Genomic DNA, 54,944 nt, shown 5'->3' on the forward strand with positions numbered 1-54,944 from the left:
AGACGATCCGCTCGGGCGGCAGGCCCGCGATGACGGCGAGTTCCAGCTCGCCCGCCGAGCACACGTCGAGCCCGAGGCCCTCCTCGTGGACCCAGTGGACCATCGCGCGGCACAGGAAGGCCTTGGCCGCGTAGAGGACGTCGGCGCCCGGGAAGGCGCTGCGGTAGGCGCGGCAGCGTGCGCGCACGTCCGTCTCGTCGAGTACGTGGACGGGCGTGCCGAACTGCTCGGCCACGTCGACGAGTTCGACCCCGGAGACGGTCGGGTCGCCGTGCGGGCCCCGGACGGTGGTGGCGGGCCAGACGGAGAGATCGTCGGGCGACTGCGCCGGGATCGCGGCGGCTACGGTCGTGACGGCCATGCGGGCGGGCCCCCTCAGCCGCGGCCTGCGGTCGCTGCCGCCGGGCGTGGGTCGACGGTGAGCTCGGTGACGCCCACCGGTCCCGTGAGGGCCCGCAGGGCGGGTTCGGCGAGCCTGATCCACGGCTGGCCGGGGCCGAGCACGTCGACGAGGAGGCGCTCGCTGGTGAAGCCGACGGCGGTGCGGCCGCCGCGCGCGGTGCGGAAGAGGCGGGTCGCGCAGGTCCCGGGTCCCGGCCGGACGGGGACGAACAGGGGCCCGGCCGGGGTGGGTTCGCAGGGTTCGGCGTCGTCGGCTTCGATGCGGTCGTTCACGGCTGCTCCTGGGTGGCGGGGAAAGAGTGCGGACTGACACAGCGTGCTGACGGAAGAGTGCTCCGGCAAGGACGTTATGCCCGCCTGCCCCCTCTCCGGCCCTGCCGATGACGCACTGTTGACGCCTTCTCGGCGCTCCTTGACGCAAAGCGAGCGCGGCAGGCGGGCAGCGAACGGGCGGCCGCGGTCCCCCGAACGGGCATCGTCCTGCCCGCTTCCGCGCACCGCCCCAGGTCCGCGGCGGGCAGGCGCCGGTGCGAACGGGCACAGACGGGCAGCATCGGACCGGTAACGAACCTGGTCACAGCCGCGGGCCCGCTGTACAAATTTTCCAGAGTCACCGCACGGGCCCGAACGGGCGGCGGACGGACACCGGACACGCCCGGCCCGGAACGCACAGCAGGGACCGCACGGCCCGGACAGGACGGTCCGGACAGCACAGCAAGGACCGCACAGAGAGGTGCACAGCATGAGCGCGGAGGAACGCCAGCGGGAGATCGTGCGCGCCGCACGCCGCAGCGGCTCCGTCGACGTCACCGTGCTCGCGGCCCGGCTCGGCGTCGCGAAGGAGACCGTACGGCGCGACCTGCGGGCCCTGGAGGACCACGGCCTGGTGCGGCGCACGCACGGCGGCGCCTATCCCGTGGAGAGCGCGGGTTTCGAGACGACGCTCGCCTTCCGCACCACCATGCACGTCCCGGAGAAGCGCCGGATCGCCGCCGCGGCGGCCGAGCTGATCGGGGACGCGGAGACCGTCTTCGTCGACGAGGGGTTCACCCCCCAGCTCATCGCCGAGGCCCTGCCGCGCGACCGGCCGCTCACCGTGGTCACCGCGTCGCTGGCCACGGCGGGCGCACTCGCCGAGGCGGAGAACACGACGGTGCTGCTGCTCGGCGGCAGGGTGCGGTCCGGCACCCTGGCCACGGTCGACCACTGGACGACGAAGATGCTCGCCGGGTTCGTGATCGACCTGGCGTTCATCGGCGCCAACGGCATCTCGCGCGAGCACGGCCTGACCACGCCCGACCCCGCGGTCAGTGAGGTCAAGGCGCAGGCCGTGCGGGCCTCCCGGCGCACCGTGTTCGCGGGTGTGCACACCAAGTTCGGGGCGGTCAGCTTCTGCCGGTTCGCGCCGGTCTCCTCACTGGAGGCGATCGTGACCAGCACGCAACTGCCCGCGTCCGAGGCTCACCGCTATGCGCTGCAGGGGCCCCAGGTCATCCGCGTCTGACACCCCTGCCTGCGTACGCCGACGGGTTCCGCACACCCCGGCGTACCCCTTTCCTCCCTCTTTCTCCTTAATTGCCTCATACGTTCAGGAGCATTCATGCGAACCCAGAGCCGACGGAGGCCGCGCGCGCTGTGCGCCGCGGCCGCCGCAGGGACGCTGCTCACCCCGCTGCTCTCCGGCTGCTGGGCCGGTGCCGGCGGGACCGGCTCGGGCGGTGACTCCATCAATGTCCTGATGGTGAACAACCCGCAGATGACCGAGTTGCAGAAGCTGACCGCCGCACACTTCACCAAGGAGACCGGCATCAAGGTCAACTTCACCGTCCTGCCGGAGAACGACGTCCGCGACAAGATCAGCCAGGACTTCGCCAACCAGGCGGGCCAGTACGACGTCGCGACGCTGAGCAACTACGAGATCCCCATCTACGCCCGCAACGGCTGGCTGCACGAGCTGGGTTCGTACGCGCGCAAGGACACCGCGTACGACGAGCGGGACATCCTCGGGCCGATGCGCGAGTCGCTCACCGGGGACGACGGGAAGCTCTACGGCCAGCCGTTCTACGGAGAGTCGTCCTTCCTCATGTACCGCAAGGACGTCTTCGCGAAGAAGGGCCTGCGCATGCCCGCGCACCCCACCTGGCAGCAGGTCGCCGGCCTCGCCGCGAAGGCGGACGGGGCCGAGCCCGGCATGAAGGGCATCTGCCTGCGCGGCCTGCCCGGCTGGGGCGAGCTCATGGCGCCGCTGACGACGGTGGTGAACACCTTCGGGGGCACCTGGTTCGACAAGAACTGGAAGGCGCAGCTCACCTCGCCCGGATTCGAGAAGGCGACCCGTTTCTACGTGGACCTCGTCCGCAAGCACGGCGAGTCCGGAGCCGCCCAGTCCGGCTACGCCGAGTGCCTCAACAACCTCACCCAGGGCAAGACGGCCATGTGGTACGACGCCACGGCCGCCGCCGGTTCGCTCGAATCGGCGAAGTCCCCGGTCAAGGGCAAGATCGGCTACGTACCCGCGCCGGTCGACAAGACGGAGAGCTCGGGCTGGCTCTACACCTGGGCCTGGGGCGTGCAGAACGCCTCGCGCAATCCCGACAAGGCGTGGAAGTTCGTCTCCTGGGCGTCGGGCAAGGGCTACGAGAACCTGGTCGGCAAGGAGATCGGCTGGTCGAACGTGCCGGCCGGCAAGCGCGCCTCGACGTACACCAACCCGGAGTACCGCAAGGAGGCCGCCGCCTTCCAGGACGTGACGCGCGCGGCCATCGAAGGGGCCCGCCCCCGCGACCCGGGCGTCCAGCCGCGGCCCGCGCCCGGCATCCAGTTCGTCGGCATCCCCGAGTTCACCGATCTCGGCACCAAGGTCTCGCAGGAGATCAGCGCGGCCATCGCCGGACGCCAGTCGGTCGGCACCGCCCTCAACAAGTCCCAGAAGCTCGCCGACGAGATCGCGAAGGAGTACGAGGGACGATGACCGCGACCACGACCGTTCCCGTCGCCCACGCGCGCGTGGGCACCGCCAAGTCCCCCGGCCGGCTGCGCGCCTGGGCCACCAGGGCCCCGCTCCTGCCCGCCCTCGTGTTCATGATCGTGGTGACCCAGCTGCCCTTCGTGGCGACGCTGGTGATCTCGTTCTTCGACTGGAACGCCCTGTATCCGGACGCCCGCCGCTTCACCTGGTTCGCCAACTACAGCGAGGTGCTCACCGACGCGGACCTGCGCAAGTCCGTCCTGACGACGATCCTGCTGACGGTGACCGTCGTCATCGTGAGCCTGGTCGCCGGGCTCGGCCTCGCGCTGCTCCTCGACCGGAAGTTCCGCGGCCGCGGCCTCGTGCGCACGCTCCTCATCGCGCCGTTCCTGCTGGTCCCCGTCGCCGCCGCGCTGCTGTGGAAGCACGTCCTGTACAACCCCGAGTACGGGCTCCTCAACGGCCTGCTGCACTACGTCGGCGGCCCCCAGCCCGACTGGATCTCCAACACCCCGCTGCTCGCCGTCGAGACGGCCCTGGTGTGGCAGTGGACGCCGTTCATGATGCTGATCCTGCTCGCGGGCCTGCAGTCGCGCTCCCCCGAACTGATCGAGGCGGCCCGGATGGACGGCGCGGGCAACTGGCAGGTCTTCCGGTATCTGACGCTGCCCCACCTGCGCCGCTATCTCGAACTGGGCGCCCTGCTCGGCTCGGTGTACATCGTGCAGAACTTCGACGCCGTCTTCACCATCACCTCGGGCGGCCTCGGCACCGCCAACCTGCCGTACACCGTCTACCAGAGCTTCTACCAGGCCCACGAGAACGGCCTCGCGTCGGCCGCCGGCGTCCTGGTCGTCATCGGCTCGATCATCATCGCGACGTTCGCGCTGCGCGTGGTGTCGTCGCTGTTCCGTGAGGAGGCGTCCCGCGCATGAATCTCCGTATCCCGCGTCTGAAAGGGCTGGGGCTCGTCGCCTGGCTCGCCGGCATCCTGTTCTTCCTGCCGATCGCCTGGATGGTGCTGACGTCCTTCCACTCGGAGGAGAACGCCGCCACCAACCCGCCCTCGTTCGCGGCCTCCCTCACCCTCGACGGCTACCGCGACTTCTTCGGCACGGCGGGCGGCGCGAGCCCGTGGCCCGCGCTCGTCAACTCGACGGTGGCCTCACTCGCCTCGACGCTGTTCGTCCTGGTCCTGGCCCTGCCGGCCGCGTACGCGCTGTCGATCCGGCCCGTGAAGAAGTGGACCGACGTCCTGTTCTTCTTCCTGTCGACGAAGATGCTCCCCGTCGTGGCGGGCCTCCTGCCGATCTACCTGTTCGCCAAGAGCGCCGGGATGCTCGACAACATCTGGCTCCTGGTCATCCTCTACACCTCGATGAACCTGCCGATCGCGGTGTGGATGATGCAGTCGTTCCTCGCCGAGGTGCCGATCGCGGTCATCGAGGCCGCGCGGATCGACGGGGCGCGCCTGCCGACCCTCCTCGCGCGCGTGGTGGCCCCCATCGCCATGCCGGGCATCGCCGCGACCGCGCTGATCTGCTTCATCTTCAGCTGGAACGAACTCCTCTTCGCGCGCGTGCTCAGCGGTGTCGTCGCCCAGACCGCGCCCGTCTTCCTGACCGGCTTCATCACGAGCCAGGGCCTGTTCCTGGCGAAGGTGTGCGCCGCGTCCCTCGTTGTCTCCCTGCCGGTACTCGCCGCGGGATTCGCCGCCCAGGACAAACTGGTCCAGGGCCTGTCGTTGGGAGCTGTGAAATGAAGGCCGCCGTCATCGAGTCCGTCGGCAAGGCAGTGGTCACGGAGGTCCCCGACCCCACGCCGGGTCCGCGTGACGTCGTCGTGGAGGTCGCGGCGTGCGGGCTGTGCGGTACCGATCTGCACATCCTCCAGGGCGAGTTCGCGCCGACGCTGCCGGTGGTGCCCGGTCATGAGTTCGCGGGGGCGGTCGTCGGTCTCGGGCGTGACGTGCGCGAGGTGTCGGTCGGCGACCGCGTCGCCGTCGACCCGTCGCTGTACTGCTACGAGTGCCGGTACTGCCGCTCGGGCCACAACAACCTCTGCGAGCGGTGGGCCGCGATCGGCGTCACCACCGCGGGCGGCGCCGCCCGGTACGCCGTCGCGCCCGTGGCCAACTGCGTGCGCCTCCCCGACCATGTCCGCACCGAGGACGCGGCCCTCATCGAGCCCCTGTCGTGCGCCGTGCGCGGCTACGACGTGCTGAACTCGCGCCTCGGCTCCCATGTGCTGATCTACGGCTCCGGGACGATGGGCCTGATGATGCTGGAGCTCGCCAAGCGGACCGGCGCCGCGAGCGTCGACGTCGTGGACCTCAACGCGGACCGGCTCGCCACCGCCCGCACGCTCGGCGTCTCGGGGTCCGGGGCGAACGCGGACGAACTCGACCGGCCGCAGGGCTGGGACGTCGTCATCGACGCGACGGGCAACGCGGGCGCGATCCAGGACGGTCTCGAGCGGGTCGCGAAGGCGGGGACGTTCCTCCAGTTCGGCGTCGCGGACTACGCGACGCGCGTGTCCGTCGACCCGTACCGGATCTACAACCAGGAGATCACCATCACCGGCTCGATGGCGGTCCTGCACAGCTACGAGCGGGCCGCCGAACTGTTCGCGGGAGGTGTCCTCGACCCGGACGTTTTCATCAGCGACCGGCTGCCGCTCGACGCCTATCCGCAGGCGCTCGACCAGTTCGCGTCCGGGGTGGGGCGCAAGATCGTGGTGGTGCCGTGAGCCATCGGTGGGAAGTCATCGGCAGGTAAGGGAACGGCAAAGCCGCATCGCTCGTTACCCCGGCATGACCGCTATGACCCCCGGCTCGAACATCCCGCTGTCCACCGCCCGCGTGGCGGTGGACGTCGCCGCCCCGGTGCGGCTCGACGTCTCGGGCCTGCTGCTCACCGCCGACGGCAAGGTACGTTCCGACGACGACTTCATCTTCTACAACCAGCCCTCGGGCCCGGGCGTGACCTACCGCTCGGGCGGCGGCACGGCACCGGACGCGATCGTGGTGGACACGACCGCCGTGCCGCCGGGCATCGAGAAGATCGTCGTCACCGCGAGCCCGGACGCGGCCGGCCAGACCTTCCAGGGCATCGAGCCCACGGCCACGATCAAGGCCGACGACGGCTCCGTGCTTGCCACGTTCACACCTCCGCAGCTCGGCACCGAGACGGCTCTCGTGATCGTCGAGATCTACCTGCGTAACGGCGCGTGGAAGGCGCGCGCGGTGGGCCAGGGCTATGCGAACGGCCTGGCGGGCATCGCCACGGACTTCGGCGTGAGCGTCGAAGAGCCCGCGGCCCCGGCGCCGGCCCCCGCGCCGGCGCAGCCCGTGCAGGCCATGCCCGCGCCGACCACTCCCCCGGTCGACCCGCGCGTGGCCCCGCCCGCGCCCGCCGCCGCCCCGGCCGCCCCGCCCGCCGCCCCCGCTCCGGGCGCCGGGAAGATCAATCTGGACAAGGGCCGCGTCAGCCTCCAGAAGAACCAGACGGTGTCCCTGGTCAAGGGCGGACAGCCGCTGCTCTCGCAGGTCAAGATGGGCCTCGGCTGGGAGCCCGCGTTCCGCGGCAAGGACATCGACCTGGACGCGTCGGTCATCGCCTTCGGCCCCCAGCGCAACCACGTGGACAGCTGCTACTTCGGCAAGCTCTCGATCGTGAACGGCGCGATCAAGCACTCCGGCGACAACCTCACGGGCGAGGGCGGCGGGGACGACGAGGTCATCGTCGTCGACCTGGGCCGGCTCCCGCAGGAGGTGACGGGCCTGGTGTTCACGGTGAACTCGTTCTCGGGCCAGAAGTTCACCGAGGTCGCCAAGGCGTACTGCCGGCTCATCGACGCGGCGACGGGCGAGGAGCTGGTCCGCTTCGACCTGACGAACGCGGAGGCGCAGACGGGCGTGATGATGGCGAAGCTGATCCGCCAGTTCTCCGGCGAGTGGGACATGACGGCCATGGGCGACTTCGTGAAGTCGCGGACGGTGCGCGGCATGGTCAAGCCGGCGGCACAGGCGCTCTGAGAACGGCCCGCGGCACAGGCTCCCCGGGGACGGCAGTCCTTCGCTCATGCGAGCGAGGGGTTGCCACCGGGATCCGGGGCGTCACGAGGGGTGACGGGCGGACACGACAGAGGCGGCCGGCGGCACGGAAACCCGTGCCGCCGACCGCCTCTTGGCGTCAGCCTCCGAAGCCGTGGACATGACCCCCGAATCCAGGGCGCCAGGTCCGAAGCGTCGGATACGTCAGAGCTTGGACAGCTTGGAGAACGGGCTCAGGAACCGGCCCTGCTGCCCGGCGAAGTCGATGAGCACGGCTTCGTCGCCCTCGACCCCGATGATCCTGCCGAGGCCGTACTGATCATGGGAAACGCGGTCGCCCACGGCGAACTGCTCTACCGGCGGAGCGGGCTTTGCCGGGACGTTGAAGGGGCTGCCCGGAAGGTGGCGGCGCGTACTGGGGGGCCTTGTCATTCAACGAGTATGCGCCCCGCGCACCCACGGACACCACGCCTACGTGCTCACACTTCGGTGACGATGTCCGTGAAACACCCCTCTCGACCTGCGCTCACCTGCGCCTGAGCCCCCCCGGCGTGGGCTTTTGCAGCGACGCAGATCACTGGAACAGCGCGCTGTAGGCGTTCAGGGCGGGCTGGCCGCCGAGGTGGGCGTACAGGACGGTCGTGTCGGGGCCGATCTCGCCCGGGGCGACCAGGTCGATCATCGGGCTCCGCCGGGACGAAGACTCCAGCGCTCCGCGCCCGCTCCATGAACTGAAGTGCTCGATACCCATCCCGCTCGCGGGAACCCCCCGGTGCCTGCCTGGCGTCGCAGTGATCGTCAGCGGTGCTCGGCGGCCCGGGTCTTCCGGACGTCCCTGCCCGCCGGCGGCGAGCCGCGGTACCGCTGTTCGAAGCCGTACAGGAGGATGGCGTTCCATGGTGCGTCTCGCGGGTTACCGCCTCGTCAGTCAGCTCGGCGACGGCGGCATGGGGACCGCGCACCTGGCGCGCTCACCGGCGGGCCGGGTCGTGGTGGTCAGGACAGTGCGGGAGCCGCTCGCCGCCGAACCGCTGTTCAGGGCGCGTTACCGGTGGGAGACCGAGGCGGCGCGGGCCGTGCGGGGGCCCTTCACCGCGGCCGTGCTCGACGCCGACCCCGAGGCGGCGGTGCCCTGGACCGCGGCGGAGTTCTGCGTGGGTCCCTCGCTGTCCGAGGCCGTGGCGGCGCTCGGCCTGCCGGACCCGGGTGCCCTCGCCGCGATCGGCGCCTCGCTCGCCGGGGCGCTCACGGCGATCCATGCGACGGGGCTCGTGCACGGCGATCTCAAGCCGGCGAACGTCGTCGTGACGGCCGCCGGGCCCAAGGTCATCGACTTCGGGGTCGCGAAGGCGGCGGTCCCGGGCGGCGGGACACCCGGCATCGGCGAACCGGTCGCCGAACCGGCCGGCTCCCCCGGCTTCATGGCGCCCGAGCAGATCACCCACGCCGTCCCGGCCGGCGCCCCCGCGGACGTGTTCGCGCTCGGCGCGCTGCTCGGCCTCTGCGCGACGGGCCGCAATCCGCACGGCGCGGGCAACGCCCCGCACGTCATCCACCGCACGCTGCACGAGGAGCCCGACCTGGTCGGAGTCCCGGACCAGGAGTGGGAGGCGTTCCTCGGCGGCTGCCTGGCCAAGTCCCCGTACGCCCGTCCGACGGTCCCCGAGGTCCTGGCGTGGTGCGTGGCCCGGGCGACCCCGTATCCCTGGTGGGAGCAGGAGGAGGTCGCGGCCCTCATCCACGTGCACGAGGAGTCGCTCGCGGAGCGGCTGTCGGCCCAGGAGCAGGACTGATCCGGGGACGACCGCGGCCGACGCGCACGGCAGGTGCGTGCGCGTCGGCCGGAGTCAGCGGTCGGCCGGAAGTCGGCCGTCAGTCGCTTCGGGTGGAGCGTGATCAGTTCGAGCGCTGGCGCTTCCACGGCCCCGTGATGGCGAGCATGATGCCCGGGGTCTGGATGTTCGCGTAGAGGGTCCGGCCATCGGGCGAGAACGTGACGCCCGTGAACTCGCTGTACTCCGGCTCCTGTTCGGTGCCGATGTTCAGCTCGTTGCGCGCGATCGGGTACGTGCGTCCGCTGTCGGTCGCGCCGAACAGGTGCTGGATGCCGTTGCCGTCCTCGGCGATGACAAGGCCGCCGTACGGGGAGACCGTGATGTTGTCCGGGCCGTCGAAGGCGCCGTCCTTGGAGGGGTCCGCGTTCACGCCGAGCAGGACCTTGAGCGTCAGGGTGCGGCGCTTGGGGTCGTAGAACCAGACCTGTCCGTCGTGCTGGACGGGGCTCTCCGCACGGGCGAACGAGGAGACGATGTACGTGCCGCCGTCGGCCCACCACATGCCTTCGAGCTTGCGGGCGCGGGTGACCTCACCATCGGCGAACTGCTTGCGCACGGAGACCGTCTTCGCGTCGCGGTCGGGCACGTCGATCCAGTCGACGCCGTAGACCGTGCCGATCTGCGTGGCGCGCGACAGGTCGTCGACGAAGCGGCCGCCGGAGTCGAAGCACTTGGTGGCCTGGAGGACGCCCGCGTCGTCGGCGAGCGTGCGCAGCTTGCCGCGGCCGTGCTGGAAGCCCTTCGGCGGGGTCCAGCGGTACAGCAGGCCGTTGGGGCCGGACGCGTCCTCGGTGAGGTAGGCGTGGCCGCGCTTGGGGTCGATCACGACGGCCTCGTGGGCGTACCGGCCGAAGGCCTTGACCGGCTTGGGCTCGCGGTTCGCGCGGCGGTCCGCGGGGTCGACCTCGAAGACGTAGCCGTGGTCCTTGGTCATGCCGTTGGCGCCGGCCTTGTCCTCGGTCTCCTCGCAGGTCAGCCAGGTGTCCCAAGGGGTGCGCCCGCCGGCGCAGTTGGTGGCGGTGCCGGCGATGCCGACCCACTCGGCGACCTGTCCGTCGCGGCGGACCTCGACGACGGTGCAGCCACCGGCCGCGGCCGGGTCGTAGACGAGACCATCGGCGAGCGGGACCGGGTACTTCGCCTTGGTGCGGGCGCCGCCGATCTCGTGGTTGTTGACGAGCAGCGTGGCGCCGCGGGGACCGTCGAAGGTGGCGGTGCCGTCGTGGTTCGACGGCGTCGACTCGCCCGACTCCAGGGTCGTCTTACCGGTGTACGTGATGACGCGGTACGAGAATCCGGCGGGCAGCGCGAGCAGGCCCTTCGGGTCGTCGACGAGCGAGCCGTAGCCCACACCGTGGTGCTGCCCGTCGTGACCCTCGGTGTGCGCGGCGTCCTCGTAGTCCCCTTCGGCGGCCAGCGCACCGGGAGCGGTGGCGAGCGCGCCGACGGTGCCGGCCAGGGCGATGCCCGCGCCCGTGGCGGCGGAGCGTCTCGTGAAGTCCCTGCGGGTGAGCGACATGGTGTCTCCTGTGACCGAGTGGCTGTGGCGGTGGAGCGGGCGCTGATGCTGTTTCGGCCACACGTTCCCCGTCATGCCTGAACGGGGGTTGAACTCCGCTCGACGCAATCAGAGCGAACACGTTCACGGTCGTCGGCGGGCGGGGCCGAGGGGGAGGGGACGGGCGGTACGCGAAAGGGGGCGGGGCGCCCTCGCGCCCCGCCCCCTCCCCGTCCCGGCGTCGTCCGCTATCCGCCCTGCGCGGACCGCGCCTTGAACGCCGCCTTGCGGGCCTCCTTGGCCACCTTCTTGTCGGGGTGCAGACGTCCCATCGCCTCCAGGACGTCCGCCGTCGCCGGGTGGTCCACCTTCCAGGCCGCCGCGAAGAACCCGCGGTGCTGCGCCGCGAGTCCCTCGACCAGGCCCTGGAGCTCGTCGGAGTTGCCCTCGAGGGCGAGCTGCGCGGCGATCGTGTCGACGGTGAGCCAGAAGATCAGGGACTCCGGCGGCGCGGGCACGTCGCTCGCCCCGTGCTCGGCGAGCCAGACCCGCGCGAGACCGCCCAGCTCCGCGTCGTCGAGCACCTCCCTGAGCGCCGGCTCCGCCTCGCCGCCCACGAGGGACAGCGCCTGCTGGCAGCGCAGCCGCCGCAGCGGCGCCCCGGCGTCCGCGCCGCGCGCCGCGGCCAGCAACTCCCGTGCCGCCACGAGCGGTTGGCGCCGTGCGAGCCACTGCTCGATCTCGTCCTGCGCCGCGGCCTGCGGGAACGACGACGTGCCGTCGAGCAGTGTGTCGGCGCCCTTGTCCGCGAGGTCGCCGACGACGGGCGCGTCGAGGCCCGCGTCGATCATGCGCGCGCGGACACCGTAGAGCCCGAGCGGGGTGAGGCGCACCATGCCGTACCGCGTGACGTCCGAGTCGTCGAAGGCGTCGGGCTCGTCGGCCCCCTCGCCCTCCCCGATCTCCGCCATCAGGGCCTCGTCGACCGGCTGGAACTCGACGAGTCCCACCGGGGCGAGCAGCCGGAACTGGTCGTCCAGCTTCAGCATCGCGTCCGACACCTGCTCCAGGACGTCGTCCGTGGGTTCGCCCATGTCGTCGGGCACGATCATCGACGCGGCGAGGGCGGGCAGCGGGACGGGCTCGTCGCCCGCGCCGCCCTCGGTGACGGTCAGGAGATAGAGGTTGCCGAGGACGCCTTCGAGGAACTCGGCCTCCGCCTCGGGGTCCCAGTCGAGCTGCGAGAAGTCGACCTCGCCGGTCTCCTCCAGGACGTCGACGAGGTCGTCCAGGTCCGGCACGCTCGCGTCGGCGAGCGCGGCGTCCAGGGCGCCGAGCCACAGGGTGAGGATGTCCTGCGGGCTGCCGGAGGCGACGACGGCGAGGTCCTCGCCCGCGGCGACGGTGCCCTCCTCCTCGTCCACGATCTCCACGAGCCCGGTGTCGACCGCGACCCGCCAGGCCTCGCTCGCGTCCGCGGCCCCGTCGGCGTCCGCGGCGAGCCCGAGTTCGAGCGCCGCGGCGGGCAGCTGTTCCTCGACGAGTTCGCCGCCCGCGCCGACCCGGGTCGCGGGTCCCGCCCAGCGGGCGAGCCGCACCGCGCGGGAGAGCAGCGGGGTGGCGAGGGCGTCGCGCGCGAGTTCCGCTTCGGAGCGCAGCCTCGCCGGCGGCAGGGGGGAGCTGTCTGACATCGCCTTGTTCTCCTCCGGACGTGTTGTGCGACCGCTCAGCCTAGACGGATTTGGCAGCATGCCGCCCGGTTCATGTACCCGTCAGGAACCGTACACCGCTGAAACCTTGACAACTCCCCTTGCTCCACAAGACATTTACGCGCGTAGAAGAGCGCGGAGCGGCCACTCGCTCCACCCTCGTCCCGGCGCCTCACACACGTCCCCGGAGGGACCCCTTGCCGAGCAAGAACTCGTCGCGCCTCGCCGCGCTGACCGTCGCCGCCGTCTGCTCCACCGTCTCCGCCGTCGTCCTCACCTCGCCCGCGCACGCGGACGCGATACGCATCCATGACATCCAGGGCGCGACCCGGATGTCCCCGCTGGCCGGGAAGCAGGTCACGGACGTGGCCGGCGTGGTCACGGGCGTCAGAGGCTACGGCTCGTCCAAGGGCTTCTGGATCCAGGACACGGCGCCCGACGCCGACCCCGCCACGAGCGAGGGCGTCTTCGTCTTCACCAGCTCGGCCCCGAAGGCCGTCACCGGCGACGCGGTGACGGTCTCGGGCACGGTCTCGGAGTACGTCCCCGGCGGCGCCTCGTCGGGCAACCAGTCCGTCACGGAGATCACCAAGCCGACGGTCACGGTCGTCTCGTCGGGCAACGCGCTCCCGGCCGCCACGGTCATCGACGCGAAGTCGGTCCCCGCCGCGTACGCTCCGGCCGGCGACCCGGCGGCGAACGGCTCGGTCAACGCGCTGCCGCTGCGCCCGTCGGAGTACGCCCTCGACCTCTACGAGTCCCTGGAGGGCATGAACGTACGGGTCGGCTCCTCCCGTGTCGTCACCGCCTCCGACGCGTACGCCGAGCTGTGGGTGACGGTCAAGCCGCACGAGAACCCCACGCGCCGCGGCGGCACCGTCTACGGCTCGTACGGGTCCCAGAACACGGGCCGGCTGCAGATCCAGTCGCTCGGCACGGTCGCCGACTTCCCCGCGGCGAACGTCGGGGACACCCTGGCGGGGCGGACCGAAGGGCCCCTGGACTACACCCAGTTCGGCGGTTACACGCTGGTCGCGCGGGAGCTCGGCACCCTGGACAAGGGAGGCCTGGAGCGGGAGACGACGCGGAAGCAGAAGCGCGGCGAGCTGGCCGTGGCCACGTACAACGTCGAGAACCTGGACCCGGGCGACGGCACGTTCGCCGCGCACGCGGCCGCGATCGTCGACCACCTCCAGTCCCCCGACGTCGTGTCCCTGGAGGAGATCCAGGACAACAACGGCGCGAAGGACGACGGCACGGTCGCCGCGGACGTCACGGTGAACAAGCTGATCGACGCGATCGTCGCCGCGGGCGGCCCGAAGTACGACTGGCGCTCCGTCGACCCGGTCAACGACCAGGACGGCGGCGAACCCGGCGGCAACATCCGCCAGGTGTTCCTCTTCAACCCCGAGCGCGTCTCGTTCACCGACCGCGCGGGCGGCGACTCCACGACGCCGGTGGGTGTGACGCTGACGCACGGGCAGGCCGCGCTGACCGCGTCCCCGGGCCGGATCGCCCCGGCGGACGCGGCGTGGAAGAACAGCCGCAAGCCGCTCGCGGGCGAGTTCGTCTTCCGCGGCAAGACCGTCTTCGTGATCGCCAACCACTTCGCGTCGAAGGGCGGCGACCAGGGCCTGACGGCCCAGTACCAGCCGCCGGCGCGCAGTTCGGAGACCCAGCGCCACGCGCAGGCGGACGCGGTGAACGGCTTCGTGAAGGAGATCCTCAAGGCGCAGGAGAACGCCGACGTCGTCACGCTCGGCGACATCAACGACTTCGAGTTCTCCGGCACGGCACAGCGCCTGGAGGACGGCGGCGCTCTGTGGTCGGCGATCAAGTCCCTGCCGAGGGGCGAGCGTTACACGTACGACTACCAGGGCAACAGCCAGGTGCTCGACCAGATCCTGATCAGCCCGTCGATCCGGCACGACGACTTCGCGTACGACAGCGTGCACATCAACAGCGAGTTCAACGACCAGATCAGCGACCACGACCCGCAGGTGCTGCGGTTCCGTCCCTAGCACCTGCGGTCTGTCTGCAGCACCTGCGGGGTCTGTAGGCAGCACCTGCGGGCCGTCCGGCGGCGGGGTCGGTCAGGCGAAGACCCCGTCCAGCCAGCCGCGCCAGGCGGTCTCGTCCTGCGCGGCGTCGGCGTCCGGCGCGAAGTCGTGGACGACGATGCCGACGGGCGCGCCCCAGCGGCCGCGGCCGAAGATGCGGTACAGGGCGTCGTCGGTGCGCAGGCCGATGAAGTACGGGTTGCGGTAGTCGAGCACGGCGTCCAGGGTCTCGCCGCCGGGGCCCCGGACCCGCAGCTTGGCGCCCTCGGCGGCGTCGTCGGGCAGGCCGAGGGCGCGGCCGACGGCGGCGAGGGCCTCGGTGTCCGCGGACGCGGCGGGCCCGTCGAACATGGTGAAGGCGACGGGACGGCCCGCGAAGTGCGTCAGGTACTGGCGCAGCGTGTGCAGGTAGAAGTCGGTGTGCTTGTCGGCGCCGTCGTAGTAGTCGTCCCAGTTGTCGGTGAAGATCCCGCTGTGGACGTAGCGGACCCAGGCGCGGCTGCCGCCGTCGCGGGCCTCGATGACGTGGTCCAGTTGGTTGAGGGTCTGGAACGGGGGCAGCGCGTCCGGGTTGTCCGAGCGGGCGGTGAGGCGGTGCTCCGGATCCCAGGCCGTGATCGTGGCGCCGTGCGGCCCGCGGCCGCCCTCCTTCGGCTCGTACTCCATCGGCCACAGCCAGCCGCCGGTGCCCGAGGTGAGCGCCTCCCAGACCTGCTCGGGGGTGGCGTCGACCTCGAACTCGCGGGCGATCTCGAATTCCCTGGGTTCGTTCGTCATGGCGGTAACTCCTTGGTGCGGTCGGTGCGCTCAGTGCGGTCGGTCTTCGAGGGGCGGTCGGGGCTGCGGATCCTTCACGGAGGGATGCACGGCGATCACCACGCGGTGGTCGCGGCCGCCCTCGGCGGATCCGTCGTGGTACTTGCGGACGAGCGCGCCGACCCCTTGGGTCAGCTCCTCGATGAACGCGGCCCGGTCCGCGGCGGACGCGAACCTGACCTCGCCGTCGAGGGCGTAGGTGGCGAGGCGCTTCTTCGCCTTGGCGGCCCCGGTCAGCAGCGCTCCCACGTCCTGTACGAGGCGTGCCGCGACGGCGAGCAGCCAGCGCGCGGAGAGCTGGTCGCGGGCCCGGTCCGGGTCGGGCTGCACGGCGCCGAGCGCGACCGGTGAGATCACGTACGAGGCGGCCGTGGCCCGCATCAGGCGCTCGGTGACATTGCCCTTGCGCCGCTCCCCCGCCAGCTCGACCAGGCCGTGCTTCTCCAGCGCCTTGAGGTGGTAGTTCACCTTCTGGCGCGGCAGGCCGACCTTGGGGGCGAGCATCGCGGCGGATGCGGGTCCGGCGGCCAGCTCCGCGAGCAGCCGGGCCCTGATCGGGTCGAGGGAGACCGCGGCTGCCGCCGGGTCCTCGATCACGGTGACGTCCAACATGACTCCACGGTCGCACCGAAAACTTTTTTTGTCCAGGCGACTTGATTGTTCGGCGAGTCGGGGAAGAAGGGAAGGGGGCCACTCGCCCAGGCATGGACGGACCTCGCCGACGTCGCGTGGCGCCGCATGGCGCCACGCGGTGCCACACGGTGCCACACGGTGCCATCAGAGACGCCAGAGTGGGCCGAGCTCCACGTGGCACCGCATTGACGCAACTCGACGTCACAACGTTTCCGCAGGTCAGAGCCTCTCGTCCAACCCTGACCCACCATCGCCTCCCCCACGCGCTTGCGCATGGCGCCAACATGGTGCCACTATGGCGTCATGGACCTCACGCCGTATGTCGACAACCTCCGCCGCGAACTCGCGGTGGCCGCCGAAGCCGGCGGCGAAGAAGCCCGCGAGCTGGCCGAACGGCTCACCGCTCCCCTGGAGTCGGCGACCCGCCTGACGATGCTCAATGTGCTCTCCGCCGCGATGGACGAGATCACCCGTGAACTCGCCCCCGGCTCGGTCGACGTACGGCTGCGCGGGCTCGACCCCGACTTCGTGGTGACGCGGCCGGCGGCCGACGAGGCGCCGTACGAGGACCGGAGCGGGCCCGCCGAGCCGCTCAAGGCGCCGGCCCCGGCGCCCGCCGACGGCGACGACGGCGGCACCGCCCGCGTCAATCTGCGCCTGCCCGCCCACCTCAAGACGCGCGCCGAGGAGGCCGCGAACCGCGAGGGCCTGTCGGTCAACGCGTGGCTGGTACGAGCCGTGTCGGCCGCGGTCGACGGCGGCACCGCGTCACGTGCGCCGGGAGGCACCAAAGCCACCCGCACCACCCGCACCGTCGGCCAGAGCTTCACGGGCTGGGTGCGCTGACCGCGCCTCCGCCCGCCCGGATTCACCCGGAACTTCACCCTGAGACCCAAGAGGACGGGACAGCCATGCCTTCTTTCGACGCTCCTTTCGACACTCCGGAGCCGATCTCGGCCACCGCCCACGTGGAAGCCGGGTCCATCCGGTTCATCGCCACCGACCGGCTCGACACTCTCGTCGACGTGCAGCCGCGCGACCCGAAGAAGGACCAGCACGTGCGCGCCGCCGAGCAGACCGAAGTGCGGTACGCGAGCGGCCTGCTGACCATCAGGACGCCCAAGGGCCGCCGCCTCATCGGCCCCTCCGGAGTCGTCGACGTGACGGTCGAGCTGCCGACGGGCTCGCAGGTGGAGGTGGCCGGCGCCTGGACCCAGGTGAACGGCGAGGGCCGGCTCGGCGAGGTCCGCGTGAAGACCTCGTCGGGCGACGTCCGCCTCGAGACCAGCGGGCCGCTGCACCTGGCCGCGTCCCACGGCAGCGTCACCGTGGACCACGTCCAGGGGTCCGCCGAGATCACCACCAGCTCCGGCAGCGTGCGCCTCGGCACCGTCGACGGTCAGGCCGTCCTGAAGAACTCCTCCGGTACCACGACCGTCGGCGACGCCCTGGGCGATCTGCGCGTGAACGGCGCCCACGGTGACATCTTCGTCGGGCGCGCCGAGGGCTCGGTCGCGGCCACCACCGCCCACGGCGCCCTGCGCGTCGACGAAGTCGCCCGCGGCACCGTCCAGTTGGAGACCTCCTACGGCGCCATCGAGATCGGCATCCGCGGGGGCACGGCCGCCTGGCTCGACGTGAGCTCGGCCGCCGGCCAGGTGCACAACGGGCTCGGCGCCTCCGACGGCCCCGACAAGTCCGAGGACACCGTCGAGGTCCGCGCCCGGACCAAGTTCGGCAACATCGACATCCGCCGCGCCCGGGCCTGACCCGCCCCACGTTCCGTACGCCGGCGGCCACTTCACCGCTCACCGCTTCACCCCCACCACGTCATCGCTCACCACGCCTTCGATTGGGAGGGCTCCATGCCTTCGTCTGTCATGCCTACGCCCAGGTTGGGCAACGGCCAGCAGCCGCCCGCCGCCGTCTCCACCGCCGATCTGCGCAAGTCCTACGGCGACAAGACCGTCCTCGACGGCATCGACCTGCACATCCCGGCCGGCACCGTGTTCGCGCTGCTCGGCCCGAACGGCGCGGGCAAGACCACCGCCGTGCAGATCCTGTCCACGCTCATCTCCGCCGACGGCGGCCAGGCCCAGGTCGCGGGCCACGACGTCGCCACTTCGCCGGAAGGCGTGCGTGCCGCGATCGGCGTGACCGGTCAGTTCTCCGCCGTCGACGGGCTGATCACCGGCGAGGAGAACATGTTCCTCATGGCGGACCTGCACCACCTGTCCAAGCGTGAGGGGCGGCGGGTCGCCGCCGAGCTCCTCGAACGCTTCGACCTGACCGACGCCGCGAAGAAGCCCGCCTCCACGTACTCCGGCGGCATGAAGCGCCGCCTGGACATCGCCATGACGCTGGTCGGCAATCCGCGGATCATCTTCCTCGACGAACCGACCACCGGCCTCGACCCGCGCGCCCGTCACAACATGTGGGGCATCATCCGCGAGCTGGTCTCCGACGGCGTCACCGTCTTCCTCACCACCCAGTACCTGGACGAGGCCGACGAACTCGCCGACCGCATCGCCGTACTCAACAACGGCAAGATCGCCGCCGAAGGCACCGCCGAGGAACTCAAGCGGCTCATCCCCGGCGGACACATCCGGCTCCGCTTCACCGACCCGGACGTCTACCAGGCCGCCGCCCTCTCACTGCGCGAGGCCCACCGGGACGACGACGCCCTCGCACTGCAGATCCCCAGCGACGGCAGCCAGCGCGAGCTGCGCTCCATCCTCGACTGGCTGGACGCCGCCGCCATCGAGGCGGACGAGCTGACCGTGCACACCCCCGACCTCGACGACGTGTTCTTCGCCCTGACCGGCGGCGCCGGTGCCGGCGTGCCCGCCCAGCCGAACCAGCCCAAGGAGAATGCCCGATGAGCTCCCTGTCCCTCGCCGTGCGCGACTCGTCCACGATGCTGCGCCGCAACCTCCTGCACGCGCGGCGCTACCCCTCCATGACGCTGAATCTGCTGCTCACGCCGGTCGTGCTGCTGCTGCTCTTCGTCTACATCTTCGGGGACGTGATGAGCGCGGGCATCAGCGGCGGCGGCGCCGACCGCTCCGCGTACATCGCCTATCTCGTCCCGGGCATCCTGATGCTGACCATCGGCGGCACCACGATCGGCAGCGCGGTATCCGTCTCCATGGACATGACCGAGGGCATCATCGCCCGCTTCCGTACGATGTCGATCCACCGCGGGTCGGTGCTCGTCGGACACGTCGTCGGCAGTGTTCTGCAGTGTGTGATGAGCGTGGTGGTCGTCGGGGCCGTCGCCGTGGCGATCGGGTTCCGCGCCACCGACGCCACCGCCCTGGAGTGGATCCTGGCGGTCGGACTGCTGGCGCTCGTCTCCCTGGCGCTCACGTGGATCGCGGTCGGGATGGGCCTCTCCAGCCCGAACGCCGAGGCGGCCAGCAACAACGCCATGCCGCTGATGATCCTGCCGCTCCTGTCCAGCGCCTTCGTGCCGGTCGACGCGATGCCGGGCTGGTTCCAGCCGATCGCCGAGTACCAGCCGTTCACTCCGGCCATCGAGACGGTGCGCGGACTGCTGCTCGGCACCGAGATCGGCAACAACGGGTGGCTGGCCGTGGCCTGGTGCGTGGCGCTGGCGGTACTCGGCTACGTCTGGTCGCGCTCGCTCTTCAACAGCATCGGTAAGTACTGAGCACTGAACACAGGAACGCACGAGGGCGGGGCGCCCACTCACCGACAGGGAGTGAGCGCCCCGCCCTACTGCCGTCCCCCGAGCCGCGCGGCGCCGCGCTCCGCCTCGGCGAGGATCGCGTACCGGTCGGCCACGATCGCCTCCGCGTCGGCCACCGCCCGTTCGGCGGCGAGGCGGCGCCCGGCCTGCGAGTGCGGGTCCGGCGCGGGGTGCCTGCGGCGCCACCAGCCGTCACACGCGGCGTAGACGCCACTCGCACAGATCAGCAGGGGAACGGCGAGGGCCAGGACGATGTCACGCACCACGGGATCCTTATACGTTTTATATGTCTACGCATACGTGCAACTTCTTCCTGATAACTCGGAATCCGGGCGCATTTCCTGAAGGTCATCCCTCGGCCAATATCCCGTCGGAACTCGGCCACGGACCCCGACTGCTTAGCAAGGCTTGCCACTACCTCGTAGAAGAATTAAGTGGAGCTGCACGGTCGGGGCGCCGAGACTGCACCTATGAGCCTCGCGAACTCTCCGCACCCGCCCTTCGGCCGCGCCCTGTGCGCCATGGTCACGCCGTTCGCCGACGACGGCGCCCTGGACCTGGACGGCGCGCAGCGCCTGGCGGCCCACCTGGTGGCCGAGGGCTGTGAAGGCCTCGTCCTGTCCGGCACCACCGGCGAGTCCCCCACGACGTCGGACGAGGAGAAGGCGGCGCTCGTGCGGGCCGTGAAGGACGCGGTCGGGGAGCGGGTCCCGGTCGTCGCGGGCATCGGCACGGCGGACACGCGGCACACCGTGGAGCTGGCGGCCGGGGCCGAAAAGGCGGGCGCGGACGGCCTGTTGGTCGTCAGCCCGTACTACAGCCGCCCGCCACAGGGCGCCCTTGAGGCGCACTTCCGCGAGATCGCGGACGCGTCGGGGCTGCCGGTGATGCTGTACGACATCCCGGGCCGCACCGGCACGCGCATCGAGCCGGACACCCTGATCCGGCTGGCGTCCCACCCCCGGATCGTGGCCGTCAAGGACTGCGCGTACGACATGCTCGGCACGCAGAAGGTGCTCGGCGCGACCGGTCTCGCGTACTACGCGGGCTGCGAGGAGTTCGCGCTTCCGCTGTACGCGGTGGGCGGGGCGGGCTTCGTGTCGACGGTCGCGAACGTGGCTCCGCGCGCGCTGCGGGCCGTCCTGGACACCTTCGACGCGGGCGACACCCGGGAGGCGGCCCGGCGCCAGCAACTGGCGGCGCCGCTCGTGGAGTTGATGATGGCGTCCGGCCTGCCCGGCACGGTCACCGCGAAGGCACTGCTCGGCGCGCTCGGCCTGCCTGCCGGCCCGGTCCGCGCACCACTGCGGCCCGCCGGCCACGAGGTGACCGACGGGCTGCTGTCCGCGTACGAAGGATTCGTCAGCGCGCCGTGAACTGCGGTGTCCAGCGGCCCGGGTAGTCGGAGGACGCCTTGCGGAAGTCGCTGAGCTGGACGACCTTGTCACTGCCGATGGTGAGCAGGAGCAGCTGGTTGCGGAACTCGCCCTTGCCGCGGCACTTCTTGGGGTCGCAGCCCCAGGCGATGAGCCGCTTGCTGTCGGCCCAGGCGAGCAGCCGCTGGCCCGGCACCTTGGTGATCATCTTGCCGCTGAGCGGATCGACGATCGCCGAGGCGATCTCGCCGCCCTGGCCGGCGAAGTCACCCGCGACGAGCCTGCCGTCCGGCGAGAGCCCCGCCTGCACCCACGACAGATGCTTCTCCAGGGCGGGTGTAGCCACCTTGCGGCCGTTCAGGTCGTAGTAGATCCGGCCGGGGGCCGTCGGGATCCCCTCGTAGACGAGCTTGCCGTCGTGGCTGAACGCGAGGTCGGCGCGCGCGTTCGGCGACCAGCCCATCTCGTCCTTCCAGAAGGGCAGTTCGTGCCAGTCGGCCTTGCCGGAGGCCACGTCGACGACGGCGTACCCGGTCCGGCCGGCGACCGGCCCCGGCTCGTTCTTGCCGTTCACGCTCATCTTGTGCGACCAGTAGAGGTGGTCGGGGTTCTTGGAGTACGTCGTGGCGACGAGCTTCCTGCCGTCCGGCGAGAACGTCACCCCGCCCACGCCCTTGTCGAGCTCGATCCACCGCTCCACCTTGCCGGTGATCAGGTCGAGCAGGCCGATGCGGTCGACGGGCAGCCGCTTCTCCAGGACGGCGGCCGTCCGCATGCCGGGCGCCACGTCGACCCACGACCACCGGGTGGTCCTGTCGTACTTGCCGGTCTTCTGGTTGAGCAGCCCGTAGGTGCGCCGCATCTCGGCGTCCCGGCCCGGCAGCCCGACCTTCTTGTACGTGGAGAACGCGGCCAGCGCCGTGTCCCCCGCCGCGATCAGGTCCCGCGGCGGCGACTGGTCCGGGTGCGCGATGATGTCGCTCCGGTTCATCTGGCTCGCGGGGCGTACGTCCTGGCCACCCGAGTTCAGGACGGGCACGGCGACCGCGGCGACGACGACCGCTGCCGTGGCGACCGCGGCTCCCGCGAGGGCGCGGACCCGGCGGCGGTGCCGCACGGCGAGCACCCGGTCGGCGAAGCCGGACGGCACGGACGCGCCGTCGGCGGCCTGTTCGCGCAGTGCGTCGCGGAGCAGTTCATCGACGTTCACGGACGCACCTCCATGGGCGAGAAGTCACGGGACGGCAGGTCTTCGGCGTCGGCCGGACCGAGCGCGGCGAGTTCGGGCGCGAGGCTGCGCAGCTTGGCGAGCGAGCGGTGCGTGGTCGAGCGCACGGTGCCCACCGAACAGCCGAGCAGGCGGGCGACGTCCGCCTCGGCCAGGTCCTCGAAGTAGCGCAGGACGAGTACGGTGCGCTGCCGGGCGGTGAGCCTGGCGAGCGCGGTGCGCATCACGATGCGCAGGTCGGCGGCGTGCGAAGAGTCGACCCCTGTACGACTCTCCGGCGGCTCGGCGACGGTCAGTTCCCGTCCGCGCCACTTCAGGCGCCATCTGCTGATCTGCTGGCGGTAGAGGATCTTCCGTACGTAGGCCTCCGGTTCGTCGATCCGGTGCCAGCGTCCGGCCGCCTTGATCAGCGCGTTCTGGAGCAGGTCCTCGGCGGCGTGCCGGTCGCCCCCGCTGAGGAGCACCGCGGTCCTCAGGAGCGCGGATGACCTGCTCGCCACGAACTCGCGGAAGCTGTCCCAGCGATCCGAGCCCGCCTCGCCCGCCGTCTGCCCGGCATACCCCGCTGGTGCTTCCCTGCCCGCATCCATCTTCACCTTCTCTTCCCCGTCGGGCGGCCCTGCTGCCCCCCCTGCTGTTCCTTGTGACGCGCGCGGTGCCCCCTCGCTATGCCTGCGTGCGCAAGAAATACGCGGGACATTGTGCGCGGGATGACGCGAGTGGCCCGCACCGGATGCCGGTGCGGGCCACTTCGGTTGCGGGGTACGTCAGTTGTGGCTGCTCTGATCTTGTAGCAGGTCTTGAAAAGTCAGTGATTCGCGGGCCGGAGCGACTTCCCCAAGGCCACACCGGCGGGGGCGTTGCCGACGGGGATCGGGGAGCCCACGACCGCGTTGGTCCTGGTGTCGATCACCGACACGCTGTCCGAGCCGGAGTTGGCCACGTAGGCGCGACCGCGGAGGGCGTCGGTGGCCACCCAGGCGGGGCCGTAGCGGACGGGGATCGGGAAGCCGACGACCGCGTTGGTCCTGGTGTTGACCAGCGACACGGTGTTCCAGCCGGAGTTGGCCACGTAGGCGCGGCCTCGGAGGCTGTCGACGGCCACCCCGGCGGGGCCTTTGCCGAGGTGGATCGGGGAGCCCACAACGGTGTCGGTCTTGGTGCTGATCACCGACACGGCGTTCGAGTGGGCGTTGACCACGTAGGCGCGACCGCGGACGCTGTCGACAGCCACCCCGGCGGGCCCTTTACCGACGCGGATCGGGGAACCCACGACAGTGTTTCTCTTGGTGCTGATCACCGACACGCTGTCCGAGTGGGCGTTGACCACATAGGCGCGACCGCGGACGCTGTCCACGGCCACCCCGGCGGGCCCTTTACCGACGCGGATCGGGGAACCCACGACAGTGTTTCTCTTGGTGCTGATCACCGACACGCTGTCCGAGTGGGCGTTGACCACGTAGGCGCGACCGCGGACGCTGTCCACGGCCACCCCGGCGGGCCCTTTACCGACGCGGATCGGGGGGCCCACGACAGTGTTTCTCTTGGTGTCGATCACCGACACGGCGTCCGAGCCGGAGTTGGCGACGTAGGCGCGACCGCGGACGCTGTCCACGGCCACCCCGGCGGGGCCTTTGCCGACGTGGATCGGGGGGCCGACGAACGCGTTGGTCCTGGTGTCGATCACCGACACGGTTCCCGAGCCGCCGTTGGCGACATAGAGGCGATCACTGCGCAGGTCTTTGTGCGGCGCTGCAAAGGCGTGAGGAGCCGTGGCGGACAGCAGGACGATGGAGAATGCCGCCAGGATGACGTTCGACCGGCCGAGCCACTGACGAGGTGCGCCACGGCGTGGGGATGCGGAGACGTCGCCTGGCAGAAGCTCAGGGAGAGTTCGGGACATTCTTCCTCCAGGCCGTCGACCCTTGGGGGCCGTCATGATGAGTGCGACGGCTGAGCATCAACGAACGTCCACGACCGTCACAGCACATCCTTGGGTCCGCCACGGTGCTCTGCCAGCCGGACTGCGCTGAACGTGACCGCTTGCCGGGACTTCTCTCCCATGAGCTCAGGAACAGGGGCCGTGGCCGAAGGCAGCGGGCCGATCGCAGCCGGCCCCTGCAGTCCGGCGGCCTGTTGCTCGCCGAGCGGGAGGAAGCGAGGGCGGACGACGGCGGCTATCGGCACCCTCGGACGGCATCAGCATGCGACGTGGCCCGCAGACATGCTGATGGTCGATCGGACTGACAAGGCAGGTGTCCTCGCAACGCACGAGCGCCCTCCCGGGCCGTCCTGGGGCCGTGGAAGGGCGCTCGTCGGTGACCGACGCTGACCACTGCCGACAGCTCGGCAGCAGGTCAGAGCAGTGATCGAGCAGGCGGCCGCAGGTCACGGCCGTCCGTGATCAGTTGTGGCTGTGCAGAACCTCGTTCAGGCCGCCCCACACCGCGTTGTTCGGGCGGGCCTCGACAGTGCCGGAGACCGAGTTGCGGCGGAAGAGGATGTTCGAGGCGCCGGACAGGTCGCGGGCCTTCACGATCTCGCCGTCGGGCATCGTGACGCGCGTGCCGGCGGTGACGTACAGGCCGGCCTCGACGACGCACTCGTCGCCGAGGGCGATGCCGACGCCCGCCTCCGCGCCGACGAGGCAGCGCTCGCCGATCGTGATGCGGACGTTGCCGCCTCCGGAGAGCGTGCCCATGGTGGAGGCACCGCCGCCGATGTCGGAGCCGTTGCCCACGACGACCCCGGCGGAGATGCGGCCCTCGACCATCGACGTGCCGAGCGTGCCGGCGTTGAAGTTGACGAAGCCCTCGTGCATGACGGTGGTGCCCTCGGCGAGGTGCGCGCCGAGCCGGACGCGGTCGGCGTCGGCGATGCGGACGCCCTTCGGCGCGACGTAGTCCGTCATGCGGGGGAACTTGTCGATGGACGTCACGGAGAGGTGCAGGCCCTCGGCGCGGGCGTTGAGGCGGACCTTCTCGACGTCGTCGACGGCGACCGGGCCGAGCGAGGTCCAGGCGACGTTGGCGAGGAGGCCGAAGACGCCGTCCAGGTTCTGCCCGTGCGGCTTGACCAGCCGGTGGGAGAGCAGGTGGAGGCGCAGGTACGCGTCGTGCGCGTCGAGCGGCTTGTCGTCGAGCGAGGCGATGACCGTGCGCACGGCGACGGTCTCCACACCGCGGCGCGCGTCGGGGCCGATGGCCTTCGCGGCGCCCTCGCCGAGCAGCTCGGCGGCGCGCTCGGCGGAGAGCCGCTCGGTGCCGGCCGGGCCGGGCTCGTCCTGGAGGGACGGGGCGGGGAACCAGGTGTCGAGGACGGTGCCGTCGGCGGTGAGCGTGGCGAGGCCCGCGGCGACGGCGCCGGTGGTGCGCTGAGCGGTGGTGCTGGCGGGAGAGTCAGACATGGGTGAAACCTAACCGGAGGTGCGCCGCGGGGGCGAACCGGTACGGCCGGTGTCTCATGTACCGGGCGTGCCGCGCTCCCCCGGCCGGTCGGCCGCGGCACCGTCCGCGTCCTCGCCGGGCGCTCCGTCGATGACCCGCGCGAGCATGTCGCGCGCGTACTCCTCCTCGTAGACAGCGCCGGTGAGGAGCACCTGGAGGCAGATTCCGTCCATCAGGGCGACCAGCGCGCGGGCCGTGACCGGGTCGGTGCGGCGCGCGAGCCCGGCGGCGAGGCCCTCGCACCAATCGGCGGCGACGGGCCGCAGCGCGGGCCTTCGCAGGGCGGCGAGATACAGCTCGTACTCGAGCTCGACGCCGGTGCGGTCACCGGCGAGCCACTCGCCGAGGACCGCGGCGAGCCCGGCGGCGAGCCGGGGGCGCGGCGCCTCGAGGACGGCGCTGCCTTCGACGGCCTTCGCGAACCCCTCGTTGGCCTGGCGCAGCGCGGCGACAAGCAGTTCGTCGAGGGTCTCGAAGTGGTACGTCGTCGAGCCGAGCGGCACATCGGCCTCGGCGGCGACGCTGCGGTGGCTGAGCCCGCCGATGCCCTTCTCGCCCGCCACCCGGATCGCGGCGTCGATGATGCGCTGCCGCCGCTCGGGGTCGTAGCGCCGCGCCATCAGTGGGCGCCGCCCAGGTTGAGCAGCACCACGCCGCCGATGACCAGGGCGATGCCCGCGACCCGGGCCGCGGTCATCGCCTCGCCGAGGAAAAGCATCCCTATCCCGGCGATGACGGCCGTGCCGACGCCGGCCCAGATCGCGTACGCGGTCCCGACCTGCACGGTCTTCAGCGTCTGGGCGAGCAGCGCGAACGCGATCAGATAGCCGGAGACGGTGATCAGGGAGGGCCAGAGCCGGCTGAATCCCTCGCTGTACTTCATGGCGGTGGTGGCGGCCACTTCCGCCGCGATGGCGCCGGAGAGCAGTACGTATCCCATGTGTACGAGTGTACGCAACGTTGTGTACGGGCGTACATAGCACGGTCGGGCTATCGTGTCGCGATCACTGTGGGGGGCCACAGGGACGACCTACTCCCGGGAGCGCGGCGAGATGACGGACATGTGGGGACAGGGGCCGGGTCAGGGACCCGGATACGGGCCGGGCGGCTACGGCTGGGGCGGTGCCTGGACCCCGCCGCCGCCCCCGCCGCAGCCCGGCGTCATCCCGCTCGCCCCGCTCGGCGTCGACCGGATACTCGGCGGCGCCTTCACCACGATGCGCCGCCACGCGAAGCCGCTGTTCGGCACCGTCCTCATCGTGTACGCGGTGCTCGCCGCGCTCATGGCGGGCGCGCTGGCGCTCGCCTACACGGCCGTCTCGGACGACGTACGGGCGCTCCTTGACCGGCACGCCGAGTTCGAGTGGAGCCACGCGCGGCCGGTGTTCACCGCGTTCGGCGTGGTGTGGGCCGTCGGCATGCTCGCGCTCACGGTCGGCACGGCGTTCATCCAGTCCGCGTGCACCGTGGTGCTGCGCGAGGCGGTGCTCGGCCGTCCCGCACGCTTCGGGGCGGTGTGGCGGCGCGCCTGGTCCCGCACCCCTTCGGTGCTCGGCGTGGGCCTGCTGATGGGCCTGATCGCGCTGATTCCGGCGGGCCTGGCCGTGGCGTTCTTCGTGTCGATCGTGGTCATGCTGCTCACGCAGTCGGTCGCGCCGGTCGGCATGCTGTTCCTGCTCATGGCGGTGACGGTGCCGCTCGTGGTCTGGGTCTACGTCCTGTTCCTGTTCGGCCCGGCGGCCGCCACGCTCGAGGAGGCCGGGCCGATCCAGGCGCTGCGCCGCTCGGCGCGCCTCGTGCGGGGCGCCTGGTGGCGCACGTTCGGCATCTCCCTGCTGGCCGGCGTGATCATGATGGTGGTGTCGCTCGCGGTGCGGGTGCCGCTCCAGATCGCGATGCCCGACACGACTGTGCCGGCGTACGAGCCGGGCCGGAGCGCGTCCGACGTGTTCGAGGCGATGCTGCCGCAGCTGGGCTTCATCATGGCCCTGTCCCTGATCGCCAACCTGCTGGTGCAGCTGGTGAGTTCGGTGTTCCTGCCGCTGGTCACCGCGCTGCTCTACATCGACCAGCGCATCCGCAGGGAGGGCCTCGCCCACACCCTGGAGCTCGCGTCCCGGTCGGACGCCTGACGCCTTTCGGCTCGTTGCCCTCGGGGCAGGGCGAGGACGGCCCGCGTCGCGTCCTCGCCCCGCCCGCGGACTAGCTGGTGACGTTGAACCAGGCGGCCCTGGACTTCTTCCACTCCGGGTGCGTGAGGTCCTTGGCCTCGGTGCCGTCGCCGTAGAGGTCGGCGGAGCCGTTGTCGGTCAGGAGCTGCGCGCGGGCGCCGGACTGCGTCAGGTCGGGCACGCTCACCACGGCCTCCCAGCCGCCGGGGTCGCTCGTCGGCAGGTCCATCCGCTTGACCGGCGCGTGTCCCGCGACGCCGTCCCACTGGTACAGGGCGTACGGGTCGGAGTTGTCGTCGGCGGCCCAGCTGCCGGCCACGATCAGGTACTGGTTCGCGGCGTTCTTGCGGATGTCGCGCACGGAGAGGCCGCCGAGGTCCAGCTCGATGGGCGTCCCGAACACGGGCTTCGTCCCGCTCGACACGACCTTGTCGAAGTTGGTGACGGGCACGATGAGCGCCTTGCCCCCGTCCTGCGGCGGCACGAGCGGCGCGCGGAACCCCATGTACGCGGTGGTGGTCGACCCGGGCGCGAACTCGAGGCCCTCCACGTTGAACCCGTCGATCTGCTTGGGCACCTGCCCGGCCGCGGTGCCGGCGGCGAACCCGTAGCGGTCCCCGTTCGCCTCGTCCCACGCGACCAGGTCGTCCCGCAGCTGCTTGTACGCCTTGCCGTACGTGAGCTGCGTCGCGGCCCCGCTGCCGCTCACGGTGGTCGTGAAGACCGTGTTCCGGGGCGACTTGTACTCGCCGTCCTTGTTGTTGCCGAGGGACCCGGTCCAGTAGATCGTGTCGCCGACGCGCGTGGCACCCTCGATGTCGACCTCCTTGGTCACCCCGAGCTGCGAGCTGAAGTCCCACGTCTTCACGGGTGCGCCGGAGACCGAACCGCTGTAGAGGCGCAGGACGTTGGACTCGTCGTCGGCGACGAGGACGTAGCCGCCGCCCGCGTCGACAGCGGCGGACGCGTCGCTGGAACCCGTGAAGTAGCGGGTGTCGGGGCCCTGTTGCACGGCGCCCGAAGCGGCGTAGTGCAGCGTCTTGGTGGCGGTCTTGCCGTCCACGCCGGTCACCTTGAGGGTGAGGTCGGTGTAGCCACGGCCCTGCGCGGCGACGGACACCTGCCGCGTGGCGCCCGACCCGGTGACGGTGACGTTCCCGGTGCCGGCGACGGACGACTTGGTGCTCGCGGACGCGGCCACGGTCAGCGCGGAGGCGTCGGCGCCGCTCTGGCCGACGGTGACGGTCACGACCGGGTCGCCCGTGGCGCCGACCGCCCCGGAGACGTACGAGGCGGAGAGCGCGATCGTCGGCGTCCCGTAACTCACCGCGCCCGCCGGGCTGTTGAACCCCGCGAGGGCCAGCGTGAGCACTCCGCCCGTGACGACGACGGCTCTGCGGCGGGACGTGGGAAGGAAGTGCTGCATGAGGGCCTCTCATCGCGACGGATGTCGACGAGAACCTTCGGCCACGTGCGCCAACTACAGGCGTACGCCCCGCGACCCAGGAGCGAACAGCAGACAGCGCGGCCCCCCGTGCCGGGAGCACAGGGGGCCGTACGGGTGTGACGAACCGGAGGGAGCGATCAGACGTTGAAGCCGAGCGCGCGCAGCTGCTCGCGACCCTCGTCGGTGATCTTGTCCGGCCCCCACGGCGGCATCCAGACCCAGTTGATCCGGAGCTCGTTCACGATGCCGTCAGTGGCCGACTTCGCCTGGTCCTCGATGACGTCCGTCAGCGGGCAGGCCGCGGACGTGAGCGTCATGTCGATCGTGGCGATGTTGGCGTCGTCGATGTGGATGCCGTAGATCAGACCGAGGTTGACGACGTCGATGCCCAGCTCGGGGTCGACGACGTCGTAGAGGGCCTCGCGGACCTCTTCCTCGGACGCCGGCTTGGTGGTCACAGTCTCGCTCATGCCGTCTTCCTCTCCGCGCCGTCCAGCGCCTGGGCCGTCGCGTCCTTCCACGCCATCCAGCTCAGGAGGGCGCACTTCACACGGGCCGGGTACTTGGAGACACCGGCGAACGCGACCGCGTCCTCCAGCACCTCCTCCATCGCGTCGTCGGGCTCGATCCTGCCCCGCGACTGCATCAGCTCCAGGAAGGTCTCCTGGATCTTCTGCGCCTCGGCCAGGTCCTTGCCGACGAGCAGCTCGTTCAGAACAGAGGCCGAAGCCTGGCTGATCGAGCAGCCCTGGCCCTCGTAACTGACGTCACTGATCGTCGAGCCGTCGTACTTCACGCGCAGCGTGATCTCGTCGCCGCAGGTCGGATTGACGTGGTGCACCTCGGCGTCGCCATCGCGCAGACCGCGCCCGTGCGGGTGCTTGTAGTGGTCCAGGATGACGTCCTGGTACATCGAATCCAGCTTCACGTTCCCAGCCAGCCCCTCAGCCGAAGAAGTTCCGTACGTGCTCCAGGCCGTCGATCAGCGCGTCGATCTCGCCGGGCGTGGAGTACAGGTAGAACGACGCTCGCGTGGTCGCAGGAATTCCGTAGCGGAGGCAGACGGGGCGGGCGCAGTGGTGACCCACGCGGACCGCGATGCCTTCCTCGTCCAGAACCTGGCCCACGTCGTGCGGGTGGATGTCACCGAGCGTGAACGAGATCGCGGCGCCGCGGTCCTCGGCCGTGGTGGGGCCGATGATCCGCAGGTCCGGGACCTCGAGGAGACGCTTCACCGCGTACTCGGTGATCGCGTGCTCATGCTGGGCGATCTTGTCCATGCCGATCGAGGTCAGGTAGTCCACGGCCGCGCCGAGGCCGACGGCCTGGGCGATCGGGGGCGTACCCGCCTCGAACTTGTGCGGCGCCGGCGCGTACGTCGACGAGTGCATGGAGACGGTCTCGATCATCTCGCCGCCGCCCAGGAAGGGCGGCAGGTCCTCGAGGAGCTCCTGGCGTCCCCACAGGACGCCGATGCCCGTCGGGCCGCACATCTTGTGGCCGGTGAAGGCCACGAAGTCGGCCTGCAGCGCCTGCACGTCGAGCACCATGTGCGGGGCGGCCTGGGACGCGTCGATGAGGACGAGCGCGCCGACCTCCTGGGCGCGGCGCACGATGGCCTCGACCGGGTTGAGCGTGCCCAGGATGTTGGAGACGAGGACGAACGAGACGATCTTCGTCTTCTCGGTGATGATCTCGTCGATGTTGGAGAGGTCGAGGCGGCCGTCGTCGGTCAGCCCGAACCACCGCAGCTTCGCGCCCGTGCGCTGCGAGAGCAGCTGCCACGGCACGATGTTGGAGTGGTGCTCCATCTCCGTGATGACGATCTCGGTCTCGTGGTCCACGCGGTAGGGCTCGTCGGCCCAGCCCAGCATGTTCGCCACGAGGTTGAGCGACTCGGAGGCGTTCTTGGTGAAGATGACCTCGTCGCGGCTCGGCGCGTTGATGAAGGCCGCGACCTTGTCACGCGCACCTTCGTACAGCGCCGTGGCCTCCTCGGCGAGCACGTGCACGCCTCGGTGGACGTTGGCGTTGTGCTGCTCGTAGTACTCACTGAGCGTGTCGATGACCTGGCGCGGCGTCTGCGAGGTCGCCGCGTTGTCCAGGTACACGAGCTTCTTGCCGTCGTGAAGTACCCGGTCGAGGATCGGGAAGTCCTTGCGGATCGCCTCGGTGTCGAGGAGGCCCGGCAGCTGTGTCACGCGGATGCGCCGCCCTTCGTGTATGCCTCGTAGCCCTCGGCCTCGAGCTTGTCGGCGAGCTCGGGGCCGCCGGACTCGACGATCCTGCCCTGCGAGAAGACGTGGACGAAGTCCGGCTTGATGTAGCGCAGGATGCGCGTGTAGTGCGTGATCAGCAGGGTGCCGACCTCGCCGGTCTCGCGGACGCGGTTGACGCCCTCGGAGACCTGGCGCAGCGCGTCGACGTCGAGGCCGGAGTCGGTCTCGTCGAGGATCGCGATCTTCGGCTTGAGGAGCTCCATCTGGAGGATCTCGTGGCGCTTCTTCTCGCCGCCGGAGAAGCCCTCGTTCACGTTGCGCTCGGCGAAGGCAGGGTCCATCTGGAGCTGCTCCATCGCGGTCTTGACCTCCTTGACCCACGTGCGCAGCTTGGGGGCCTCGCCGCGGATCGCGGTGGCCGAGGTGCGCAGGAAGTTGGAGACCGAGACGCCGGGGACCTCGACCGGGTACTGCATGGCGAGGAACATGCCGGCGCGGGCGCGCTCGTCGACGGACATCTCGAGGACGTCCTCGCCGTCGAGGGTGACGGTGCCCTGGGTGATCGTGTACTTGGGGTGACCCGCGATGGAGTAGGCGAGGGTCGACTTGCCGGAGCCGTTCGGGCCCATGATGGCGTGCGTCTCGCCCTGCTTCACGGTCAGGTCGACGCCCTTGAGGATCTCCTTGGTGGAGTTGTCGGCCTCGACGGTGACGTGCAGGTCCTTGATTTCAAGCGTTGCCATGGGTGCCTCAGGACTCCTGGGAGAGGGAGACGAGAACGTCGTCCCCTTCGATCTGTACGGGGTAAACGGGGACGGGGCGCGTCGCGGGAAGGCCGGACGGCTTACCGGTGCGGAGGTCGAACGCGGAGCCGTGCAGCCAGCACTCGATCTGGCAGTCCTCCACCTCGCCCTCGGAGAGCGACACGTTCGCGTGCGAGCAGATGTCGTTGATCGCGAACACCTCGCCCTCGGTGAAGACGACCGAGACCGGCGTGCCGTCGAGTTCCACCCGCTTCGGGGTGTCCTCCTCCAGCTCGCTCAAGCCGCAGGCGCGTACGAAAGCCATCAGACCGAAGCCTCCAGCTCGGCCTCGATCTTGGCCAGCAGGCGCTCCTGGACGTCCGGGAGGCCGATCTGCTGGACCAGCTCGGCGAAGAAGCCGCGCACCACGAGGCGGCGGGCGTCCTCGGCCGAGATGCCGCGCGAGCGCAGGTAGAAGAGCTGCTCGTCGTCGAAGCGGCCGGTCGCGGAGGCGTGGCCGGCGCCGACGATCTCGCCGGTCTCGATCTCCAGGTTCGGGACCGAGTCCACGCGGGCGCCGTCGGTCAGCACGAGGTTGCGGTTCAGCTCGTACGTGTCGGTGCCCTCGGCCGTGGCCTCGATGAGTACGTCGCCGATCCAGACGGCGTGCGCGTCCTGGCCCTGGAGCGCGCCCTTGTAGGCGACGTTCGACTTGCAGTGCGGGGCGTCGTGGTCCACCAGGAGGCGGTGCTCCTGGTGCTGGCCGGCGTCGGTGAAGTACAGGCCGAGGAGCTCGGCCTCGCCGCCGGTGCCCGCGTAGTTGACGCGCGGGTGCAGGCGGACGAGGTCGCCGCCGAAGGTGACGACGACGGACTTGAAGGAGGCGTCGCGGCCGACGAGCGCGTTGTGCTGCGCGACGTGGACGGCCTTCTCGTCCCAGTCCTGGACGGAGACGACGGTCAGCTTGGCGCCGTCGCCCAGGATGTAGTCGACGTTGGCGGCGAGCACCGCGTCACCGGTGTGGTCGATGACCACGACGGCCTCGGCGAACGCGCCGAGCTCGATGACCTGGTGCGCGAAGGCCGTGCCGCCCTCGCCGTGCACCGCGATGCGGATCGGCTCGGTGAGGACCGTCTCCTTGGGGACGGTCACGACCGAGGCCTTCTCGAAGGACGAGAACGCCTGGGCGGCGATGCGGTCCACCGGCTTGCCGGCCTTGCCGACGCGGGCGTCGTCGCGCCCGACGGTCTCCTGGGTGACGCCCGCGGGGGCGCTCACCTCGACGCGCAGGCCGCCCTGGGCGACCGCGGTGCCGTCGTGCAGGCCGCGCAGCCGCTCGAGCGGCGTGAACCGCCACTCCTCCTCACGGCCGTGCGGGACCGGGAAGTCCGCGACGTCGAAGGACGGGGGCGCGCTCATGCGCGTCGCGACGGTGGACTCGGCGGCCACCGCGATGGATCCGGCGGTGGTCGAACCCACCGGGATGTTCTGAGCCTCAGCCATGGCTGTCGTGGTGCTCTCTTCCTGGATAAGTCTGGTTCGCTGCCTGTGGGGACGGTCGTCAGCCGACGGCGCCTTCCATCTGCAGCTCGATCAGCCGGTTGAGTTCGAGGGCGTACTCCATCGGCAGCTCCTTCGCGATCGGCTCGACGAAGCCGCGCACGATCATCGCCATCGCCTCGAACTCCGTCATACCGCGGCTCATCAGGTAGAAGAGCTGGTCGTCGGAGACCTTGGAGACCGTCGCCTCGTGGCCCATGGACACGTCGTCCTCGCGGACGTCGACGTACGGGTACGTGTCGGAGCGGGAGATGGTGTCGACGAGCAGCGCGTCGCACAGCACGTTCGACTTGGAGCCGGCGGCACCCTCGCCGATCTCGACCAGACCGCGGTACGAGGTACGGCCGCCGCCACGGGCCACCGACTTCGACACGATGTTGGAGGAGGTGTTGGGCGCCATGTGGACCATCTTGGAGCCGGCGTCCTGGTGCTGCCCCTCGCCCGCGAAGGCGATGGACAGGGTCTCGCCCTTGGCGTGCTCGCCCATCAGGTAGACGGCGGGGTACTTCATGGTGACCTTGGAGCCGATGTTGCCGTCGATCCACTCCATGGTCGCGCCCTCGTACGCCACGGCGCGCTTGGTGACCAGGTTGTAGACGTTGTTCGACCAGTTCTGGATGGTCGTGTAACGGCAGCGGGCGCCCTTCTTCACGATGATCTCGACCACCGCGGAGTGCAGGGAGTCCGACTGGTAGATCGGCGCCGTGCAGCCCTCGACGTAGTGGACGTAGGCGTCCTCGTCGACGATGATCAGCGTCCGCTCGAACTGGCCCATGTTCTCCGTGTTGATACGGAAGTAGGCCTGGAGCGGGATCTCGACGTGTACGCCCTTGGGGACGTAGATGAAGGATCCGCCGGACCACACGGCCGTGTTCAGCGACGCGAACTTGTTGTCGCCGACCGGGATCACCGTGCCGAAGTACTCCTTGAAGAGCTCCGGGTGCTCCTTCAGGGCCGTGTCGGTGTCCAGGAAGATGACGCCCTGCTCCTCCAGGTCCTCGCGGATCTGGTGGTAGACGACCTCGGACTCGTACTGGGCCGCGACACCGGCGACGAGGCGCTGCTTCTCCGCCTCGGGGATGCCGAGCTTGTCGTACGTGTTCTTGATGTCCTCGGGCAGGTCCTCCCAGGACTGGGCCTGCTTCTCGGTGGACCGCACGAAGTACTTGATGTTGTCGAAGTCGATGCCCGACAGGTCCGAGCCCCAGTTCGGCATGGGCTTCTTGTCGAAGAGGCGCAGGCCCTTGAGGCGGAGCTTGGTCATCCACTCCGGCTCGGACTTCTTGGCCGAGATGTCGCGGACGACGTCCTCGTTGATGCCGCGCTTGGCAGAGGCACCGGCGGCGTCGGAGTCGGCCCAGCCGTATTCGTACTTGCCCAGACCCTCGAGCTCGGGGTGGGCAGTCTCCTCGATGGGGAGCGTCATGCGGGGTTCCTCCCGGCGGTGCTTGCAGATGCGTTTGTGTCGTTTTTTGGGGCGGTGGTCTTGGGTGCGATCTTCGGAATGAAGGTCGTGCACACCCCGTCGCCATGGGCGATGGTGGCCAGCCGCTGCACATGTGTGCCGAGCAGCTGGGAGAAGATCTCGGTCTCCGCCTCGCACAGCTGCGGGAACTGCTCGGCGACGTGTGCGACCGGGCAGTGGTGCTGACACAGCTGCTCGCCGACCGGTGCGCTTCGCGCCGTAGCAGCGTACCCGTCGGCGCTCAGGGCCTTGGCGAGGGCTTCCGCGCGCTCCTCGGGGGCGGCGGACTCGACGGCCGCCCGGTAGGCACCGGCCTGCTCGGCGATCCTGGCGCGGGCGAAGGCGACGACGGCCTCCTCGCCGCCCTCGCGCTGCGCGATCCAGCGCAGGGCGTCGGCGGCGAGCTTGTCGTACGACTGGTCGAAGGCGTCCCGGCCGCAGTCCGTCAGGGCGAACACCTTGGCGGGACGGCCGCGCGTACGGGCTCCGTAGATCTTCTGTTCACGTGCTTCGACGACATCGTCGGCGGCCAGCGCGTCGAGATGGCGGCGCACCGCGGCCTGGGTGAGGCCGAGGCGGCCGGCCAGATCGGCGACGGTGGACGGGCCGTGGTCCAGGATGGAGCGGGCGACCCGGTTGCGCGTCGAACGCTCACCGGTCGCGATCTCCTCCTGCGGGGCCCCCTGGGGGGCCTCCTGAGCCTCGCCGACGTATTTCACAACGCCATTGTTGCGTAATTCCTCAAGGCCTGACAAGCGGGGTCCGGAACGATCTCCGGTGCACTGCGTCACTTAGGCATACCTAAGATGACCTGCGGAAACGATCTTTGATCGATCAATCCGGTGGTGCCGCCCCACCCCTGCGGAGGACACTGCACCTCATGCCTGCACCCCCTCCCACCGGCCCACTTGTCACCCGGACCACCCTCACCACCGACCTCCGCGCCCTCGGCGTCCGCCCCGGCGAGACCCTCCTCCTGCACTCCTCCCTGAGCGCGCTCGGCCGGGTCTGCGGAGGGGCCGTTTCCGTGGTGCAAAGTCTGCTCGACGCGCTTGGCCCGAACGGGACACTCACCGTCCCCACGCACACCGGCGGCAACTCCGACCCGGCCCAGTGGCAACGGCCCCCGGTGCCCCAGGAGTGGTGGGCCGAGATCCGCGCGTCGATGCCTGCGTACGACCCGGCGATCACGCCCGGCAACGGCATGGGCACGATCGCCGAGACCGTCCGCCGCTGGCCCGGGGCGCTGCGCAGCGCGCACCCCCAGACGTCGTTCGCGGCGCTCGGACCGCGGGCCGCCGCGATCACGGACGGCCACGCCACCGACTGCTCTCTCGGCGAGCACAGTCCGCTGGCCCGCCTGGAGGAAGAGCACGCGCGCGTGCTCTTCCTCGGCACGACCTTCGCCACCTGTACGGCCTTCCATCTCGCCGAGTACCGGACGGCCTCCCCGAGGACCGAGAGGGGACGCGCGGTCCTCACCCCCGGCGGCCGGCGCTGGGAGACGGTGACCGAGGTCGACGTCAGCGCCGACGGGTTCGACGAACTCGGCGCGGCCTTCGAGCGCGACGGCGCGGTCGTACGCGGCCGGGTGGGCGGGGCGGACGCCCTGCTCTTCCCGGTGGCCGACGCCGTCGCGTACGCCCAGGAATGGCTGGCTGGGCACCGGGCCTGAGCGCGATGGGCCCCGCCCGCCGGGGACTCGCGGCGCGTCCTTAGACTTGGCGCTCATGCGAAGCGAGCCCGTAGTCCGGATCCAGAGTCTGGTCAAGCGGTACGGAACCAAGACCGCGGTCGACGGCCTCGATCTGGAGGCCTCGGCCGGCATCACCGCCGTCCTCGGCCCCAACGGCGCCGGAAAGACCACCACGATCGAAACCTGCGAGGGCTACCGCCGTCCGGACGCGGGAACGGTCCGGGTCCTCGGCCTCGACCCCGTCGCCCAGGCCGGCGAGCTGCGCCCCCGGATCGGCGTGATGCTGCAGTCCGGAGGCGTCTACTCCGGCGCCCGCGCGGACGAGATGCTCCGCCACAAGGCGAAGCTCCACGCGCACCCCCTGGATGTGGACGCGCTGATCGAGCGCCTCGGCCTCGGCAGCTGCGGCCGCACCACGTACCGCAGGCTCTCCGGCGGCCAGCAGCAGCGCCTCGCGCTCGCCATGGCGGTCGTCGGCCGCCCCGAGCTCGTCTTCCTGGACGAGCCGACCGCCGGCCTCGACCCGCAGGCGCGCCGCGCGACCTGGGACCTCGTACGGGATCTGCGGGCCGACGGCGTCTGCGTCATCCTCACCACGCACCACATGGACGAGGCGGAGGAACTCTCCGACGACGTCGCGATCATCGACGCGGGCCGCGTCATCGCGCAGGGCTCCCCGGAGCAGCTGTGCCGCGGCGGCGCCGAGAACACCCTGCGCTTCTCCGGACGCCCGGGGCTCGATGTCGCCTCGCTGCTCAAGGCCCTCCCGACGGACTCCGCGGCCGCCGAGCTCACCCCCGGCTCGTACCGCGTCAGCGGCGAGGTCGACCCGCAGCTGCTCGCGACGGTGACGTCGTGGTGCGCGCAGCACGGCGTGATGCCGGAGAAGATCTCGGTCGAACGCCACACCCTCGAAGACGTCTTTCTGGAAATGACCGGCAGGGAGCTGCGCGGATGAGTGTCGCCGGTACGTACACGCCGAAGGCGGGGGCCGCGCCGCTGTCCCGCATGATCGGCGCGCAAGCCGTCCTCGAGACGAAGATGCTCCTGCGCAACGGCGAGCAGCTGCTGCTCACCGTCATCATCCCCACCCTGCTGCTCGTCCTGTTCAGCGCGGTCGACATCGTCGACACGGGCGACGGGAAGGCCGTGGACTTCCTGGCCCCGGGCATCCTCGCGCTCGCCGTCATGTCGACCGCGTTCACCGGCCAGGCCATCGCGACGGGCTTCGAGCGCCGCTACGGCGTGCTCAAGCTGCTCGCGTCCTCGCCGCTGCCGCGCTGGGCCCTGATGACCGCGAAGACGCTGTCCGTGCTGGTCACCGAGGTTCTCCAGGTGATCCTCGTGACGGTGATCGCCTTCGCGCTCGGCTGGTCCCCGCAGGGCAACCCGCTCGCCGTGCTGCTCCTGCTCGTCCTCGGGACGGCCGCGTTCTCCGGGCTCGGCCTGCTCATGGCGGGCACGCTCAAGGCGGAGGCGACGCTGGCCGCCGCGAACCTGGTCTTCCTGCTCCTGCTCGTCGGCGGCGGCGTCATCGTGCCGCTCGACAAGTTCCCGGACGCGGCGCAGTCCGTCCTCGGACTGCTGCCGATCTCGGCGCTCTCCGACGGGCTGCGGGACGTCCTCCAGCACGGCGCGGCGATGCCGTGGAGCGACCTCGGGATCCTCGCGGTCTGGGCGGTCCTCGGCCTGGGCGCCGCGGCGCGCTTCTTCCGCTGGGAGTAGGCCCGTACGGCACGTGCGGGGCGTCACAATCGTCCCGGATCGGCCCCCTCGTGAAGCCATGCACAAGCGGCGCCCTACGATGGGGCCCGTGCCAAACGTGACCCCCGCCGACGCCGCCCGAGCCGTGCGCAACCCGCTGGCCTTCATCGCCGAACGCTGGACCCCCGCTCAGCGGACCGTCCGGCGCGCCGCGCTCTCCGCCGTCGTCATGACGGTGGTCATCGTGGTCACCGGCGGCGCGGTGCGCCTGACCGGCTCGGGCCTCGGCTGCCCGACGTGGCCCAAGTGCACCGACCAGTCCCTCACCGCGACGAGCGCGATGGGCTTCCACGGAGCCATCGAGTTCGGCAACCGCATGCTGACGTACGTCCTGTGCGCCGCGGTCGGCTGGGCGATCATCGCCGCCCGCTCGCAGAAGCCGTGGCGGCGCGGCCTGACCCGGCTCGGCTGGGCCCAGTTCTGGCTCGTCATGGGCAACGCCGTCCTCGGCGGCATCGTCGTCCTCGTCGGCCTCAACCCGTACACGGTCGCGGCCCACTTCCTGCTGTCCACCGCGCTGATCGCGGTCGCCACGGTGATGTGGCAGCGCACCCGCGAGGGCGACGCCGCACCGCGCCCCCTCGTCGGCAAGGCCGTGCGGCAGCTCGTCTGGATCCTGACGGCGGCCACCGTGGCGCTGATCATGGTCGGCACGGTGGTGACCGGCTCGGGCCCGCACGCCGGCGACTCCAGCGACGTGGAGCGCATGCCGCTCGACTGGGAGACCATCAGCAAGGCGCACGCCGTCCTGGCCTGGATCGTGGTGACGCTGGCGTTCGCCCTGTGGTTCGTCCTCAAGGCCGTCGACGCACCCAAGGGCCCCCTGCACCGCACCCGCGACCTGTTCCTCGTGCTGCTCGCGCAGGGCGTCATCGGCTACGTCCAGTACTTCACCGACCTGCCCGAGGTCCTCGTCGGCCTGCACATGCTGGGCTCGGCCCTGGTGTGGATCGCGGTCCTGCGGGTCCTGCTGTCACTGCGGGAGCGCCCGCTGGGCACGGCTGAGGTCCCGGCCCAGGCGGACCCGTCCCTGACCACCGTCTGAACCGGACGGCCCGCGGCCCGGGTCAGCCGCCCCGCGCGGCGCCCGCGCCGCTGAGGCCGTAGACCCGCTGGGCCGTCACCGAGCCGATCATCCCGGCGACCCGCTGCGCGTCCGCCAGGGACCACGCGCCCTCCGAGACCCAGCTGCCGAGCACCCGCCCGAGCGCCTCGCGGAACAGCCGCGCCCCCACCACATGCAGCTCCGGCAGGCCGTGCGCGCCGCTGGAGAACAGCAGCTTGCCGAACGGGGCGAGTTCCAGGATCTCCGCGAGCACGGCCGCCGCGCGGGCCCCGGTACGGGCGAGCGCCGGGCCGAGGTCCGCGTACACATGCGGGAAGATGCCGGCGAGGTGCGCCGCGTGCCGGTGGTACGGGTAGCCGTGCAGCAGGATCAGGTCGGTGCCGAGTCCGGCCGTGGCGCGGGCGAAGTCGGTGAGCAGGACCGGGTCGGTGCGGTCGAGGCGCAGGCCGGGTTCGCCGAGTCCCGCGTGGAGTTGCAGCGGCCGGCCCGAGGCCACCGCGATCCACAGGAGATGGCGCAGGAGCACGGGGTCGGTGAGGGGCCCGCCGACGCGGCGCGCGGCGAGCCAGCGTCCCGCGGCTCCGCGTACTTCGCCGGGTCCCGGTGGCTGGGGCGCGAGCGCGAGGCCGTGCCGTACGCCCGCCACCGAGGTGAACGCGACGGCGTTCGCGGCGGCGGCGTGCACGGACTCGGCGAGGTTGGCGAGCAGGGACTCGACGGTGCCCGAGGTGTCGGCGACCTGCTCGGCGAGGAGTTCGAGACGGACGATTTCGTGCGCGTCCGCGTCGCCGGCGGAGGCCATCTCGCGCGGCCCGGTCAGGTCGCCCGGCAGTCCCGTGTCGACCAGGTACGTCGTGATGCCGCTGCCCCGCAGCAGTCTGCGGGCCGACTCCACGACGCCCAGTTCGCGGCGCCGCGCGAGGTAGCGGGCGGGCGGGCAGTGCGGTTCGAGGCCGAGGAGCGGCGGACACCAGCGGCGTACGGCGAAGCCGGTCTGGGTGTCGAAGAAGGTCGTGCCGGGGGCGGGCGGGCGGTCGCCCCGGCCGAGATGGGCCTCGAACGTGCCGAGGCCGAGTTCCGTCCGCAGTACCCCGTGGCAGTACTGGTCCACGAGGGATGGCGTATCGATCATCCGGGCTCCCGTAGATGGACCGTGCTTCTACGGTCCTAACGGGTGAAACCTGCGTCAGGTGTTGGTCTCGTACACCTGACGCATTGGGCGGGCCCGGACGGGCGGCTACTTGTTGCTCGGGCCGCCGACCTGGATGCCCGCCATGCGGGTCCATTCGTACGGTCCGGTCTTCACCTTGGCGGCGAACTCGCCGTCGAAGTCCTCGTGCATCGTGATGCCGGCCTTGTCCACGGCCTTGCGGGCCACGGTGTCCGAGGGCGCCACCAGATTGCCCCACTCGCCGTCCTCACCGACGAGCGCGATGCGGATGCCGCGCTCCCCCATGTACGCGAGCTGTCCCTCGGCGCCGCCGTGCTGCTTGGCGAACGTCCCGATCTCCCGGGCGAGCCGGGCGGCCCTGCGCTCGTCCTTCGCCGCCTGCTTCGGGTCGTCAACCGCTTGAGTGTCTGCCATGGACAGGATGCTACTGAGAGGTAGATCAACTGGCGACGGGCGGGGGGCGTGGCCTTGGCCACTCCCCCCGCCCGTCGGCAAGTTCCCGGGTGGGTCAGCGCAGGAAGGGGTCCACCGCGACCGCCACGAAGAGGATCGAGACGTAGGTGATCGACCAGTGGAAGAGGCGCATCTCCTTGAGCTTCGCGCCCGACACCTCGGCGTTGGCACGGTTCTGCAGCCCGTGCGCCTCCCACAGCCAGAACCCGCCGGCCAGCAGGGCGACCGCGGTGTAGAACCAGCCGGTGTAGCCGAGCGGCGTCAGGAGCAAGGAGACGGCGACCATCACCCAGCTGTAGATGACGATCTGCTTCGCGACCACCTTGTTCGAGGCGACGACGGGCAGCATCGGCACGCCCACGCGCGCGTAGTCGTCCTTGACCTTCATGGACAGCGGCCAGTAGTGCGGCGGCGTCCAGAAGAACATGACGAGGAAGAGGATGACCGGGGCCCACGACATCGAGTTCGTGACCGCGGACCAGCCGATGAGGACCGGCAGGCAGCCGGCGATGCCGCCCCAGACGATGTTCTGCGAGGTGCGGCGCTTCAGGATCATCGTGTAGACGACCACATAGAAGAGGAGCGCGCCGAGCGAGAGCCAGGCGGAGAGCCAGTTGACGGTCAGCCCGAACAGCAGCGTGGAGACGACCGCGAGGGCGACGCCGAAGGCGAGGCACTCCCGGGGGCTGACCATTCCGGTGACCAGTGGCCGCTGCGACGTGCGCTCCATGAGCGCGTCGATGTCACGGTCGATGTACATGTTCAGCGCGTTGGCACCGCCCGCGGACAGGTAGCCGCCGAGGCAGGTGAGGAACACCAGCTTCAGGTCGGGCACACCCTGCTGCGCGAGGAACATGACCGGAACCGTGGTGATCAGCAGCAGTTCGATGATCCGCGGCTTGGTCAGCGCCACGAATGCCTTGAACCGGGCCCCGAGCGGCCGTTGGCTCGGGCTGATGCTCGTCCCGAGTTGCCCCGCTGGACGGGATTCGACGGCCGTCACGCACACCCCTGACAGAGACTCCCAGCAAGCCCCCCGGATGTGAAGTCCCGGTAAAGGCTCGCGCGTACCACGCCACTGTAGACGTTGCCTATACCTGGCTCTTCGTGGGGGTCGGTTCGTGTTTCCGAGCCCACCAGATGAGCAGTTGCGCATTCACTTGTCGAGTGGCGCGGAGGCCTGTCAGGAGGCGGATTCCGGCGCGGCCCGGCAGTCTGGATTGAGTCGAAAAAATGCGCGTACTCGCAGGGGTAGGCTCGACAACAGTCGGTGAGCCCATCATCACCGGCATTCGACATGTGGAGAGGAGCCCTGACCCAGGGTGAGCACCAAGCCGACCACCACAGACCTCCAGTGGACCGAGTTGGACCAGCGGGCCGTTGACACCGCTCGTGTCCTGGCCGCGGACGCCGTACAGAAGGTCGGTAACGGCCATCCGGGTACGGCGATGAGCCTGGCACCGGCCGCGTACACCCTCTTTCAGAAGGTGATGCGGCACGACCCGGCGGACGCCGACTGGGTCGGGCGCGACCGGTTCGTGCTGTCCGCGGGACACTCGTCCCTGACCCTTTACATCCAGCTGTACCTGGCCGGTTTCGGCCTCCAGCTCGATGACCTGAAGGCGTTCCGTACCTGGGGCAGCAAGACCCCGGGGCACCCGGAGTACGGGCACACCACGGGCGTGGAGACGACGACCGGGCCGCTCGGCCAGGGTGTCGCCAACGCCGTGGGCATGGCGATGGCCGCCCGCTACGAGCGTGGTCTGTTCGACCCGGAGGCGGCCCCCGGCACCTCCCCGTTCGACCACCACATCTTCGCGGTCGCCGGCGACGGCTGCCTCCAGGAGGGCATCTCCTCCGAGGCATCCTCGATGGCCGGGCACCAGAAGCTCGGGAACCTCGTCCTGCTGTGGGACGACAACCACATCTCGATCGAGGGTGACACGGAGACCGCGGTCTCCGAGGACACCATGAAGCGGTACGAGGCCTACGGCTGGCACGTGCAGCGCGTGGAGCCGAAGGAGAACGGCGACCTCGACCCCGAGGCCCTGTTCGCCGCGCTCGAGGCCGCGAAGGCCGAGACCGGGCGTCCCTCCTTCATCGCGATGCGCTCGATCATCGCCTGGCCCGCGCCGAACGCGCAGAACACCGAGGCCGCGCACGGCTCGGCGCTCGGCGACGACGAGGTCGCGGCCACCAAGCGCGTGCTCGGCTTCGACCCGGAGAAGTCGTTCGAGGTCGCCGACGAGGTCATCGCGCACACGCGCGAGGCCCTAGACCGCGGTCGCGAGGCGAAGGCCGAGTGGGAGAAGTCGTTCGCCGCCTGGCGCACGGCCAACCCGGAGCGCGCCGCCGAGTACGACCGCATCGAGGCGACCGACCTGCCCGAGGGCTGGGAGTCGCACCTGCCGACCTTCGAGACCGGCAAGGGTGTCGCCACCCGCGCGGCGTCCGGCAAGGTTCTCCAGGCGCTCGGCCCTGTCATCCCGGAGCTGTGGGGCGGCTCGGCCGACCTCGCGGGCTCGAACAACACGACGATCGACAAGACGTCGTCGTTCCTGCCGGCGGACAACCCGCTGCCGGAGGCCGACCCGTACGGCCGCACGATCCACTTCGGCATCCGCGAGCACTCGATGGCCGCCGAGATGAACGGCATCGCGCTGCACGGCAACACCCGCATCTACGGCGGCACCTTCCTGGTGTTCTCCGACTACATGCGCAACTCGGTCCGCCTGTCGGCCCTGATGCACCTGCCGGTCACGTACGTGTGGACGCACGACTCGATCGGTCTGGGCGAGGACGGTCCGACGCACCAGCCGGTCGAGCACCTGGCGGCGCTGCGCGCGATCCCCGGTCTGAACGTCGTCCGCCCCGCGGACGCCAACGAGACCGTGATCGCCTGGCGCGAGATCCTCAAGCGGTACACGAAGGTGTTCGGCAAGGGCGCTCCGCACGGCCTGGTGCTGACCCGTCAGGGCGTGCCGACGTACGAGGCGAACGAGGATGCGGCCAAGGGTGGTTACGTCCTGCTCGACGCCGAAGGGCCCTCCGGGCAGAGCGCAGACGCTCAGGTGGTCCTGATCGGTACCGGCTCCGAGGTGCAGCTCGCCGTCGAGGCGCGCGAGCAGCTCCAGGCCGAGGGGATCCCGACGCGGGTCGTGTCCATGCCGTCGGTCGAGTGGTTCGACGAGCAGGACCAGGAGTACAAGGACTCGGTCCTGCCGCCGTCGGTCAAGGCACGTGTCGCGGTCGAGGCCGGTATCGGTCTGACGTGGCACCGCTTCGTCGGTGACGCCGGACGGATTGTTTCGCTGGAGCACTTCGGCGCTTCCGCCGACGGCAAGGTCCTCTTCCGGGAGTTCGGCTTCACTGGTGACGCCGTGGCCGCGGCCGCCCGGGAATCGCTCGCCGCAGCCCAGCGCTGACGCTCATATACGACACGTAGGAGATGCATTTTCCATGACAGACGCACTGAAGCGCCTCTCCGAAGAGGGCGTCGCGATCTGGCTGGACGACCTGTCGCGCAAGCGGATCACGTCCGGCAACCTTGCCGAGCTGATCGACCAGCAGCACGTCGTGGGCGTCACGACCAACCCGTCGATCTTCCAGAAGGCGATCTCGCACGGTGACGGCTACGAGCAGCAGCTCGCCGACCTCGCCGCCCGCAAGGTCACCGTCGAAGAGGCCATCCGCATGATCACGACGGCGGACGTCCGTGACGCCGCCGACATCCTGCGTCCGGTCTTCGAGGCGACCGGGGGCCAGGACGGCCGCGTGTCGATCGAGGTCGACCCGCGTCTGGCCCACGAGACGGCGGCCACGGTCGCCGAGGCCAAGCAGCTGGCCTGGCTGGTGGACCGCCCCAACACGCTCATCAAGATCCCGGCGACGAAGGCGGGCCTGCCCGCGATCACCGAGGTCATCGGCAAGGGCATCAGCGTGAACGTGACGCTGATCTTCTCGCTGGAGCGCTACCGCGAGGTCATGGACGCGTACCTGGCGGGTCTGGAGAAGGCGAAGGCTTCGGGCCTGGACCTCTCCAAGATCCACTCGGTGGCGTCCTTCTTCGTGTCCCGCGTGGACTCGGAGATCGACAAGCGCCTGGACGCCCTCGGCACCGACGAGGCCAAGGCGCTCAAGGGCAAGGCCGCGCTGGCCAACGCCCGTCTCGCGTACGAAGCGTTCGAGGAGGTCTTCTCTTCGGACCGCTGGGCCGCGCTCGACAAGGCGCAGGCCAACAAGCAGCGGCCCCTGTGGGCGTCGACCGGCGTGAAGGACCCGGCGTACAAGGACACCCTGTACGTCGTGGACCTGGTCGCGCCCGGCACCGTCAACACCATGCCGGAGGCCACGCTCGACGCGACCGCCGACCACGGCGAGATCACCGGCAACACGATCGCCGGGACGTACGACCAGTCCCGCACGGAGATCGCGGCCGTCGAGAAGCTCGGCATCTCGTACGACGACGTCGTGCAGGTGCTCGAGGACGAGGGCGTCGACAAGTTCGAGGCGTCCTGGAACGACCTGCTCAAGTCGACCGAGGCGGAGCTCCAGCGCCTCGCCCCTTCGGAGGGCTGAGATCTTGACCCCAGTTCATGGAGCGAACCCGCTCCGTGACGCCGCAGACCGACGGCTCCCGCGTATCGCGGGGCCGTCGGGCCTGGTCATCTTCGGTGTCACGGGCGATTTGTCCCGTAAAAAGCTGATGCCCGCCGTTTATGACCTCGCCAACCGGGGTCTGCTTCCGCCGGGCTTCTCACTGATCGGCTTCGCCCGTCGCGAATGGGAGGACGAGGACTTCGCGCAGGAGGTGCACGACGCGGTCAAGGAACACGCGCGTACGCCGTTCCGCGAGGAGGTCTGGCAGCAGCTCGTCCAGGGCATGCGCTTCGTCCAGGGCAACTTCGACGACGACGACGCCTTCGAGCGCCTGAAGACGACGATGCACGAGCTCGACAAGGCGCAGGGGACGGGCGGCAACTTCGCCTTCTACCTCTCCGTGCCGCCGAAGTTCTTCCCGCAGGTGGTGCAGCAGCTGAAGAAGCACGGCCTCGCGGACGCACCCGAGGGTTCGTGGCGCCGCGCGGTCATCGAGAAGCCGTTCGGCCACGACCTCGAGTCGGCCAAGGAACTGAACGCGATCGTGCACGAGGTGTTCGCCCCGGACCAGGTGTTCCGGATCGACCACTACCTCGGCAAGGAGACCGTCCAGAACATCCTGGCCCTGCGCTTCGCCAACACCCTCTTCGAGCCCATCTGGAACCGGAGTTACGTCGACCACGTGCAGATCACGATGGCCGAGGACATCGGCATCGGCGGCCGGGCCGGCTACTACGACGGCATCGGCGCCGCGCGCGACGTCATCCAGAACCACCTCCTGCAGCTCATGGCGCTGACCGCCATGGAGGAGCCCGCCTCCTTCGACGCGGACGCGCTCGTCGCCGAGAAGGCCAAGGTCCTCGGCGCGGTCCGGCTGCCCAAGGAGCTCGGCGACCACACGGTCCGCGGCCAGTACGCGGCCGGGTGGCAGGGCGGCGAGAAGGCCGTCGGCTACCTCCAGGAAGACGGCATCGACCCCAAGTCGAAGACCGACACCTACGCGGCCATCAAGCTGGAGGTCGACAACCGCCGCTGGGCGGGCGTCCCCTTCTACCTGCGCACCGGCAAGCGCCTCGGCCGCCGTGTCACCGAGATCGCCGTCGTCTTCCAGCGCGCGCCCCACTCCCCCTTCGACCACACGGCGACGGAGGAGCTCGGCCAGAACGCGATCGTCATCCGCGTCCAGCCGGACGAGGGCATCACGGTCCGCTTCGGCTCCAAGGTGCCCGGCACCTCCATGGAGATCCGGGACGTGTCGATGGACTTCGCGTACGGCGAGTCGTTCACCGAGTCGAGCCCGGAGGCGTACGAGCGGCTGATCCTGGACGTCCTGCTCGGCGACTCGAACCTCTTCCCGCGCACGGAGGAGGTCGAGCTGTCCTGGAACATCCTCGACCCGATCGAGAAGTACTGGGACAAGCACGGCAAGCCGGCCCAGTACCCGTCCGGCACGTGGGGGCCCGCCGAGGCGGACGAGATGCTCGCACGAGACGGACGGAGCTGGCGCCGGCCATGAAGATCGACCTCACGGACACCACGTCCAGCAAGATCAACAAGGCGCTCATGGAGGGCCGCCGCTCCATCGGCACGCCCGCCGTCGGCATGGTGCTCACCCTCGTCATCGTGACCGACGAGGAGAACGCCTACGACGCGCTGAGGGCCGCGAACGAGGCGTCCCGCGAGCACCCCTCGCGAACCCTCGTGGTCATCAAGCGCGTCTCCCGTTCGCCGCGCGACCGTACGACGTCGAGGCTCGACGCCGAGGTGCGCGTCGGCGCGGAGGCGGGGACCGGCGAGACGGTCGTCCTGCGGCTGTACGGCGAGGTCATCAACCACGCCCAGTCGGTCGTCCTGCCGCTGCTCCTGCCGGACGCACCGGTCGTGGCCTGGTGGCCGGTGAACGCGCCGCTCGACCCGGCCAAGGACCCGCTGGGCGCGCTCGCCCAGCGCCGCGTGACGGACACGTACGCGGCGGAGCAGCCCAACGACGAGCTGGAGGCCCGCGCCGGCGCCTACACGCCCGGTGACACGGACCTGTCGTGGACCCGGATCACGCCGTGGCGCTCCATGCTCGCCGCCGCTCTCGACCAGGTGGCCTGCAAGGTCAACTCGGTGGAGGTGGAGGGCGAGGAGTTCAACCCGAGCTGCGAGCTGCTCGCCATGTGGCTCGCGGACCGGCTCGACGTGCCGGTCGAGCGGTCGGTGTCGTCGGGCCCCGGCCTGACGGCCGTACGCATGGAGACGGACTGCGGCGCCATCGTGCTCGACCGTCCGGACGGTTCGCTGGCCACGCTGTCGATCCAAGGTCAGCCGGACCGCGCGGTGGCGCTCAAGCGCCGCGAGACGTCCGAGCTGATCGCGGAGGAGCTGCGCCGCCTCGACCCGGACGACACGTACGCTGCCGCGCTGAAGTACGGCGTGCACCGGTTGGGTGAACGTGCGGCGGCGCCGGACGGGCAGGGGTCCGCGGGCGACGCGGACGCTCCTGCGGCCGCTTCCGCTCCCGCGAAGAAGGCGGCGGCCAAGAAGGCGCCCGCCAAGTCCACCGCCAAGAAGTCCGCTTCGAAGGCGGCCGCCAAGTGATGAGCACGGCACCCCAGTTGGTGGTGCACCGCGACAAGGAGCTGATGGCGCAGGCCGCCGCCGCCCGGCTCATCACGAAGATCGTGGACGCCCAGGCCGCCCGCGGCTACGCGTCCATCGTCCTGACGGGCGGGCGCAACGGCAACGGACTCCTGGCCGCCCTCGCGACCTCTCCCGCCCGGGACGCGGTCGACTGGACGCGCCTCGACCTGTGGTGGGGCGATGAGCGGTTCCTGCCGGACGGCGACCCCGAGCGGAACTACACGCAGGCCCGCGAGGCGCTCCTCGACTCGGTGCCGCTGAACCCGGACCGGGTCCACCCGATGCCGCCTTCGGACGGCCCGTACGAGGTGGACGCCGCCGCGCAGGTCTATGCCGCCGAACTGGCCGCCGCGGCAGGGCCGGAGGACCACGGTCCGGTGCCGACGTTCGACGTCCTGATGCTGGGAGTCGGCCCGGACACGCATGTCGCGTCGCTCTTCCCCGAGCTTCCGGCGGTCCGGGAGACCGAGCGCACCGTCGTCGGTGTGCACGGTGCGCCCAAGCCGCCGCCCACCCGCATCTCGCTCACGCTCCCGGCGATCCGGGCCGCGCGCGAGGTGTGGCTGCTCGCGGCGGGCGAGGACAAGGCGGAGGCCGCTGCCATCGCGCTGTCCGGCGCGGGTGAGCTCCAGGCGCCGGCCGCGGGCGCGTACGGCCGCTCGCGCACGTTGTGGCTGCTCGACTCGGCGGCGGCCTCACAGCTCCCGCCCGAGCTGCATCCGCCGCACGTCGCCTGAGGCGCGCCACGCGCGAAGACACGAACGCAGGGGCCCCGCACCGAAGTTGACCGGCGTGGGGCCCCTACGCGTGCGCCCTGCGATAGCTGCTGCCGTCGCGCTCCCGTACGAGCAGCCCGTCGTTCACGCAGTATCTGCGCAGCGCCGAGGTGTCCTCGTGGACGGTGCGGAACGCGTCGTTGACCTCGCCCTCGGTGTAGGTGCGCTCGGTCTCGAAGAGCGTGTCCGTGAGGTGGACGAGGAGTTCGTGGCGCACGGTGGCGCGGACCGGGATCGAGGTGAGGCGGCCGCGGGCGAAGAACCCGGTGAGGCGGCGCGGCACGGCGGGGTGGATCTCCGCCGGGCGCTCGCGGCGGAACACGGAGGGGTCCGCCCGCAGCGTTCCGTCCGGCCGTCGCTCGACGAGCCCGGTGGAGACGAGTCGCCCCAGGTGCTTGCGGACGGCCGGGGAGTCCTCGTCGCGGGGCGCCAGCTCGTCCAGCACGATCCGCGCGTAGAGCTTCAGTCGTTCGGGGTCGGCGAGCGCGGACATGAGCTGGTCCATGAGGTCCTCCCGGCAGGTGACACGACCGGAGCAGTGTCACCCGCCACAGGCGGCGGCGCATCCCAATTAGATGCGCCGCTCAGCGGTCTAACGGCCACGCAGTTCACGGTACTTGGCCACCAGCGCCTTGGTGGACGGGTCGAGTCCCGGCACGTCGGCGCCCTGGGTGAGGGCGGGCTCGACGCGCTTGGCGAGGACCTTTCCGAGCTCGACGCCCCACTGGTCGAAGGAGTCGATGTTCCAGACGGCGCCCTGGACGAACACCTTGTGCTCGTAGAGCGCGATGAGCTGGCCGAGGACGAACGGGGTGAGCCGCTTCGCCAGGACCGTCGTCGTCGGGTGGTTGCCCTGGAACGTCTTGTGCGGCACGAGCTCCTCGGGCACCCCCTCGGCGCGGACCTCGGCCGGGGTCTTGCCGAAGGCGAGGGCCTGCGTCTGCGCGAAGAAGTTGGCCATCAGCAGGTCGTGCTGCGCGACGAGTCCCGGCAGCAGGTCCGCCACGGGCTCGGCGAACCCGATGAAGTCCGCCGGGATGAGCTTCGTGCCCTGGTGGATGAGCTGGTAGTAGGCGTGCTGCCCGTTGGTGCCGGGGGTGCCCCAGACGACGGGACCCGTCTGCCAGTCCACCGGGCGGCCCTCGCGGTCCACGGACTTGCCGTTGGACTCCATGTCGAGCTGCTGAAGGTACGCCGTGAACCGGGAGAGGTAGTGCGAGTACGGGAGCACCGCGTGCGACTGCGCGTCGTGGAAGTTGCCGTACCAGATGCCCAACAGGCCCATCAGAAGAGGGACGTTGGACTCGGCGGGGGCGGTGCGGAAGTGCTCGTCGACGAGGTGGAAGCCGTCGAGCATCTCGCGGAACCCGTCCGGGCCGATCGCGATCATCAGTGAAAGACCGATGGCCGAGTCGTACGAGTAACGCCCGCCGACCCAGTCCCAGAACTCGAACATGTTGGCCGTGTCGATGCCGAAGCCGGCCACCTTCTCGGCGTTCGTCGACAGGGCAACGAAGTGCTTGGCCACGGCATCCTGGCCGGCGTTCAGACCGGTGAGGAGCCAGTTGCGCGCGGAGGTCGCGTTGGTGATCGTCTCGATCGTCGTGAACGTCTTCGAGGCGATGATGAACAGGGTCTCGGCCGGGTCGAGGTCGCGGACGGCCTCGTGCAGGTCCGCACCGTCCACGTTCGACACAAAACGAACTGTCAGGTCCCGGTCGGTGAAGGACCGCAGGACCTCGTACGCCATCGCCGGACCGAGGTCGGAGCCGCCGATGCCGATGTTCACGACGTTCTTGATCCGCTTGCCGGTGTGACCCGTCCACTCGCCCGAACGGACCCGGTCCGCGAAGGCGGCCATCTTGTCCAGCACGGCGTGCACCTGCGGGACGACATCGACGCCGTCGACCTCGATCACCGCGTCACGCGGGGCCCGCAGCGCCGTGTGCAGCACGGCCCGGTCCTCCGTCGTGTTGATCTTCTCGCCGCGGAACATGGCGTCCCGCAGACCGAAGACATCGGTCGCGGCGGCGAGCTCACGCAGCAGGCGCAGCGTCTCGTCCGTGACCAGGTGCTTGGAGTAGTCGACGTGCAGGTCGCCGACCTGGAGCGTGTAGTCGGAGCCGCGCGCCGGATCGGCGGCGAACAGCTCACGCAGCTGCACGTCTCCGAGTTCTTCCCGGTGCTTGGCGAGCGCCGTCCACTCGGGCATCTGATTGAGCCTGCGGCTTTCTGCGTTCATCTCGGACTTCAGCCTTCTCTCGTACCTGAGTACGTACCTTGCCCCGCTGCTTGACCAACCTAATTGATCAGGGCCCGGTATACGGCATCTGTCCGGACCGCTACGGCCGAACGAGTCCGGCCGGACACTTGGGTGTGTCCGGCCGGTGCTCAAGTCCTAGATCTCGCCCCGCAGTTTGGCGAGCGCCTCCGCGAGGATCGCCTCGCCGTCCGCGTCACTGCGCCGCTCGCGCACGTAGGCGAGGTGCGTCTTGTAGGGCTCGGTGCGCGGGGGGTCCGGCGGGTTGTCCCGGTCCTGCCCGGCAGGGAAGCCGCAGCGCGGACAGTCCCAAGTCTCCGGCACCTGCGCGTCGGAGGCGAAGCTCGGCTGCGTCTCGTGCCCGTTGGAGCACCAGAAGGAGATGCGCAGACGCGGCGCGGACTCGCCGCGCTCGGCCTCGCCCATCGGCCCCGCCCCGACCCGACTTCCTCGGATCGCGTTGCCACTTGCCACGGTCGTAACTCCCTGCGTGATGGTGCCGCGGAGCTTGTCGGCGTCTCGCTCCGCCGCGGGCGCCTCAGTCTACGTAAGGCCCAACGCGCGTCCAGTGATTGGAGTTACATCCCCGCCCCTAGACGCAAGCCCCATGATAGGCCGCGCCGGAGGGCGCGTACCGAACATGGGGCCTTATGTGCGCGATGTGCAGGTGTGACGGCGTCAGTTGTTGACCTTCATGAGCAGGCCGAGCACGACAATGCACGCGAACCACAGCAGACCGAGCACGATGGTGATGCGGTCCAGGTTGCGCTCGGCGACCGACGAGCCGCCGACGGACGACTGCATGCCGCCACCGAACATGTCGGAGAGACCGCCACCCTTTCCCTTGTGCATGAGCACAAGGAGCATCAGCAGCAGGCTGAAGACGATCAGGGCGATCGAGAACCCCATAACCACGGCTGGTCCCTACTTCCTGGCAATTCTCTCGGACTGATAGGTACTGCGATGAATCCGTACTGCGACTTGTATGTGCTGCGGGGGCCCGGTGAAAAGCCACCCGGCCCCCGCAAGGGTACGACGTAACTCCGCTACCGCATACTCACTGGTCGCGGAAGCGGATGATCTTGACGAACTCCTCGGCGTCGAGCGCCGCGCCGCCGACGAGGGCGCCGTCGACGTCGGGCTTCGACATGATCTCCGCGACGTTCCCGGACTTCACCGAGCCGCCGTACTGGATGCGGACCTTGTCGGCCAGCTCCTGGGAGTACAGCTCGGCGAGCTTGCCGCGGATCGCCCCGCAGACCTCCTGGGCGTCGTCGGCGCCGCAGACCTTGCCGGTGCCGATCGCCCAGACCGGCTCGTACGCGATCACGACGGTCTCGGCCTGCTCGGCCGGGATGTCCTTGAGGCCGCCCTCGACCTGCGACAGCGTGTGCGCGACATGGTCGCCCGCCTCGCGGACGTGGAGCTCCTCGCCGACGCAGAGGATCGGGGTCAGGCCGTGCTTGAAGGCGGCCTTCACCTTGGCGTTGCAGACCTCGTCGGTCTCGTTGTGGTACTGGCGGCGCTCGGAGTGGCCGACCGCCACGAACGTGCACTTGAGCTTGGCGAGCATCGGGCCCGAGATCTCGCCGGTGTAGGCGCCGGAGTCATGGGCCGAGATGTCCTGGGCGCCGTACTTGATCTTCAGCTTGTCGCCGTCGACCAGGGTCTGTACGGAGCGCAGGTCGGTGAAGGGCGGCAGGACCGCGACCTCGACGGCGTCGTAGTCCTTGTCGGACAGTGCGAAGGCGAGCTTCTGGACGTGGGCGATGGCCTCGAGGTGGTTGAGGTTCATCTTCCAGTTGCCCGCCATCAGCGGCGTGCGGGTGGTCATTGAGGTTCAGTCCTCCAGTGCGGCAAGGCCGGGGAGCGTCTTGCCCTCAAGGTATTCGAGGGAGGCGCCGCCGCCGGTCGAGATGTGGCCGAATGCATTCTCGTCGAAGCCGAGGAGCCGGACGGCCGCGGCTGAGTCGCCACCGCCGACGACCGTGAAGGCCGGGGAGTCGAGGAGCGCCTGGGCGACCGCCTTGGTGCCCTCGGCGTAGTCGGGGTGCTCGAAGACGCCCATCGGGCCGTTCCAGAACACCGTCGCGGCGTCGGCGAGCTTCGATGCGTACAGCTTGCGGGTCTCCGGACCGATGTCGAGACCCTCCTGGTCGGCCGGGATGGCGTCCGCGGCGACGGTGGTGGGGTTGGCCGGGGCCTTGGTCTTGAGGTCGGGGAACTCCGGCGAGACCAGTACGTCCACGGGGAGCACCAGCTCGACGCCGTTGTCCTCGGCGCGCTTGATGTACTCCTTGACGGCCGGGATCTGGTCCTCCTGGAGGAGGGAGATGCCGACCTCGTGACCCTGGGCCTTGAGGAAGGTGTAGGCCATGCCGCCGCCGATGAGCAGGCGGTCGGCCTTGCCGAGCAGCTGGTCGATGACGGCGAGCTTGTCGGAGACCTTGGCCCCGCCGAGCGCGACGACGTACGGCCGCTTGACCTCGTCGGTGAGCTTCTTCAGGACACCGACCTCGGTGGCGATGAGGTAGCCGGCGTAGTGCGGCAGGCGGGCCGGCAGGTCGTACACGGAGGCGTGCTTGCGGTGCACGGCGCCGAAGCCGTCGCCCACGTAGACATCGGCCAGGGCGGCCAGCCGGTCGGCGAACTCGCCGCGCTCGGTGTCGTCCTTCGACGTCTCGCCGGCGTTGAAGCGCAGGTTCTCGATGACGGCGACCTGGCCGGGCTCCAGACCGTCCACCGCGTCGTGCGCGGCGGGGCCGACGGTGTCCTGGGCGAACGCGACCGGCTCACCGAGGAGCTCGGCGAGGCGCTCGGCGGCAGGCAGCAGCGAGAACGCCGGGTCCGGGGCTCCCTTGGGGCGGCCCAGGTGGGAGGCGACGATCACCTTGGCACCGGCGCCGGCCAGGGCCTTGACGGTGGGCAGGACGGCGCGGATGCGGCCGTCGTCGGTGATCTGGCCGTCGGCGAGCGGCACGTTGAGGTCGGCGCGGACGAAGACCCGCTTGCCCTCGACCCCTTCGGCGAGAAGTTCGTCGATCGTCTTCATGGCTGGACTCCTGGACTTCTTGGGTGGGCTGACGCACAACAGGGCCCGGACGGCGCGTCGTTGCGCGGTCCGGACCCTGTGCTCACATCGAGATGCCTGCTCTGGATTTAGAGCTGGCCGCCGACGAAGACCGTGAGGTC

56 protein-coding genes and 1 pseudogene (2 of these 57 running past the window's edge) are annotated in these 54,944 nt (G+C 70.4%); 23 read left to right on the plus strand and 34 right to left on the minus strand.

What is annotated here, in order from left to right; genetic code table 11:
- Both lysA and ACWIGU_RS19890 read right to left on the minus strand, forming a co-directional pair.
- On the minus strand, positions 1-361 hold the 5' end (the start) of the coding sequence (lysA, locus tag ACWIGU_RS19885; protein ID WP_454402602.1) for a diaminopimelate decarboxylase. Its footprint begins 980 nt before the window's first position; only the first 361 of its 1,341 coding nucleotides appear in the window; the start codon lies at positions 359-361; its stop codon lies beyond the left edge, outside the window.
- 14 nt (positions 362-375) lie between these two features.
- Complete coding sequence (locus ACWIGU_RS19890; protein ID WP_356274761.1) at positions 376-675, minus strand: SAV_915 family protein; 300 nt, start codon at positions 673-675, stop codon at positions 376-378.
- A 469-nt stretch (positions 676-1,144) separates the two neighbouring features.
- Between ACWIGU_RS19890 and ACWIGU_RS19895 the strand changes: the two genes are divergently transcribed.
- From ACWIGU_RS19895 to ACWIGU_RS19920, 6 genes are all read left to right on the plus strand, one after another.
- Positions 1,145-1,906, plus strand: a complete 762-nt coding sequence (locus ACWIGU_RS19895) for a DeoR/GlpR family DNA-binding transcription regulator (protein ID WP_454402605.1) — start codon at positions 1,145-1,147, stop codon at positions 1,904-1,906.
- 96 nt (positions 1,907-2,002) lie between these two features.
- On the plus strand, positions 2,003-3,373 hold the full coding sequence (locus ACWIGU_RS19900) for an ABC transporter substrate-binding protein (protein WP_454402607.1): 1,371 nt from the start codon (positions 2,003-2,005) through the stop codon (positions 3,371-3,373).
- Positions 3,370-4,305, plus strand: a complete 936-nt coding sequence (locus ACWIGU_RS19905) for a carbohydrate ABC transporter permease (protein ID WP_454402609.1) — start codon at positions 3,370-3,372, stop codon at positions 4,303-4,305. Before ACWIGU_RS19900 ends, ACWIGU_RS19905 begins: the two co-directional genes overlap by 4 nt.
- On the plus strand, positions 4,302-5,132 hold the full coding sequence (locus tag ACWIGU_RS19910) for a carbohydrate ABC transporter permease (RefSeq protein ID WP_356274749.1): 831 nt from the start codon (positions 4,302-4,304) through the stop codon (positions 5,130-5,132). Before ACWIGU_RS19905 ends, ACWIGU_RS19910 begins: the two co-directional genes overlap by 4 nt.
- Positions 5,129-6,118 (plus strand): zinc-dependent alcohol dehydrogenase family protein, encoded by a 990-nt coding sequence (locus ACWIGU_RS19915; protein WP_454402611.1) that lies wholly within the window; start codon positions 5,129-5,131, stop codon positions 6,116-6,118. The genes ACWIGU_RS19910 and ACWIGU_RS19915 overlap by 4 nt, the downstream gene beginning before the upstream one ends.
- 73 nt (positions 6,119-6,191) lie before the next feature.
- On the plus strand, positions 6,192-7,406 hold the full coding sequence (locus ACWIGU_RS19920; protein ID WP_454403078.1) for a TerD family protein: 1,215 nt from the start codon (positions 6,192-6,194) through the stop codon (positions 7,404-7,406).
- A gap of 222 nt (positions 7,407-7,628) precedes the next feature.
- Here ACWIGU_RS19920 and ACWIGU_RS19925 read toward each other — a convergent pair whose 3' ends face one another.
- Both ACWIGU_RS19925 and ACWIGU_RS19930 read right to left on the minus strand, forming a co-directional pair.
- Positions 7,629-7,856, minus strand: a complete 228-nt coding sequence (locus ACWIGU_RS19925; RefSeq protein ID WP_116502770.1) for a CarD family transcriptional regulator — start codon at positions 7,854-7,856, stop codon at positions 7,629-7,631.
- Between the two features lie 142 nt (positions 7,857-7,998).
- Positions 7,999-8,106 (minus strand): annotated as a pseudogene (locus ACWIGU_RS19930) (1-aminocyclopropane-1-carboxylate deaminase); the annotation flags it as partial.
- A gap of 214 nt (positions 8,107-8,320) precedes the next feature.
- Here ACWIGU_RS19930 and ACWIGU_RS19935 point away from each other — a divergent pair.
- A complete protein-coding gene (locus ACWIGU_RS19935; RefSeq protein ID WP_454402614.1) occupies positions 8,321-9,217 on the plus strand; it encodes a serine/threonine-protein kinase in 897 nt (298 codons plus the stop codon).
- A 103-nt stretch (positions 9,218-9,320) separates the two neighbouring features.
- Here the strand turns inward: ACWIGU_RS19935 and ACWIGU_RS19940 are convergent, their stop codons facing one another.
- Both ACWIGU_RS19940 and ACWIGU_RS19945 read right to left on the minus strand, forming a co-directional pair.
- A complete protein-coding gene (locus tag ACWIGU_RS19940) occupies positions 9,321-10,778 on the minus strand; it encodes an alkaline phosphatase PhoX (RefSeq protein ID WP_454402616.1) in 1,458 nt (485 codons plus the stop codon).
- Between the two features lie 227 nt (positions 10,779-11,005).
- A complete protein-coding gene (locus ACWIGU_RS19945; RefSeq protein WP_454402618.1) occupies positions 11,006-12,448 on the minus strand; it encodes a hypothetical protein in 1,443 nt (480 codons plus the stop codon).
- Positions 12,449-12,663: 215 nt separating this feature from the next.
- On the opposite strand from ACWIGU_RS19945, the gene ACWIGU_RS19950 reads away from it, so the two are divergent.
- Entirely contained in the window at positions 12,664-14,487 is a 1,824-nt protein-coding gene (locus ACWIGU_RS19950) for an endonuclease/exonuclease/phosphatase family protein (protein ID WP_454402620.1), read from the plus strand.
- 72 nt (positions 14,488-14,559) lie between these two features.
- Here the strand turns inward: ACWIGU_RS19950 and ACWIGU_RS19955 are convergent, their stop codons facing one another.
- The gene (locus ACWIGU_RS19955; protein WP_454402622.1) at positions 14,560-15,303 is read right to left on the minus strand and encodes an SRPBCC family protein; all 744 of its coding nucleotides are present in this window, start codon (positions 15,301-15,303) and stop codon (positions 14,560-14,562) included.
- A 30-nt stretch (positions 15,304-15,333) separates the two neighbouring features.
- Complete coding sequence (locus ACWIGU_RS19960) at positions 15,334-15,954, minus strand: ArsR/SmtB family transcription factor (protein WP_100592426.1); 621 nt, start codon at positions 15,952-15,954, stop codon at positions 15,334-15,336.
- Positions 15,955-16,278: 324 nt separating this feature from the next.
- Here ACWIGU_RS19960 and ACWIGU_RS19965 point away from each other — a divergent pair, with 324 nt between their 5' ends.
- The 4 genes from ACWIGU_RS19965 to ACWIGU_RS19980 all read left to right on the plus strand — a co-directional run bounded on the left by ACWIGU_RS19965 (position 16,279) and on the right by ACWIGU_RS19980 (position 19,648).
- Entirely contained in the window at positions 16,279-16,821 is a 543-nt protein-coding gene (locus ACWIGU_RS19965) for a hypothetical protein (RefSeq protein WP_454402624.1), read from the plus strand.
- 65 nt (positions 16,822-16,886) lie between these two features.
- Positions 16,887-17,744: a DUF4097 family beta strand repeat-containing protein gene (locus ACWIGU_RS19970; RefSeq protein ID WP_454402626.1), complete on the plus strand. Its 858-nt coding sequence runs from the start codon at positions 16,887-16,889 to the stop codon at positions 17,742-17,744.
- A gap of 111 nt (positions 17,745-17,855) precedes the next feature.
- Positions 17,856-18,857: an ATP-binding cassette domain-containing protein gene (locus ACWIGU_RS19975; protein ID WP_454402628.1), complete on the plus strand. Its 1,002-nt coding sequence runs from the start codon at positions 17,856-17,858 to the stop codon at positions 18,855-18,857.
- Entirely contained in the window at positions 18,854-19,648 is a 795-nt protein-coding gene (locus tag ACWIGU_RS19980; protein WP_454402630.1) for an ABC transporter permease, read from the plus strand. The genes ACWIGU_RS19975 and ACWIGU_RS19980 overlap by 4 nt, the downstream gene beginning before the upstream one ends.
- Positions 19,649-19,713: 65 nt before the next feature.
- On the opposite strand, the gene ACWIGU_RS19985 is transcribed toward ACWIGU_RS19980, so the two are convergent.
- A complete protein-coding gene (locus tag ACWIGU_RS19985) occupies positions 19,714-19,950 on the minus strand; it encodes a hypothetical protein (RefSeq protein WP_454402632.1) in 237 nt (78 codons plus the stop codon).
- A 207-nt stretch (positions 19,951-20,157) separates the two neighbouring features.
- Here ACWIGU_RS19985 and dapA point away from each other — a divergent pair, with 207 nt between their 5' ends.
- A complete protein-coding gene (gene dapA / locus ACWIGU_RS19990) occupies positions 20,158-21,063 on the plus strand; it encodes a 4-hydroxy-tetrahydrodipicolinate synthase (RefSeq protein ID WP_454402634.1) in 906 nt (301 codons plus the stop codon).
- Here the strand turns inward: dapA and ACWIGU_RS19995 are convergent.
- The 6 genes from ACWIGU_RS19995 to ACWIGU_RS20020 all read right to left on the minus strand — a co-directional run bounded on the left by ACWIGU_RS19995 (position 21,050) and on the right by ACWIGU_RS20020 (position 26,677).
- Positions 21,050-22,273 carry a WD40 repeat domain-containing protein gene (locus ACWIGU_RS19995; RefSeq protein WP_454402636.1) on the minus strand — a complete coding sequence of 408 codons (1,224 nt, stop codon included), beginning with the start codon at positions 22,271-22,273 and terminating at the stop codon, positions 21,050-21,052. The two genes, dapA and ACWIGU_RS19995, sit on opposite strands and share 14 nt — an antisense overlap.
- Entirely contained in the window at positions 22,270-22,881 is a 612-nt protein-coding gene (locus tag ACWIGU_RS20000) for a SigE family RNA polymerase sigma factor (protein WP_454402638.1), read from the minus strand. Before ACWIGU_RS20000 ends, ACWIGU_RS19995 begins: the two co-directional genes overlap by 4 nt.
- Positions 22,882-23,099: 218 nt before the next feature.
- Positions 23,100-24,194 carry a YncE family protein gene (locus tag ACWIGU_RS20005; protein ID WP_454402640.1) on the minus strand — a complete coding sequence of 365 codons (1,095 nt, stop codon included), beginning with the start codon at positions 24,192-24,194 and terminating at the stop codon, positions 23,100-23,102.
- A gap of 501 nt (positions 24,195-24,695) precedes the next feature.
- On the minus strand, positions 24,696-25,697 hold the full coding sequence (dapD, locus tag ACWIGU_RS20010) for a 2,3,4,5-tetrahydropyridine-2,6-dicarboxylate N-succinyltransferase (RefSeq protein ID WP_454402642.1): 1,002 nt from the start codon (positions 25,695-25,697) through the stop codon (positions 24,696-24,698).
- A 54-nt stretch (positions 25,698-25,751) separates the two neighbouring features.
- Positions 25,752-26,357: a TetR/AcrR family transcriptional regulator gene (locus tag ACWIGU_RS20015; RefSeq protein WP_454402644.1), complete on the minus strand. Its 606-nt coding sequence runs from the start codon at positions 26,355-26,357 to the stop codon at positions 25,752-25,754.
- Positions 26,357-26,677, minus strand: a complete 321-nt coding sequence (locus tag ACWIGU_RS20020; protein WP_454402646.1) for a DMT family transporter — start codon at positions 26,675-26,677, stop codon at positions 26,357-26,359. The genes ACWIGU_RS20015 and ACWIGU_RS20020 overlap by 1 nt, the downstream gene beginning before the upstream one ends.
- A gap of 112 nt (positions 26,678-26,789) precedes the next feature.
- On the opposite strand from ACWIGU_RS20020, the gene ACWIGU_RS20025 reads away from it, so the two are divergent.
- Positions 26,790-27,869, plus strand: coding sequence for a DUF7847 domain-containing protein (locus ACWIGU_RS20025; RefSeq protein WP_454402648.1), 1,080 nt, complete (start codon positions 26,790-26,792; stop codon positions 27,867-27,869).
- Positions 27,870-27,939: 70 nt separating this feature from the next.
- On the opposite strand, the gene ACWIGU_RS20030 is transcribed toward ACWIGU_RS20025, so the two are convergent.
- The 9 genes from ACWIGU_RS20030 to ACWIGU_RS20070 form a co-directional block, all read right to left on the minus strand.
- Complete coding sequence (locus ACWIGU_RS20030; RefSeq protein ID WP_454402650.1) at positions 27,940-29,334, minus strand: hypothetical protein; 1,395 nt, start codon at positions 29,332-29,334, stop codon at positions 27,940-27,942.
- 158 nt (positions 29,335-29,492) lie between these two features.
- Positions 29,493-29,825 carry a metal-sulfur cluster assembly factor gene (locus ACWIGU_RS20035; protein WP_100592412.1) on the minus strand — a complete coding sequence of 111 codons (333 nt, stop codon included), beginning with the start codon at positions 29,823-29,825 and terminating at the stop codon, positions 29,493-29,495.
- Positions 29,822-30,283 (minus strand): Fe-S cluster assembly sulfur transfer protein SufU, encoded by a 462-nt coding sequence (gene sufU, locus ACWIGU_RS20040; RefSeq protein WP_100592411.1) that lies wholly within the window; start codon positions 30,281-30,283, stop codon positions 29,822-29,824. Before sufU ends, ACWIGU_RS20035 begins: the two co-directional genes overlap by 4 nt.
- Positions 30,284-30,299: 16 nt before the next feature.
- Complete coding sequence (locus ACWIGU_RS20045; RefSeq protein WP_100592410.1) at positions 30,300-31,556, minus strand: cysteine desulfurase; 1,257 nt, start codon at positions 31,554-31,556, stop codon at positions 30,300-30,302.
- The gene (gene sufC / locus ACWIGU_RS20050) at positions 31,553-32,317 is read right to left on the minus strand and encodes a Fe-S cluster assembly ATPase SufC (RefSeq protein ID WP_100592409.1); all 765 of its coding nucleotides are present in this window, start codon (positions 32,315-32,317) and stop codon (positions 31,553-31,555) included. The genes ACWIGU_RS20045 and sufC overlap by 4 nt, the downstream gene beginning before the upstream one ends.
- Before the next feature lie 7 nt (positions 32,318-32,324).
- The gene (locus ACWIGU_RS20055) at positions 32,325-32,642 is read right to left on the minus strand and encodes a non-heme iron oxygenase ferredoxin subunit (RefSeq protein ID WP_454402653.1); all 318 of its coding nucleotides are present in this window, start codon (positions 32,640-32,642) and stop codon (positions 32,325-32,327) included.
- Entirely contained in the window at positions 32,642-33,820 is a 1,179-nt protein-coding gene (gene sufD, locus ACWIGU_RS20060; protein ID WP_454402655.1) for a Fe-S cluster assembly protein SufD, read from the minus strand. Before sufD ends, ACWIGU_RS20055 begins: the two co-directional genes overlap by 1 nt.
- A gap of 58 nt (positions 33,821-33,878) precedes the next feature.
- Entirely contained in the window at positions 33,879-35,303 is a 1,425-nt protein-coding gene (gene sufB, locus ACWIGU_RS20065) for a Fe-S cluster assembly protein SufB (protein ID WP_227294060.1), read from the minus strand.
- A complete protein-coding gene (locus tag ACWIGU_RS20070; RefSeq protein ID WP_454402657.1) occupies positions 35,300-36,061 on the minus strand; it encodes a helix-turn-helix transcriptional regulator in 762 nt (253 codons plus the stop codon). Before ACWIGU_RS20070 ends, sufB begins: the two co-directional genes overlap by 4 nt.
- Before the next feature lie 161 nt (positions 36,062-36,222).
- Here ACWIGU_RS20070 and ACWIGU_RS20075 point away from each other — a divergent pair, with 161 nt between their 5' ends.
- From ACWIGU_RS20075 to ACWIGU_RS20090, 4 genes are all read left to right on the plus strand, one after another.
- A complete protein-coding gene (locus ACWIGU_RS20075) occupies positions 36,223-37,017 on the plus strand; it encodes an aminoglycoside N(3)-acetyltransferase (RefSeq protein WP_454402659.1) in 795 nt (264 codons plus the stop codon).
- 55 nt (positions 37,018-37,072) lie between these two features.
- Positions 37,073-37,996 carry an ABC transporter ATP-binding protein gene (locus ACWIGU_RS20080; protein WP_454402661.1) on the plus strand — a complete coding sequence of 308 codons (924 nt, stop codon included), beginning with the start codon at positions 37,073-37,075 and terminating at the stop codon, positions 37,994-37,996.
- Positions 37,993-38,763 carry an ABC transporter permease gene (locus tag ACWIGU_RS20085; protein WP_454402663.1) on the plus strand — a complete coding sequence of 257 codons (771 nt, stop codon included), beginning with the start codon at positions 37,993-37,995 and terminating at the stop codon, positions 38,761-38,763. The genes ACWIGU_RS20080 and ACWIGU_RS20085 overlap by 4 nt, the downstream gene beginning before the upstream one ends.
- A gap of 79 nt (positions 38,764-38,842) precedes the next feature.
- Positions 38,843-39,847: a COX15/CtaA family protein gene (locus tag ACWIGU_RS20090; protein ID WP_454402665.1), complete on the plus strand. Its 1,005-nt coding sequence runs from the start codon at positions 38,843-38,845 to the stop codon at positions 39,845-39,847.
- A gap of 22 nt (positions 39,848-39,869) precedes the next feature.
- On the opposite strand, the gene ACWIGU_RS20095 is transcribed toward ACWIGU_RS20090, so the two are convergent.
- The 3 genes from ACWIGU_RS20095 to ACWIGU_RS20105 all read right to left on the minus strand — a co-directional run bounded on the left by ACWIGU_RS20095 (position 39,870) and on the right by ACWIGU_RS20105 (position 42,501).
- Positions 39,870-41,000: an amidohydrolase family protein gene (locus ACWIGU_RS20095; protein ID WP_454402667.1), complete on the minus strand. Its 1,131-nt coding sequence runs from the start codon at positions 40,998-41,000 to the stop codon at positions 39,870-39,872.
- Positions 41,001-41,105: 105 nt separating this feature from the next.
- A complete protein-coding gene (locus tag ACWIGU_RS20100; protein WP_356274661.1) occupies positions 41,106-41,453 on the minus strand; it encodes a hypothetical protein in 348 nt (115 codons plus the stop codon).
- Between the two features lie 94 nt (positions 41,454-41,547).
- A complete protein-coding gene (locus ACWIGU_RS20105; protein ID WP_454402670.1) occupies positions 41,548-42,501 on the minus strand; it encodes a heme o synthase in 954 nt (317 codons plus the stop codon).
- Between the two features lie 313 nt (positions 42,502-42,814).
- Here ACWIGU_RS20105 and tkt point away from each other — a divergent pair, with 313 nt between their 5' ends.
- Genes tkt through pgl form a run of 5 tightly spaced genes read left to right on the plus strand, consistent with a single transcriptional unit; the run spans position 42,815 to position 49,453 of the window.
- The gene (gene tkt, locus ACWIGU_RS20110) at positions 42,815-44,917 is read left to right on the plus strand and encodes a transketolase (RefSeq protein WP_454402672.1); all 2,103 of its coding nucleotides are present in this window, start codon (positions 42,815-42,817) and stop codon (positions 44,915-44,917) included.
- A 34-nt stretch (positions 44,918-44,951) separates the two neighbouring features.
- Positions 44,952-46,070 (plus strand): transaldolase, encoded by a 1,119-nt coding sequence (gene tal / locus ACWIGU_RS20115; RefSeq protein ID WP_454402674.1) that lies wholly within the window; start codon positions 44,952-44,954, stop codon positions 46,068-46,070.
- Between the two features lie 4 nt (positions 46,071-46,074).
- Positions 46,075-47,607: a glucose-6-phosphate dehydrogenase gene (gene zwf, locus ACWIGU_RS20120; protein WP_454402676.1), complete on the plus strand. Its 1,533-nt coding sequence runs from the start codon at positions 46,075-46,077 to the stop codon at positions 47,605-47,607.
- Positions 47,604-48,674, plus strand: coding sequence for a glucose-6-phosphate dehydrogenase assembly protein OpcA (gene opcA / locus ACWIGU_RS20125; RefSeq protein ID WP_454402678.1), 1,071 nt, complete (start codon positions 47,604-47,606; stop codon positions 48,672-48,674). Before zwf ends, opcA begins: the two co-directional genes overlap by 4 nt.
- Positions 48,674-49,453, plus strand: a complete 780-nt coding sequence (pgl, locus tag ACWIGU_RS20130) for a 6-phosphogluconolactonase (protein WP_454402680.1) — start codon at positions 48,674-48,676, stop codon at positions 49,451-49,453. Before opcA ends, pgl begins: the two co-directional genes overlap by 1 nt.
- A 64-nt stretch (positions 49,454-49,517) precedes the next feature.
- Here pgl and ACWIGU_RS20135 read toward each other — a convergent pair whose 3' ends face one another.
- The 7 genes from ACWIGU_RS20135 to gap all read right to left on the minus strand — a co-directional run.
- The gene (locus ACWIGU_RS20135) at positions 49,518-49,787 is read right to left on the minus strand and encodes a DUF2087 domain-containing protein (protein ID WP_356274909.1); all 270 of its coding nucleotides are present in this window, start codon (positions 49,785-49,787) and stop codon (positions 49,518-49,520) included.
- A 297-nt stretch (positions 49,788-50,084) separates the two neighbouring features.
- Entirely contained in the window at positions 50,085-51,734 is a 1,650-nt protein-coding gene (gene pgi, locus ACWIGU_RS20140) for a glucose-6-phosphate isomerase (RefSeq protein ID WP_454402682.1), read from the minus strand.
- 156 nt (positions 51,735-51,890) lie between these two features.
- A complete protein-coding gene (locus tag ACWIGU_RS20145; protein ID WP_007448238.1) occupies positions 51,891-52,178 on the minus strand; it encodes an RNA polymerase-binding protein RbpA in 288 nt (95 codons plus the stop codon).
- Between the two features lie 252 nt (positions 52,179-52,430).
- Positions 52,431-52,661, minus strand: coding sequence for a preprotein translocase subunit SecG (gene secG / locus ACWIGU_RS20150; protein ID WP_100592391.1), 231 nt, complete (start codon positions 52,659-52,661; stop codon positions 52,431-52,433).
- 148 nt (positions 52,662-52,809) lie between these two features.
- Complete coding sequence (gene tpiA, locus ACWIGU_RS20155) at positions 52,810-53,586, minus strand: triose-phosphate isomerase (protein ID WP_454402684.1); 777 nt, start codon at positions 53,584-53,586, stop codon at positions 52,810-52,812.
- Between the two features lie 6 nt (positions 53,587-53,592).
- On the minus strand, positions 53,593-54,804 hold the full coding sequence (locus ACWIGU_RS20160; RefSeq protein ID WP_454402686.1) for a phosphoglycerate kinase: 1,212 nt from the start codon (positions 54,802-54,804) through the stop codon (positions 53,593-53,595).
- 107 nt (positions 54,805-54,911) lie between these two features.
- A protein-coding gene (gene gap / locus ACWIGU_RS20165; RefSeq protein WP_266565571.1) for a type I glyceraldehyde-3-phosphate dehydrogenase crosses the window boundary here: on the minus strand, positions 54,912-54,944 show its final stretch. Its footprint extends 978 nt past the window's final position; the window shows 33 of its 1,011 coding nt (coding positions 979-1,011); its start codon lies beyond the right edge, outside the window; its stop codon occupies positions 54,912-54,914.

Source organism: Streptomyces sp. NPDC055400, from assembly GCF_053644375.1.

Excerpts from the sequence above, each read along its gene's own strand:
- ACWIGU_RS19895 (WP_454402605.1), top strand. The coding sequence starts at position 1,145 with ATGAGCGCGGAGGAACGCCAGCGGGAGATCGTGCGCGCCGCACGCCGC.
- ACWIGU_RS19900 (WP_454402607.1), top strand. The coding sequence starts at position 2,003 with ATGCGAACCCAGAGCCGACGGAGGCCGCGCGCGCTGTGCGCCGCGGCC.
- ACWIGU_RS19905 (WP_454402609.1), top strand. The coding sequence starts at position 3,370 with ATGACCGCGACCACGACCGTTCCCGTCGCCCACGCGCGCGTGGGCACC.
- ACWIGU_RS19910 (WP_356274749.1), top strand. The coding sequence starts at position 4,302 with ATGAATCTCCGTATCCCGCGTCTGAAAGGGCTGGGGCTCGTCGCCTGG.
- ACWIGU_RS19915 (WP_454402611.1), top strand. The coding sequence starts at position 5,129 with ATGAAGGCCGCCGTCATCGAGTCCGTCGGCAAGGCAGTGGTCACGGAG.
- ACWIGU_RS19920 (WP_454403078.1), top strand. The coding sequence starts at position 6,192 with ATGACCCCCGGCTCGAACATCCCGCTGTCCACCGCCCGCGTGGCGGTG.
- ACWIGU_RS19925 (WP_116502770.1), bottom strand. The coding sequence starts at position 7,856 with ATGACAAGGCCCCCCAGTACGCGCCGCCACCTTCCGGGCAGCCCCTTC.
- ACWIGU_RS19935 (WP_454402614.1), top strand. The coding sequence starts at position 8,321 with ATGGTGCGTCTCGCGGGTTACCGCCTCGTCAGTCAGCTCGGCGACGGC.
- ACWIGU_RS19940 (WP_454402616.1), bottom strand. The coding sequence starts at position 10,778 with ATGTCGCTCACCCGCAGGGACTTCACGAGACGCTCCGCCGCCACGGGC.
- ACWIGU_RS19945 (WP_454402618.1), bottom strand. The coding sequence starts at position 12,448 with ATGTCAGACAGCTCCCCCCTGCCGCCGGCGAGGCTGCGCTCCGAAGCG.
- ACWIGU_RS19955 (WP_454402622.1), bottom strand. The coding sequence starts at position 15,303 with ATGACGAACGAACCCAGGGAATTCGAGATCGCCCGCGAGTTCGAGGTC.
- ACWIGU_RS19960 (WP_100592426.1), bottom strand. The coding sequence starts at position 15,954 with ATGTTGGACGTCACCGTGATCGAGGACCCGGCGGCAGCCGCGGTCTCC.
- ACWIGU_RS19965 (WP_454402624.1), top strand. The coding sequence starts at position 16,279 with ATGGACCTCACGCCGTATGTCGACAACCTCCGCCGCGAACTCGCGGTG.
- ACWIGU_RS19970 (WP_454402626.1), top strand. The coding sequence starts at position 16,887 with ATGCCTTCTTTCGACGCTCCTTTCGACACTCCGGAGCCGATCTCGGCC.
- ACWIGU_RS19975 (WP_454402628.1), top strand. The coding sequence starts at position 17,856 with ATGCCTACGCCCAGGTTGGGCAACGGCCAGCAGCCGCCCGCCGCCGTC.
- ACWIGU_RS19980 (WP_454402630.1), top strand. The coding sequence starts at position 18,854 with ATGAGCTCCCTGTCCCTCGCCGTGCGCGACTCGTCCACGATGCTGCGC.
- dapA (WP_454402634.1), top strand. The coding sequence starts at position 20,158 with ATGAGCCTCGCGAACTCTCCGCACCCGCCCTTCGGCCGCGCCCTGTGC.
- ACWIGU_RS20000 (WP_454402638.1), bottom strand. The coding sequence starts at position 22,881 with ATGGATGCGGGCAGGGAAGCACCAGCGGGGTATGCCGGGCAGACGGCG.
- ACWIGU_RS20005 (WP_454402640.1), bottom strand. The coding sequence starts at position 24,194 with ATGTCCCGAACTCTCCCTGAGCTTCTGCCAGGCGACGTCTCCGCATCC.
- dapD (WP_454402642.1), bottom strand. The coding sequence starts at position 25,697 with ATGTCTGACTCTCCCGCCAGCACCACCGCTCAGCGCACCACCGGCGCC.
- ACWIGU_RS20015 (WP_454402644.1), bottom strand. The coding sequence starts at position 26,357 with ATGGCGCGGCGCTACGACCCCGAGCGGCGGCAGCGCATCATCGACGCC.
- ACWIGU_RS20020 (WP_454402646.1), bottom strand. The coding sequence starts at position 26,677 with ATGGGATACGTACTGCTCTCCGGCGCCATCGCGGCGGAAGTGGCCGCC.
- ACWIGU_RS20025 (WP_454402648.1), top strand. The coding sequence starts at position 26,790 with ATGACGGACATGTGGGGACAGGGGCCGGGTCAGGGACCCGGATACGGG.
- ACWIGU_RS20030 (WP_454402650.1), bottom strand. The coding sequence starts at position 29,334 with ATGCAGCACTTCCTTCCCACGTCCCGCCGCAGAGCCGTCGTCGTCACG.
- ACWIGU_RS20035 (WP_100592412.1), bottom strand. The coding sequence starts at position 29,825 with ATGAGCGAGACTGTGACCACCAAGCCGGCGTCCGAGGAAGAGGTCCGC.
- sufC (WP_100592409.1), bottom strand. The coding sequence starts at position 32,317 with ATGGCAACGCTTGAAATCAAGGACCTGCACGTCACCGTCGAGGCCGAC.
- ACWIGU_RS20055 (WP_454402653.1), bottom strand. The coding sequence starts at position 32,642 with ATGGCTTTCGTACGCGCCTGCGGCTTGAGCGAGCTGGAGGAGGACACC.
- sufD (WP_454402655.1), bottom strand. The coding sequence starts at position 33,820 with ATGGCTGAGGCTCAGAACATCCCGGTGGGTTCGACCACCGCCGGATCC.
- sufB (WP_227294060.1), bottom strand. The coding sequence starts at position 35,303 with ATGACGCTCCCCATCGAGGAGACTGCCCACCCCGAGCTCGAGGGTCTG.
- ACWIGU_RS20075 (WP_454402659.1), top strand. The coding sequence starts at position 36,223 with ATGCCTGCACCCCCTCCCACCGGCCCACTTGTCACCCGGACCACCCTC.
- ACWIGU_RS20080 (WP_454402661.1), top strand. The coding sequence starts at position 37,073 with ATGCGAAGCGAGCCCGTAGTCCGGATCCAGAGTCTGGTCAAGCGGTAC.
- ACWIGU_RS20085 (WP_454402663.1), top strand. The coding sequence starts at position 37,993 with ATGAGTGTCGCCGGTACGTACACGCCGAAGGCGGGGGCCGCGCCGCTG.
- ACWIGU_RS20090 (WP_454402665.1), top strand. The coding sequence starts at position 38,843 with ATGGGGCCCGTGCCAAACGTGACCCCCGCCGACGCCGCCCGAGCCGTG.
- ACWIGU_RS20095 (WP_454402667.1), bottom strand. The coding sequence starts at position 41,000 with ATGATCGATACGCCATCCCTCGTGGACCAGTACTGCCACGGGGTACTG.
- ACWIGU_RS20100 (WP_356274661.1), bottom strand. The coding sequence starts at position 41,453 with ATGGCAGACACTCAAGCGGTTGACGACCCGAAGCAGGCGGCGAAGGAC.
- tal (WP_454402674.1), top strand. The coding sequence starts at position 44,952 with ATGACAGACGCACTGAAGCGCCTCTCCGAAGAGGGCGTCGCGATCTGG.
- opcA (WP_454402678.1), top strand. The coding sequence starts at position 47,604 with ATGAAGATCGACCTCACGGACACCACGTCCAGCAAGATCAACAAGGCG.
- pgl (WP_454402680.1), top strand. The coding sequence starts at position 48,674 with ATGAGCACGGCACCCCAGTTGGTGGTGCACCGCGACAAGGAGCTGATG.
- pgi (WP_454402682.1), bottom strand. The coding sequence starts at position 51,734 with ATGAACGCAGAAAGCCGCAGGCTCAATCAGATGCCCGAGTGGACGGCG.
- ACWIGU_RS20145 (WP_007448238.1), bottom strand. The coding sequence starts at position 52,178 with ATGGGCGAGGCCGAGCGCGGCGAGTCCGCGCCGCGTCTGCGCATCTCC.
- secG (WP_100592391.1), bottom strand. The coding sequence starts at position 52,661 with ATGGGGTTCTCGATCGCCCTGATCGTCTTCAGCCTGCTGCTGATGCTC.
- tpiA (WP_454402684.1), bottom strand. The coding sequence starts at position 53,586 with ATGACCACCCGCACGCCGCTGATGGCGGGCAACTGGAAGATGAACCTC.
- ACWIGU_RS20160 (WP_454402686.1), bottom strand. The coding sequence starts at position 54,804 with ATGAAGACGATCGACGAACTTCTCGCCGAAGGGGTCGAGGGCAAGCGG.